We start from the raw sequence: 54,665 nt of genomic DNA on the forward strand, positions 1-54,665 counted from the left end.
CGAACCCTGATTGTTCGTCGTGGAGGTACGCCCGTCCACACCCTGCGAGGAGTAGCTCAGCCCGATCTGCGGCGTGAGACCGCCCGGGGTCGGCACCGTCCGGAACGGATAGCTCCAGGAGAACCCGCCCGAGGACGTGGCCACGCTCCAGCTCGCGGACGGAGCGAGCGGGGTCGCCTTGTAGTCGCCCTGCGCAGAGGAGTCACCCGCCTGGACGGCGACGAGCGGGGCCGCCTCGCCCGTCTGCGGGGTGACACCGCGCGGCTGCGGGAGGGCGTCGACCTGCGCGGTGACGGTGCCCCGGGCCGGGTCGTTCTCCGTCTCCAGCGGCTCGGGGAGCTGGGGACACGCCGCGCTGCCGGGGGGCGCGGTGGTGGCGCACGCCGGAAGCTGGACGAGACGCAGCCGGGCGCCGTAGCCACCGCCGTACGCCTCGGCGAACGCGCTGTAGTCGACGGTCAGTTCGACCTTCGCTGGGGTGTCGCCGCCGTCGGCGCGCTGCACCTTCAGGAGCGCGGCGCTGCCGAGGCCGCGGGCACGGTCGCGGTCGAGCGCGGAGACGCGGACCTTCTCCGGCGCGGCCCCGGCTGCGGCGGGCGCGGCCCCGGCATCCCCGGTACCGCGCGTGCTCCGCGCCGCCGCCCCGGCCCGGCCGTCGGGCTCCGGCGGGGCCGTGACGGTGACGGGCAGCCCGCCGACGTCGGCCACCGTGGCCTTCCGCCCGTGCGCGGCGACCGGCAGCGCGGTGCTGCCGGGCTCCGGCCAGGCGGCCTCGTCCAGCAGCTTCACCGCCGCCGCGCGGGCCGGGTCGGCGCCGCGCGGTGCGGCCTTCGCGTCGGTGCCCCGGACCGGGTCGCCGAGGTCCCGCACGCCGGGACGGTCCGTCCCGGCCGCCCGGTCGAGCGGTACCGCCTGGACCGTGCCCGCCGACACGGCCAGGCCCAGACCGAGCACGAGCGTGGTCACGACCCGGCGTGGCAGCCGCCGGTTCAGCAATCGTCCTCTGAAGGACTTCACAGATGTCTCCCCGTTCAAGGGTTCGGCATGTGCACAGAGAGTGGTCGGAAAAGGGAAAAGAGGGGCGGGTGGCGCCGTCCCGCGCGGTGCGGGACGGCGCCACCCGCCGTACGTCACAGCTCGGGCTGCGTGGCGAGCTGCGCCATCCGCCGCACGGTGACCGGATCGGCCGCGCCCCGGTAGGCGCGGACCTCGTCCACGGCACCGGCGAAGTACCGGCTCCCGCCGTCCATCGCCGAACGCCCCACCTGGAGGCCGCCGGTGGCCTTCCACAGCGTGTCGTCCGCGGCGTGCGCCGTGGCGGCGAGCTGACCCTCGACGTACAGGCGCAGGTGGTTCGCGAACGCGTCGTAGACGACCGCGAGGTGCTGTCCGGAGCCGCCGGTGTCCGGCAGTTCCTGGTCGTCGGTCACGGTGGTGACCTCCGCCCCGGCGGCGTCCTCCCGCGCCACGGCCAGCTCCCACTGACCGGTGGACGCCTGGTACCGCACCGCGAACCGGTCGGCACCGGTGCCCGGCAGCGAGAGGACGGTCTGCGTCCGCTCCGGGTCCAGCGCGGTCAGCTGCGCCCGCACGGCGACGGTGAAGCTGGAGTCACCGCCGACCGGCGGCGCCGCGGTGGCCGCGTGGTCGCCTGCGCCGTCCAGCTCCAGGTGCCCGTCGCCCACCAGCGCCGCGATGTCGAACAGCGGGTCGGCCGGGCGGTAGACGGACGCGTCACCGGCCAGGGTCAGCGGCTGGCCGCCCGCGTGGACGTTGGCCGAGACGCCGCCGGGCGCCTCCTCCAGCGGCCAGTAGCCGGTGCGCTCCGGCCGGACGGTCAGCAGCTCCGCGACCTGGGCCGCGGGCAGCACCCGGTCGAAGGCCCGGACCTCGGCGAGGTCACCGTGGAAGTGGTCGCGGTAGCCGCTCTTGGCGAGCGTGCGGCCGATCTGGAGGGCGCCGTGCGAGGTCCAGTGCGAACGCCGCTTGGCCGTCCCCTTGAGCTGGTCGTTGACGTAGATCCGCAGCTCGGGACCGCCGGACGCGTGCGCGTCGTAGACGCCGGTGAGCAGCACCCACTGGTCGGCCACGGCGGTCACGCCCGCGGTCGCCGTCCAGTGCCCGAGCGTGTTCACGTCCGTTACCGGGACGGAGAACGCCCAGCTCCCCGCGGCGGCGTCGTAGCCCAGGACGAAGCCGGGCTCGCCGGTGCCGTCCTGGCTGACGACGGCCATGCTGCGGTCCAGGGACGCCGGGCGCACCCACGCGCTGACGCTGTAGCTCCCGTCGGTGTCCAGCACCGTGTTCTGGGCGTCGAGGTAGGCGTCCGCGGTGCCGTCCAGCCGGGCGGCGGCGTCCGCGGTGCCGCCGGGTCCCGGCACGCCGAACCGCACGGCCGGGCCTGCGGTGGCCGGGTTCTTGCCGGACTCGTCGTGGGCGTCGGTGGTGCCCGGCTCGTCGCCGAGGTTCCACTGTCCGGCGGCCGGCAGGCCGTCGGTCACCAGGAACTCGTACTGCGCCCGGGTGCTGGAGTTGTCCGCCTTGTCGTACGCCTCGACGGTGACCCAGTGCGGGCCGGCCCTCATCGGCGTCCAGGTGACGGACGCCGGTCCGCCGGGCGTTTCGGCGGCCACCGTCTTCTCGGGGGCGCCGTCGAAGGAGTAGCGGTACTCCACGACGTCCTCGTCGCTGATGGCGTCGTCGGGGTCCGGGGCGAAGGTGAAGGTGCCCGTCGTGCCGACGCCGTGGTGCCACACCTCGTCGTCGGGGTACTGCTCGGAGGTCACGGCCGGGGCGCCGGGCCGGGAGGCGTCGTAGACGAACTCGCAGCGCTGCGGGTCACCGGCCCAGCTCCAGTCGCCCCAGGCGTCACCGTCGTAGGCGCGGGCGCTCCAGTAGACGACGGTGTTCTGCGGAATGGAGTCCCGCACGTCGTGGGTGAAGACCGTGCCGGAGTTCGGCGCCTTGTAGGCGGTGTCGTAGGTGTACGCCTGCGCGGCGCCGGCGCTGTCGGTCCACTCGACCTTGAACTGCATCTTCACCTTGTCCGTGCGGGACGAGGTGTGGTCGGGGTCGCGGGCCTCGGCGCGGAGCTGCGGCGGCTCCTCGGTGTAGGGGCGCCCGGCTCCCCAGGTGCACTTGCCGCCCGGGTTGGAGGACATCAGCCGGTGGTCCACCTGCCGGGGCGGGTTGTTGTAGCTCACCGACAGGTAGGTGTTGCCGCAGACGCGCTTCCACTCGCCGAACCGGCCCTCGTCCTCGGCCCGCAGGCCCAGCGACAGGGAGTTCCAGCCGCCGTCGGCCGCCGCGCGCACCTCGCTGGTCAGCTCGCCGCCCTCGAAGTGCAGGTTCGCCTGGCTGGAACAGGACGTCGGGGAGATCTTCTTGTCCACCGTCATCAGGTAGTCCGACCAGTCGTCCTTGGTGTTGCCCCAGTCGCTGGACGAGGTGATCGTGCGGTTCTTGCCGCCGATGCGGTACAGCCGGATCGGTTCCGCCTTCGCGTCGGCCCAGTACACGTGGTTGAGGCGGGCGGAGAAGGTGGCCTTCAGGATCTGCTTGCCCTTGTAGAAGGACACCGGCATCGTGTAGAGCAGCCGCCGCACGCCGACGCCGTTGCAGGAGACCGGGTTGTAGTCGGTGGGGCAGCGGCCCACCCCGGCGCTGCCGGAGTACTTCCAGTCCTGCTCCGAGGGCATGCCGGACATCACGCCGGTCCACGCGGAGCGGGACGTCGTCTTCTGGACGGGGTCGATGACCACGGGGAAGACGGTGTCCTCGCCGGTCAGCAGCTCCTCGTCGGGGACGAGGGTGAGCGCGTGCGGCGCCACCTCGATGTCCACCGGCGCCGTCCGTCCGCCGCCGCCCGGCCCGGCCAGCCCGGCGTCCCCGGGGGCCGGCGGCTCCGTGCCCGGTTCGCCGGACGCGGGCGGAGCGGCCTGGAGGGCGGCCGTGCGCACGGCGGAGCGGTGCCCCTGCGGGGCCGCGCCGCCGTCCGCCGCCTGGTCCGCGTCCTGGCCGCCGGCGCGTTCGGTGACGGCCGCCGAGTCCCACATGACCGGCCGCGCGGCCTCGAAGACGGTGCCGCCCACGGCGGTGTCCACGGCGCGCAGGGCGCCCGCGTCCGTCTCCTCCAGCCGCAGCCCCTCGGTGCGCAGGCCCAGTTCGACGCTGGCCAGGGCCGGGTTGCGGGCCGCCTCGGGCGTCTTGACGACGAGCAGGTGCCCGAGCCCGTCCACCTCGGCGCGGGCCACCAGGTCCACGCCCGGCAGCACCTCGGCGTACGTCGCCGTGTCACCCTCGACGTGCGGCTCGGGCAGCGCACCGCCCGGCCAGGTCAGGGCGTACTCGCGGCCCGCCTTGCGCATGCGCGCGAAGGGGCCGTCGCCGCCGCCGGAGAACTCCAGCTCGACGGTGGCGGCCTTCGGCGACCAGCCGCCGTCGGAGCGCCGCACGAGGGTGTCGTCCACCGGCACCCAGGCGCCGTCCTTCACGGTGCGCACCGGCTCGGTGTGCTCGACCGCCGTGAACGAGCCGTCCGGGTTCGCGAACACCTCCCGGCGCTCCTGCCGCAGCGCCGCCACCTCGACCCGCTCGCCGCTCGCGGCCGCGGCCGCCTGTGCCTGGTCCTCCGACTGGCGCACCCGCTCGGCGGGGTCCGGGCCGGCGGCGGGCGCGGCGGTCGCCGCCGCGTCCGCCGCGGGCTGCGGCTGTGCCGGAAGGGTGGCGCCCAGCACACCCAGCGCGGTGACGGCCACCGCCGCCGCGCGCAGCGTCACGGTCCGGCCCGTGCGCCGTCGTTGCCTCGCGGACACGTCCGCACTCCCCCGTCGTTCGGATCTGCTCCGGTTCCTGCCGCCGCTCGCGCCGGTCGGCCCGCCCGCGGTGCCCGTCACCGGACCACCGCGCCGAACGCCGTGTGGTCCGCGGGAATTCCGCCCTCACCCGGCCGCCAGGACGACACGGCGGCCGTGCCGCCGGACGTGAGGTTCCGCCACGGCACGCCGTACACGCCGTGCGCGTCGGCGGGGCCGTAGGGCACGCCGACGTACAGCCGCCCGGCGGTGGCGGCCAGGCTGGTGCCGACGTACTCGCCGGGCCCGTAACCGCCGGGCACCCCGTGCATGCCCTTCTCCAGCCAGACGTCCGCGCTGCCGGGCTCCCCGGCCATCGGGAAGACCTGCACCGCGCCGGCGTCCGCCGCCTCACCCAGGTCCTCGCCGGGGATGCCGACGGCCAGCAGCACGGTGTCCGCCGTGCTCACGGCGGACGGCGCGGTGTTGACGGCGGTCAGGTGCTGGCCGAAGTAGTCGCCGTCCTCGCCGACGCCCGTGACGGCCGCGTAGGACTGGTGGATGTCGGCCTGCTGCCGGACGGTGCCCGAGGCCGTCACCTCCAGGACCACGACGCGGCCCGCGTCCTCACCGGTGGTCAGGTCCTCGCCGGGCACGCCGACGGCGACGAGGGTGTGGTTCGCGCTCGACGCGCCGGAGGGGCGGTAGGGGACGGCGGCGAGCGACGCGGCGAACTGGTCACCGGTCTCGGCCAGGCCGTTGATGCCGGGGGCGTCCTGGTGGACTCCGGCGACGGGGGCGGGAATGCCGTCCCCGTTGAGGGTGTGGCGGTGGAGCTGCATGCCGCCGGAGAACGTCTCGGCGCCGATGGCCTCGCCCGGGTTCCCGATGGCGAGGTGGTGCGGCGAGGCGGCGATCGCGTAGCCGAAGCGGTCGTCCCGCTCCGCGACCCCGGACACCCCGGGCGTCTCCTGGTTGATCGCCCGGTTGACGCTGCCGCGCAGGTAGTGGACGCCGCCCGCGTCGGCCACGGCGCCCAGGTCCTCGCCGGGCACGCCGATGACCAGGTACGGCTCGCCTGAGGCGGTGTGCCCGGCCGCGAGGGAGTAACCGAGCCAGTCCCCCGGCTCGTAGGTGGCGCTGGCCAGGCTGCCGGAGCCCTTGCCCTGGAGGTACTCCGTCACCTTGGGGCCGGTGTTCAGCCCGCCGGGCGCGCCGTGCAGCACGTGGACGAGGCCCGCGTCGGCCTTGTCCTCCAGGTCCTCGTAGGGGATGCCGACGACGAGGTCGCTGCACCCGTCCCGGTTGGCGTCGTACACGGCCAGCGCGTGCCCGTAGCGGTCGCCCGCCTCGGAGGCGCCGGGCACGCCCTCGGAGTCCTGGGAGATCGCGGTGGTGCCCTTGCCGCCGCCGTAGACGATCCGGACCAGGCCCGCCTCCGCCCGCCCGGAGACGGTCGCCTCCGGGTCGGCGATGGCGACGTCGGTCACGCCGTCACCGTTGAAGTCCGACGCGGCTCCGGCCTGACAGCCCGCGACGGCGTGGGCGGAGGAGCCGCCCACCACCCCCAGGGAGAGCGCGCACAAGGCCACCGACACCGCGGTGGCCAAGGGCGCGCGAAGGGCCCTGCCTCTTCGCTTTCGCACCCGACTTCCTCCGATTCGCACGTCTGGTCGACGTGCATCCTTACGGAGAATTGATTAGTCGACAAACTCGCATGCCGGACTTGCCAGGTGATGGGTGGTCACATCTCCGTCACAATCCGGGGAGGCGGCGGGAAGGTCCCGGACAGAACCGGTGGAGGGACAGTGACGGGGCGTCGGCTAACAGCCGGTCAGCAACGTGCGCAGGTTGCGGGACTCCGCGTTCCGGGCGGCCAGACCGGCCGCGTCCGGGTAGCCGACCTCCTCCAGCGTCAGCCCGTGCGGCCGGACCACGTGCACGGCCGAGTCCCGCACGCCCCCCGCCAGCACCCGCGCGGGCCACTGCGGCGGCCGGTGCCCGTCCCCCACGAACAGCATCGCGCCGACGAGCGCGCGCACCATGTTGTGGCAGAAGGCGTCCGCCCGCACCGTCGCCTCCAGCACGCCGTCCGCGTGCCGCTCCCACGACAGCTCCTGGAGGGTGCGGATGGTGGTGGCCCCCTCGCGCCGCTTGCAGTAGGCGGCGAAGTCGTGCTCACCGAGCAGCAGCCGCGCGGCGGCGTTCATCGCGTCCACGTCCAGCGGCCAGTTGTGCCACAGCACGTGGCCGCGCCGCAGCGGGTCCGCGCCGCCGGGGTGGTCGGTGACCCGGTACGCGTACCGGCGCCACACCGCCGAGAACCGGGCGTTGAAGTGCTCGGGTGCGCGGGACACCCGGTGGACGCGCACGTCCATGGGCAGCCGCCCGGCCAGCCGGCGCAGCAGCCGCTCCCCGTGGGCGTCCCACACCTCCTGCGGCAGGTCCACGTGGGCGACCTGCCCGCGGGCGTGCACGCCCGCGTCCGTCCGCCCGGCGACGGTCAGCTCCAGCGGGCCGGGCGAGCGGGTGACGACCCGCAGGGCGTCCTGGATCTCGCCCTGCACGGTGCGGCGGCCGCGCTGGACGGCCCAGCCGGAGAAGTCCCTGCCGTCGTAGGACAGGTCCAGACGGACCCGGACGTGTCCGGGCGCGGGGGCGTCGGTCATGCGCTCATTCTCCCTCGGGATGCGGAACGGGCCCGCCCCCCGTGCGGGGAGCGGGCCCGTTGCCGAGGGGCGGGGAGGCTCACGCCTCCTTGGACTCCTCGGTGTCCTCGGCCGCGGCGTCGTCCTTCTTCAGGGACGCGGCGGGGGCCTCGGCCTGCTCGGCCTCGGTCTCCGTGGCCTCGGTGCCCTTCGCCTCGGTGTTCCTCGCCTCGGCGTCCTTGGCGGTGCGCTTCGTCGCCGCCTCGGCCTCACCGACAGCCTGCTGCTGCACGGTCAGGGCCTCCACCAGCTCGATGACCGCCATCGGGGCGTTGTCGCCACGGCGGTTGCCGATCTTGGTGATCCGGGTGTAGCCGCCCGGGCGGTTCTCGTAGCGCGGGCCGATCTCGGTGAAGAGGGTGTGCACGACGCTCTTGTCGGTGATCGTGCGCATGACCTGGCGACGGTTGTGCAGGTCGCCCTTCTTCGCCTTGGTGATCAGGCGCTCCGCGACCGGACGCAGGCGGCGGGCCTTCGCCTCGGTCGTGGTGATGCGGCCGTGCTCGAAGAGGCTGGTGGCGAGGTTCGCCAGCATGGCCTTCTGGTGCGCGGCGCTGCCGCCCAGACGGGCACCCTTGGTGGGCTGCGGCATGGTGTCTCTCCTTGGTGTCTGCACCGGCCGTATCAGGTACCGGCGTCAGTGTCCGTACGGGCTCGTGCCCGCCGGAGCCCGGGGGCGGACCCCCGGAGGATCAGTACTGCTCGGTCTCGACGAAGCCCTGGTCGGCGTCGTCGTCCGCGCCGTACGCGTCGGCGGCGGCGGTCGGGTCGAATCCGGGCGGGCTGTCCTTGAGCGCCAGGCCCATGCCGTGCAGCTTGGCCTTGACCTCGTCGATGGACTTCGCGCCGAAGTTGCGGATGTCGAGCAGGTCCGCCTCGGAGCGGGCCACCAGCTCGCCCACCGAGTGGATGCCCTCGCGCTTGAGGCAGTTGTAGGAGCGGACCGTCAGCTCCAGCTCCTCGATCGGCAGGGCCAGGTCCGCGGCGAGCGCGGCGTCCGTCGGGGACGGGCCCATGTCGATGCCCTCGGCGTCGACGTTCAGCTCGCGCGCCAGGCCGAACAGCTCGACCAGGGTCTTGCCCGCGGACGCGACGGCGTCACGGGGGCGCATGGACTCCTTGGTCTCGACGTCGACGATCAGCTTGTCGAAGTCGGTGCGCTGCTCGACACGGGTCGCCTCGACCTTGTAGGTGACCTTGAGCACCGGGCTGTAGATGGAGTCGACCGGGATGCGGCCGATCTCCTGGCCCGCCGCCTTGTTCTGCACGGCGGAGACGTAGCCGCGGCCGCGCTCGACCGTCAGCTCCATCTCCAGCTTGCCCTTGCCGTTGAGCGTGGCGAGGACGAGGTCGGGGTTGTGCACCTCGACACCGGCCGGCGGCGCGATGTCCGCCGCGGTGACCAGGCCGGGGCCCTGCTTGCGCAGGTACATCACGACCGGCTCGTCGTGCTCGGAGGAGACGACGAGCTGCTTGATGTTGAGGATGAGGTCGGTGACGTCCTCCTTGACGCCCGGCACGGTGGTGAACTCGTGCAGGACGCCGTCGATCCGGATGCTCGTCACGGCGGCACCGGGGATCGAGGAGAGGAGCGTGCGACGCAGGGAGTTGCCGAGGGTGTAGCCGAAGCCCGGCTCCAGCGGCTCGATCACGAACCGGGAGCGGAACTCGTCGACGACCTCTTCGGTCAGGGAAGGACGCTGAGCGATCAGCATGGGATGGTGCCTCCAGTCTTCGGCAACCGCTATTTGATGCCGGACCTTCCGGACGGCTTCGAGCCCGCCCGGACCTGCTACTGCAAGGGTACGGGCGGACCGCCGCGAACGCGGCCGTCCGCCCGTACCGTGAGCCGACCCGTTACTTCGAGTACAGCTCGACGATCAGCTGCTCCTGCACCTGGGTGTCGATCACCTGGCGCTCGGGCAGGCTGTGCACGAGGACCCGCAGCTTGGAGGGGATGGCCTCCAGCCACGCCGGGACGGTCCTGTCCCCGGCCTCGGCCACGGCCACCTGGAACGGGGTCATGGTCCGGGACGACGCGCGGACCTCGACGATGTCGTTCACGGTGACCCGCGCCGAGGGGATGTCCGTCTTGCGCCCGTTGACCATGATGTGGCCGTGCCGGACGAGCTGACGGGCGTGGTCGCGGGACTTGGCGAAGCCGGCCCGGTAGACCACGTTGTCCAGACGGGTCTCCAGGATGCGCAGCAGGTTCTCACCGGTCTTGCCGGACTTCCTGTTGGCCTCGTTGTAGTACCCGCGGAACTGCTTCTCGAGGACACCGTAGATCCGCGCGCACTTCTGCTTCTCACGCTTCTGGAGCAGGTACTCGCTGTCCTTGGTGCGCCCGCGTCCGTGCTCACCCGGGGGGTAAGGACGGATCTCGATCGGGCACTTCGCGCTCTCGCACTTAGCTCCCTTGAGGAAGAGCTTCTGCTTCTCCCGACGGCAACGCTTGCAGTCGGCCCCGGTGTAACGCGCCATTGTCTCGTGTCTCCTGTTTCAGCTGGTCAGACGCGGCGGCGCTTCGGAGGGCGGCAGCCGTTGTGCGGGGTCGGGGTGACGTCCTGGATGGACCCGACCTCAAGGCCGGTGGCCTGGAGCGAGCGGATCGCGGTCTCACGGCCGGAGCCGGGACCCTTGACGAACACGTCGACCTTGCGCATCCCGTGCTCCTGCGCGCGGCGGGCGGCCGACTCGGCGGCCATCTGCGCGGCGTAGGGGGTGGACTTGCGCGAGCCCTTGAAGCCCACGTGACCGGCCGAAGCCCAGGAGATCACGTTGCCGGTGGGGTCGGTGATGGAAACGATGGTGTTGTTGAACGTGCTCTTGATGTGAGCGTGCCCGTGGGCGACGTTCTTCTTCTCCTTGCGGCGCACCTTCTTGGCGCCGGCCGTACGGCCCTTCGGAGGCATAGAGGTCTACTCCCGTGGAGGTGGTCGGTCCTGCAACTCGGACCGCTGGAAAGCGTCCGGTGCGGACTACTTCTTGCCCGGCTTCTTCTTGCCGGCGATGGCGCGACGCGGGCCCTTGCGGGTGCGGGCGTTGGTCTTGGTGCGCTGACCGCGGACCGGCAGGCCGCGGCGGTGACGCAGACCCTGGTAGTTGCCGATCTCGACCTTGCGGCGGATGTCCGCCTGGATCTCCCGGCGGAGGTCACCCTCGGTGCGGATGTTGGCCTCGACGTACTCGCGGAGCTGGACCAGCTCCTCTTCCGAGAGGTCGCGGACGCGGGTGTCGGGGCTGACGCCGGTCGCCGCCAGCGTCTCCTTCGACAGGCTGCGGCCGATGCCGAACACGTAGGTGAGAGCGACCTCCACGCGCTTGTCGCGCGGGAGGTCAACGCCTTCGAGGCGTGCCATGGATGTGGCTCCTGAGGTATGTCACGGAGGTCTTCCGCAGCACCGTTCCCGTACGGCGCGAGGCGCCTACGAGCCGGGTCCCCGGCCTCCGACCGGGGGTGTCGTCCCCACACTGGACGCGGGGGGTCGGGTGACTGCGTATCTGTGTTCGCGTGCGTCGCGCGAAGGTACTGCGAGGTGCAGGTCGTGCGTCAGCCCTGGCGCTGCTTGTGGCGCAGGTTGTCGCAGATGACCATGACCCGGCCGTGGCGGCGGATCACCTTGCACTTGTCGCAGATCTTCTTGACGCTCGGCTTGACCTTCATGGGATTGAGGTTCTCCGGGTCAGGCCACCACCCCACGTGAGCAGGGTGAAGGCTCGATCTACTTGTAGCGGTAGACGATCCGTCCACGCGTCAGGTCGTAGGGAGACAGCTCCACCACGACCCGGTCGTCGGGAAGGATACGGATGTAGTGCATCCGCATCTTGCCGCTGATGTGCGCGAGGACCTGGTGGCCGTTCTGCAGCTCCACCTTGAACATCGCGTTCGGCAGAGACTCGACGACAGTGCCCTCGATCTCGATGGCCCCTTGTTTTTTGGCCATGCTTGAGCGCTTCACCTTCCGGGATCGGCTACCTGTGATCGGTCCCGGGCATACGGGTACACCAGGACCGACGAGCCAGTCTACGGCACAGACCACCGAAAGGTGAAATCGGGGGGATCGAATGATTCTCCCCCGCCCCCAAGATCGTTAACCGAGCGGATCGGGGGCGGCCTGCACCCCGTACTCCGCGAGCTTCGCCCGGCCCCCGTCGGGCGCGGTCAGCACCAGCGGTCCCTGCTCCGTGAGCGCCACCGAGTGCTCCCAGTGGCAGGACCAGCTGCCGTCGTCCGTCTTGACCGTCCAGTCGTCCTCCAGCACGTGCGTGCTGGCGCTGCCCAGCGAGACCATCGGCTCGATCGCCAGGCACATGCCCGTGGTGAGCTTCGGGTTGTGCCGCCCGACCAGGCGGCGGCGGTCGACGTAGTTCAGCAGGTGCGGGTCCATGTGCATCTGGCTGCCGATGCCGTGGCCGCCGTAGTCCTCGATGATCCCGTACCGCCCGCCGGACGGGCGCGGCTGGCGGCGGATGTAGCCCTCGATCGCACGCGAGATCTCCACCAGCCGCTTGCCCTTGCGGAAGGCGGCGATCCCCGCCCACAGCGACTCCTCGGTGATCCGGCTCAGCTCCCGCAGCTCCGGGGAGTGCCCCTCCCCCACGAAGACGGTGATCGCGGCGTCCCCGTGCCAGCCGTCGATGATCGCGCCGGCGTCGACGGAGAGGATGTCACCCGACCGCAGCACCGTCTCCCGGTCGGGGATGCCGTGCACGACGACGTCGTTGACCGAGGTGCAGATGTTGCCGGGGAAGCCCCCGTAGCCGAGGAAGTTCGGCTTGGCCCCGTGGTCCGCCAGCACCTTGGCGGCGACCTCGTCCAGGTCCTTGGTGGTGGCGCCGGGGACGGCGGCCTCCGCGCACGCGCGGTGCATGGCGGCGACCACCAGCCCCGCCGCGCGCATCTTCGCGATCTGGTCGGGGGTCTTGATCTCCACCATTGCGGCTGACGCCTTCCTGCTCGTGCGGGGGAACACGGGCCGCTGCGGCCCACCCCACCACCATACGGCCAGCCCCGCCCCGCACGGCTCCCGCCGTTGCCCCGGGAGCACGCACGGCGAGGGGCCGCGGCGTTCCGGTCGGAACGCCGCGGCCCCCCGGGGAACCGGTGCTGCTACGGCTTCAGCGCGGCCAGGGCGCGCTCGGTGACGTCGGCGACGGCACCCAGCGCCGACAGCGTCGTCACGAGGCCCTGCGCCTTGTAGTAGTCGATGATCGGCTCGGTCTCGCTGTGGTAGACCTCCAGCCGCTTGCGCACCGTCTCCTCACGGTCGTCGTCCCGCTGGTACAGCTCGCCGCCGCACACGTCGCACACGCCCTCGGCCTTCGGCGGGGTGTACTCGACGTGGAAGATGTGGCTGCTGTCGTTGCGGCACATGCGGCGGCCCGCGATGCGCTTGACGACCTCGTCCTCGGGGACCTCCAGGTCGAGCACGGAGTCCAGCGAGAGACCGGCGGCGCGCAGGATGTCGTCCAGCGCCTCGGCCTGGGCCAGGTTGCGGGGGAAGCCGTCGAGCAGGAAGCCCTCGGCTGCGTCCGCCTGCTCCATCCGGGCCTTGGCCATGCCGATCGTGATCTCGTCGGGTACCAGGTCCCCGGCGCGCATGAACTCCTGCGCCCGGCGGCCCAGCTCCGTGCCCTGGCTGATGTTGGCTCGGAACAGGTCTCCCGTGGAGATGTGCGGGATTCCGAGGTTCTTGGCGAGCAACGCGGCCTGCGTGCCCTTGCCCGCCCCAGGCGGCCCAACGAGGACGATACGCATCAGCGGAGGAACCCTTCGTAGTTGCGCTGCTGGAGCTGGCTCTCGATCTGCTTCACGGTCTCCAGGCCGACACCCACGATGATGAGGATGCTGGTGCCGCCGAACGGGAAGTTCTGATCCGCGTTGAACGCGACGAGCGCAACGGTGGGCACGAGGGCGATCAGACCGAGGTAGATCGACCCGGGCCACGTGATGCGGTTCAGTACGTAACTCAGATACTCCGCCGTGGGGCGACCGGCCCGGATGCCCGGGATGAAGCCACCATACTTCTTCATGTTGTCTGCAACTTCTTCGGGGTTGAAGGAGATGGCGACGTAGAAGAAGGCGAAGAACACGATCATGAGGAAGTACGTGCCGATGTAGATGGGCGAACTCTGCTGCTGCAGGTTCTGCCGCACCCAGTCCGCCCAGCCCGCCTGCGAGTTGCTGAACTGGATGACCAGCGCGGGGATGTACAGCAGCGAGGAGGCGAAGATGACGGGGATCACGCCCGCCTGGTTCACCTTGAGCGGGATGTAGGTCGACGTGCCGCCGTAGGAGCGGCGTCCGATCATCCGCTTCGCGTACTGCACCGGGATGCGGCGCTGGGCCTGCTCCACGAAGACGACCAGCCCGACCATCGCCAGGCCGCAGACGATCACGGTGCCGAACTCGATCCAGCCGTCGGCCAGCTCGCCCTGCTGCTTGATCGCCCACAGCGAGCCGGGGAAGCCGGCGGCGATGGAGACGAACATCAGGATGGACATGCCGTTGCCGATGCCGCGGTCGGTGATCAGCTCACCGAGCCACATGATGAGCGTGGTGCCCGCGGTCATGACGACGACCATCATCACGGTGGTGTAGAGCGAGTCGTCGGGGACGATCTGGTCCGCCAGCTGACAGCCGGAGAACAGGGTGCCGCTGCGGGCGGTCGCCACCAGGCCGGTGGCCTGGAGCACCGCGAGCGCGACGGTCAGGTAGCGGGTGTACTGGGTGATCTTCGCCTGTCCGGACTGGCCCTCCTTCTTCAGGGCCTCCAGACGTGGGATGACCACGACCAGGAGCTGCAGGATGATGCTCGCCGTGATGTACGGCATGATCCCGAGCGCGAAGATGGTGACCTGCATCAGTGCGCCGCCGCTGAACATGTTCACCAGGCCGAACAGGCCGGTGTTGCTCTGGGCTTGGTCCATGCAGAACTGGACGTTCTCATAGCTGACACCCGGTACCGGGACGTGGGCCCCCAACCGGAAGAGCACCATGATGCCCAGCGTGAACAGCAGCTTCTTGCGCAGGTCGGGCGTCTTGAACGCCCGGGCGAACGCGCTGAGCACGGTACCTCCTGCGACCCCCCGCACTGACGCGCGGTAGGTGACGGTCTGTGTAAGGACGGATATCTACGGTGGTGGAACCTGCCGTACCACACGCGCAGCACGGCGCGTGCTGGTGGGCATTGCCCGCCACCTTACCGGCGGGACACCCACCGGTGGAACGACCAACCGGGGATGCCCGTTCCTGGGCATCCCCGGTTGGTGTCACGCCAGCATGCTCAGCCGAGCTCGTTGACGCTGCCGCCGGCGGCGGTGATCTTGTCCCGGGCGGAGCCGGAGACGGCGTCCACCGTCACCGTCAGCGCCACGGAGACCTCGCCGGCGCCGAGCACCTTGACGAGACTGTTCTTGCGCACGGCACCCTTGGCGACCAGGTCGTCCTTGGTGACCTCGCCACCCTCGGGGTAGAGGGAGGCGAGCTTGTCCAGGTTGACCACCTGGTACTCGGTGCGGAACGGGTTCTTGAAGCCCTTGAGCTTGGGCAGCCGCATGTGCAGCGGCATCTGCCCGCCCTCGAAGCGCTCCGGGACCTGGTAACGGGCCTTGGTGCCCTTGGTGCCACGGCCCGCCGTCTTGCCCTTGGACGCCTCACCACGACCCACGCGGGTCTTGGTGGTCTTCGCGCCCGGAGCCGGACGGAGGTTGTGGACCTTCAGCGGCTTCTCTGCCGGAGAACCAGCCATCTCAGTCGACCTCCTCGACCGTCACGAGGTGGCGCACGGTGTGCACCATGCCGCGCACCTCGGGGCGGTCCGCCTTGACGACCACGTCGCGGACGCGCTTGAGACCGAGGGTCCGCAGCGTCTCACGGTGGTTCTGCTTCGTGCCGATCACGGAACGGGTCTGAGTGATCTTGAGCTGAGCCATTACGCGCTCACCCCGGCACGGGCCCGCAGCAGGGCGGCGGGCGCGACGTCCTCCAGCGGCAGGCCACGGCGGGCGGCGATCTCCTCGGGGCGCTGAAGGCCCCGCAGAGCGGCCACCGTGGCGTGCACGATGTTGATCGGGTTGGACGAGCCGAGCGACTTGCTCAGCACGTCGTGGATGCCCGCGCACTCCAGCACGGCGCGCACCGGGCCACCGGCGATCACACCGGTACCGGGCGAGGCCGGCTTGAGCAGCACGACACCGGCCGCCTCCTCACCCTGGATGGGGTGCGGGATGGTGCCCTGGATGCGGGGGACCTTGAAGAAGTGCTTCTTGGCCTCCTCAACGCCCTTGGCGATGGCGGCCGGCACCTCCTTGGCCTTGCCGTATCCGACGCCCACGGTGCCGTCACCGTCGCCCACCACGACCAGCGCGGTGAAGCTGAAGCGACGACCACCCTTCACGACCTTGGCGACGCGGTTGATCGCGACGACGCGCTCGACGTACGCGGTCTTCTCGGCGGCGGCGCCGCCGTCCCGCCGGTCCTTACGGTCCCGCCGCTCGCCGCCACCGGCGCCGCCACCGCGGCGCTGGGGTCCAGCCATTGGAATTACCTCTCTCTTTGCGTCCGCTAGCTACGGAACCGGCTCAGAACTTGAGCCCGGCCTCGCGGGCGGCGTCAGCCAGGGCAGCGATGCGCCCGGCGTACTTGTTGCCACCGCGGTCGAACACGACGGTCTCGACGCCCGCGGCCTTCGCACGCTCGGCGACCAGTGCGCCGACCTGCTTGGCCTGGGCGCTCTTGTCACCCTCGGCGCCACGGATGGAGGTGTCCATCGACGAGGCGGAGGCCACCGTGTGGCCCGCGACGTCGTCGATGACCTGCGCCACCATGTGCCGGTTGGACCGCGTCACGACCAGGCGCGGACGCTCGGGCGTGCCGTTGACCTTCTTGCGGATGCGGATGTGACGCCGCTTCGTGGCAGCGCGCTTGTAAGCGTCACCCTTGGCGATCTTCACGCCGTATGCCATGGCTTACTTACCAGCCTTTCCGACCTTGCGGCGGATGACTTCGCCCTCGTACTTGACGCCCTTGGCCTTGTACGGGTCGGGCTTCCGCAGCTTGCGGATGTTGGCCGCGACCTCGCCGACCTTCTGCTTGTCGATGCCCTGAACCGAGAAACGGGTCGGGGACTCCACCGCGAAGGAGATGCCTTCGGGGGCTTCGACGAGCACCGGGTGGCTGTAACCGAGCGCGAACTCCAGGTTGGAGCCCTTCGCCTGGACGCGGTAACCCACACCGCTGATTTCGAGCTTCTTCACGTAGCCCTCGGTCACGCCAGTGATCATGTTCGCCACCAGCGTGCGGGACAGGCCGTGCAGGGCCTTGTTCCGGCTCTCGTCGTTCGGGCGGGAGACGACAACAGCGCCGTCCTCACCCTTGGCGACCTCGATGGGCGCCGCGACGGTGTGCGAGAGAGAACCCTTGGGGCCCTTCACTGCGACCGTACGGCCATCGATGGTGACGTCCACACCGGCGGGAACCTGAATGGGGAGCTTGCCGATTCGCGACATGGCTTTTCCTCCGTTCCCTTCCGTTACCAGACGTAGGCGAGGACTTCCCCGCCCACGCCCTTCTTGCCGGCCTGCTTGTCGGTGAGGAGACCGTGCGACGTGGAGATGATCGCCACGCCCAGGCCGCCGAGCACCTTCGGCAGGTTGGTGGACTTTGCGTAGACCCGCAGACCCGGCTTGCTGATCCGCTTGATGCCGGCGATCGAGCGCTCGCGGTTCGGGCCGAACTTCAGCTCCAGGACGAGGGACTTGCCCACCGGGGCGTCCTCGACCTTCCAGCCGGTGATGTAGCCCTCCTGCTGGAGGATCTCCGCGATGTGCGACTTGATCTTGCTGTGCGGCATCTCGACGGTGTCGTGGTACGCCGAGTTCGCGTTCCGCAGACGTGTCAGCATGTCTGCGATCGGATCGGTCATGGTCATGTGATGGCCTTCGGCCTCTCTCGCCGGGGTTTCCTGTCTGCGCCATCCCTCTCCCCGCTCGTGGCGGGACGGGTGCGGCGCGGGGACCTACGGCGTAGTAAGCGACTGTTGGCGGGCGGAGTGCCCGCGGCGGTCGTGGGCGGCGGGGCCCAAGCACCCAAGCCTAGGGCATGGGGCAGGAATCCTGCCGTCCAGGATGCTTACCGAGAGTCCTGGTGGGGCCCGCCGACCGCCCGGCCGTGCCCCGCGGGGCACGGTCCGGACAGGCGGTGCGGGTTTACCAGGAGCTCTTGGTCACGCCCGGCAGCTCGCCGCGGTGCGCCATCTCACGAAGGCACACACGGCACAGGCCGAACTTGCGGTAGACGGAGTGCGGACGGCCGCACCGCTGGCAGCGGGTGTACGCGCGCACACCGAACTTCGGCTTGCGTGCGGCCTTGGCGATCAGAGCCTTCTTCGCCATGATCAGTTCTCCTTGAACGGGAAGCCGAGGTGACGCAGCAGGGCGCGGCCCTCCGCGTCGTTGGTCGCCGTGGTCACCACGGTGATGTCCATGCCCCGGACCCGGTCGATCTTGTCCTGGTCGATCTCGTGGAACATGACCTGCTCCGTGAGACCGAAGGTGTAGTTCCCGCGCCCGTCGAACTGCTTCGGGGACAGCCCGCGGAAGTCGCGGATGCGCGGCAGCGCGAGCGACAGCAGGCGGTCGAGGAACTCCCACATCCGGTCGCCACGCAGGGTCACGTGGGCACCGATCGGCTGGCCCTCGCGCAGCTTGAACTGCGCGATGGACTTGCGGGCCTTGGTCACGGCCGGCTTCTGGCCGGTGATCGTGGCGAGGTCGCGGATGGCGCCCTCGATCAGCTTGGAGTCGCGGGCGGCGTCGCCCACACCCATGTTGACCACGATCTTGGTCAGCCCGGGGATCTGCATGACGTTCTCGTACTGGAACTCGTCACGCAGCTTGCCCTGGATCTCACCCCGGTAGCGCTGCTTGAGGCGCGGGAGGCCCGCGGCGTGCTCAGTGGTGGCAGTCATCAGATGTCCTCACCGGTCCGCTTGGCAACGCGGATCTTGTTGCCGTCCTCGTCGAAGCGGTAGCCGACGCGCGTGACGACCTTCTTGCCGTCCTTCTCCACGACGAGCTGCACGTTGCTCACGTGGACGGGGGCCTCGGTCGTCACGATGCCGCCGGTCTTCGAACCGCGGGCGGTCTGGCCGGCCTTGGTGTGCTTCTTGACCCGGTTGACACCCTCGACCAGGACGCGGTTCTCGCGGGGGTAGGCCACGATGACCTTGCCCTGCTTGCCCTTGTCCTTGCCGGTGATGACCTGAACCAGGTCGCCCTTCTTGATCTTCATGCTCACAGCACCTCCGGCGCGAGCGAGATGATCTTCATGAACTTCTTCTCGCGCAGTTCACGGCCCACCGGGCCGAAGATTCGGGTGCCGCGGGGGTCGCCGTCGTTCTTGAGGATGACGGCGGCGTTCTCGTCGAAACGGATGTACGAGCCGTCGGGGCGGCGACGCTCCTTGACGGTGCGCACGATGACCGCCTTGACGACGTCACCCTTCTTCACGTTGCCACCGGGGATCGCGTCCTTGACGGTGGCGACGATGACGTCCCCGATACCCGCGTAGCGGCGACCCGAGCCGCCGAGCACACGGATGCAAAGGATTTCCTTCGCACCCGTGTTGTCGGCGACACGAAGTCGCGACTCCTGCTGGATCACGTCTATCTCCTGATCGTCTGCCGGTTCCCGGCGGGGGACGCCGTGCGGGGTCCCCCACCGAGCCTGGCGGAACTGTCCAGAAGGCGATTGCCTTCAGGCTTTTCCTTGGAATCCCCTTGCGGGAATCGGCTACTTGGCCTTCTCGAGGATCTCGACGACGCGCCAGCGCTTGGTCGCGGACAGCGGCCGGGTCTCCATCAGGAGAACGCGGTCGCCGACACCCGCGGCGTTCTGCTCGTCATGCGCCTTGAGCCGGTTCGTACGGCGGATGATCTTGCCGTACAGCGCGTGCTTGACGCGGTCCTCGACGGCGACGACGACGGTCTTGTCCATCTTGTCGCTGACGACGAGGCCTTCGCGCGTCTTGCGGAAGCCGCGCTCCTGGCCCGCGGCGCCGCCGCTGTTGCTTGCAGTCTCAGTCACATTCGTCTCGCTGCTCATCAGGCGCTCTCCACCGTCTCGATGCCCAGCTCGCGCTCGCGCATGAGGGTGTAGATCCGGGCGATGTCCTTGCGGACGGCCTTCAGCCGGCTGTTGTTCTCCAGCTGACCGGTAGCCGCCTGGAAGCGGAGCTTGAACAGCTCCTCCTTGGCCTCACGCAGCTTCCCAACGAGCTCCTCGTTGTTCAGCTCACGCAGCTCGCTGGCCTTGGTACCGGCCGCCATCACGACTCACCTGCCTCGCGCCGCACGATCCGGCACTTCATCGGAAGCTTGTGAGCAGCGCGGGTGAGCGCCTCACGAGCAATCTTCTCGTTCGGGTAGGAAAGCTCGAACATCACCCGGCCGGGCTTGACGTTCGCGATCCACCACTCCGGCGAACCCTTACCGGAACCCATGCGGGTCTCGGCGGGCTTCTTGGTCAGCGGGCGGTCCGGGTAGATGTTGATCCAGACCTTGCCACCACGCTTGATGTGACGCGTCATGGCGATACGAGCGGCCTCGATCTGCCGGTTCGTCACGTACGCGGCGGTGACCGCCTGGATGCCGAACTCGCCGAACGCGACCTCGGTGCCACCCTTGGCCATACCACTGCGCTTCGGGTGGTGCTGCTTGCGGTGCTTGACCCTGCGCGGGATCAGCATGGCGGTCAGGCCTCCGTTCCGGTGCTCTCAGCCGGAGCGGCGGCGGCGCTCGCGTCGGCCTTGGGGGCCTCGGCGGGAGCCTGCTGCTGCTGCGGCTTACGGCCACGACGCTCGCCGCCGCCACCGCCACCCCGGCGCGGACGGTCGTTGCCGCCGCGGGAGGGACGGTTGCCGGCGCGCGCGGCGGCGTTCTCGGCGCGGACCTCGGCGATGTTCTTCACGTCGCCCTTGTAGATCCACACCTTGACGCCGATGCGGCCGAAGGTGGTCTTGGCCTCGAAGAAGCCGTAGTCGACATTCGCGCGGAGCGTGTGCAGGGGCACGCGGCCCTCGCGGTAGAACTCCGAGCGGGACATCTCGGCGCCGCCGAGACGGCCACCGCACTGGATCTTGATGCCCTTGGCGCCGGCCTTCATCGTCGACTGCATGCTCTTGCGCATGGCGCGGCGGAAGGAGACGCGGGAGGAGAGCTGCTCGGCGACGGCCTGGGCCACCAGCTGGGCGTCCAGCTCCGGGTTCTTCACCTCAAGGATGTTGAACTGGATCTGCTTGCCGGTCAGCTTTTCGAGCTTGCCCCGGATGCGCTCCGCCTCGGCGCCGCGGCGGCCGATGACGATGCCCGGACGAGCGGTGTGCACGTCCACGCGGACGCGGTCGCGGGTGCGCTCGATCTCCACCTTGGAGATGCCGGCCCGCTCCATGCCCTGCGTGAGCAGGCGGCGGATCTCGACGTCTTCCTTGACGTAGTCCTTGTACAGCTTGTCGGCGTACCACCGGGACTTGAAGTCCGTGGTGATGCCGAGCCGGAACCCGTGCGGGTTAACCTTCTGGCCCATTACCGGGTTCCTTCCTTGCTGCCGACGACCACCGTGATGTGGCTGGTCCGCTTACGAATCCGGTAGGCGCGCCCCTGGGCACGCGGACGGAAACGCTTCAGAGTCGGGCCCTCGTCGACGTAAGCCTCCTTGACGTACAGGGTGCTCGCGTCGGTGTGGTCGTGGTTGTGCGCGGCGTTGGCGATGGCGCTGTCGAGCACCTTGCCCACCGGCACGGTCGCGGCCTGCGGGGAGAAACGCAGGACCGCCTGGGCCTCCGTGGCATTCATGCCACGGACAAGGTCCACCACCCGGCGGGCCTTCATGGGCGTGACGCGCACATAGCGCGCCTGGGCCCTGGCTTCCATGGTCGTCCCTTCGGTGTCAGTCATAGTCTTCGCACCCAGCCGATCAGCGACGACGCGACTTGCGGTCGTCCTTCACGTGGCCGCGGAAGGTGCGGGTCGGCGCGAACTCGCCGAGCTTGTGGCCGACCATCGACTCGGTGACGAACACCGGGACGTGCTTGCGGCCGTCGTGCACCGCGATCGTGTGGCCCAGCATGGCCGGGACGATCATCGAGCGGCGGGACCAGGTCTTGATGACGTTCTTGGTGCCTGCGTCGTTCTGCGTGTCCACCTTCTTGATCAGGTGGTCGTCGACGAAGGGCCCCTTCTTGAGACTGCGCGGCATCTGAACCCGCTCCTAGCGCTTCTTGTTCGTCTTGCGGCGGCGGACGATGTACTTGTTGCTGGCCTTCTTCGGCGAGCGCGTACGTCCTTCCTTCTGACCCCACGGGGAGACCGGGTGACGGCCACCGGAGGTCCGGCCCTCTCCACCACCGTGCGGGTGGTCGATCGGGTTCATCACGACGCCGCGGACGGTCGGGCGGACGCCCTTCCAGCGCATGCGGCCCGCCTTGCCCCAGTTGATGTTCGACTGCTCGGCGTTGCCGACCTCGCCCACAGTGGCGCGGCAGCGGACATCGACCAGACGGATCTCACCGGACGGCATGCGCAGGTGGGCCATGGAGCCCTCGCGCGCCAGCAGCTGCACGGAGGAACCGGCGGAGCGGGCGAACTTCGCACCGCCACCGGGCCGCAGCTCGATGGCGTGGATCACCGTACCGACGGGGATGTTGCGCAGCGGCAGGTTGTTGCCGGGCTTGATGTCGGCGCCGACACCGTTCTCGATGCGGTCGCCCTGCTTCACGCCGGCGGGCGCCAGGATGTAGCGCTTCTCGCCGTCCGCGTAGTGCAGGAGCGCGATGCGCGCGGTGCGGTTGGGGTCGTACTCGATGTGCGCGACCTTGGCCGGCACGCCGTCCTTGTCGTGCCGACGGAAGTCGATCACACGGTAGGCGCGCTTGTGGCCACCGCCCTGGTGGCGGACGGTCACACGACCGGCGTTGTTACGGCCGCCCTTGCTGTGCAGCGGGCGGACCAGCGACTTCTCCGGCGTGGACCGCGTGATCTCGACGAAGTCGGCGACACTGGCGCCACGACGGCCCGGAGTCGTCGGCTTGTACTTGCGGATACCCATTTCTCAGTCCTCGTCCGATATCGGACGGCTCCTGTCCCCGTTAGGAGACCGGGCCGCCGAAGATGTCGATACGGTCGCCCTCGGCGAGGGTCACGATGGCGCGCTTGGTGTCCTTGCGCTTGCCGAAACCGGTGCGGGTGCGCTTGCGCTTGCCCTGCCGGTTGATCGTGTTGACCCCAGTCACCTTGACCGAGAAGACCGCCTCGACGGCCTGCTTGATCTGGGTCTTGTTGGCACGCGGGTCGACGAGGAACGTGTACTTGTTCTCGTCCAGCAGCGCGTAGCTCTTCTCGGAGACCACCGGCTTGAGCAGGATGTCACGGGGGTCCGTGAACGTCTTGCTGGTGACCTCGGCCGTCGCCGCGGCGGCGGGTGCCTCACTCATCAGGCTTCGCTCCCTTCGAGCTCAGCCCCGGCAGCCGTACGGGCGGACACGAAGGCGTCGAAGGCGGCCTTCGTGAAGACCACGTCGTCGGAGACGAGCACGTCGTACGTGTTCAGCTGGCCCGGCTCCAGGACGTGCACCTGGGGCAGGTTGCGGGCGGACAGCCACGCGGCCTCGTCGGCGCGGTCGGCGACCAGGAGCACGTTGGTGCGCTCGGTCAGCTTGCCGAGGAGCGTCTTGGCGGCCTTGGTGGAGACCCCGCCCTCGACCACGCCGGAGACGACGTGGACACGGTCGTGGCGGGCCCGGTCGGAGAGGGCACCGCGCAGGGCGGCGGCCTTCATCTTCTTCGGGGTCCGCTGCGAGTAGTCACGCGGCACGGGGCCGTGGACGACGCCACCGCCGGCGAACTGCGGGGCGCGGGTCGAGCCCTGGCGCGCCCGGCCGGTGCCCTTCTGGCGGTACGGCTTCTTGCCGCCGCCACGGACCTCGCCGCGGGTCTTGGTCTTGTGCGTGCCCTGACGGGCAGCGGCCAGCTGGGCGACGACGACCTGGTGGATCAGCGGAACGCTGACCTTCGCGTCGAAGATCTCCGAGGGGAGCTCGACGGTCCCGGCCTTGTCGCCTGCCGGCGAAAGGATGTCAATGGTGCTCATCGTTACCTCAGGCCCCCTTGGCCGCGGTACGGACCAGGACGAGGCCGCCGTTCGGACCGGGGACGGCGCCCTTGATGAGCAGCAGTCCCTTCTCCGCGTCAACGGCGTGGACGGTCAGGTTCTGGGTGGTGACCCGCTCGTTGCCCGCGCGGCCCGCCATCTTCATGCCCTTGAAGACGCGACCCGGCGTGGCGCAGCCACCGATGGAGCCCGGCTTGCGGTGCACGCGGTGCGCACCGTGCGAGGCCTTGCCGCCGTGGAAGCCGTGACGCTTCATGACACCGGCGGTGCCCTTGCCCTTGGACTTGCCGGTCACGTCAACCTTGAGGCCGGAGTCGAACACCTCGGCGGTGATCTCCTGGCCCAGGGTGTATTCGGAGGCGTCCTCGGTGCGGATCTCCACGAGGTGGCGCCGGGGCGTCACGTCGGCCTTGGCGAAGTGGCCCTTGAGGGGCTTGTTCACCTTGCGCGGGTCGATCTCGCCGAAGGCGATCTGGACGGCGCCGTAGCCGTCCTGGTCTGCGGAGCGCACCTGGGTCACGACACAGGGACCCGCCTTGACGACGGTCACCGGGACGACACGGTTGTTCTCGTCCCAGACCTGGGTCATGCCGAGCTTCTCGCCCAGGAGGCCCTTGATCTGCTTAGCCATCTTCCGACACCCCTCAGAGCTTGATCTCGATGTCGACGCCGGCCGGGAGGTCCAGGCGCATCAGCGAGTCAACGGTCTTGGGCGTCGGGTCGAGGATGTCGATCAGACGCTTGTGGGTGCGCATCTCGAAGTGCTCGCGCGAGTCCTTGTACTTGTGCGGCGACTTGATGACGCAGTACACGTTCTTCTCAGTGGGCAGCGGCACCGGGCCCGCGACCGACGCACCAGTGCGGGTCACCGTCTCGACGATCTTCTTCGCCGAGTTGTCGATGACCTCGTGGTCGTAGGCCTTGAGCCGGATGCGGATCTTCTGTCCCGCCATGGCTACTTCGTAGTCCTGTCTCTCGTAACGCTCCGGACCCGGCCGGTTCCTCGGTTCCCCCGCCACCCCCGACCCACGCGGTCGGGCGTGTCGCTTTCCCTCTTCGCACGTCTCCGCGCACTTCTCCGCGGAGAGGATCCCGTCGAGGGGAAGGAACCGGGGGAAGAAACCCACCGGGCGCCTGGTTAAAAGCCCCTCCTGCACTTCCCGGAAGATTCCCGTACTTCCGCACCTGATGAGGAGCGACGAGTACGTCGGGACTCGCTTCCAGTCCTCCCGGCGGGAGGCGCGCAGCATCGGCACTCAACCGAGCAACCTGGACAGTGTGCCATAAGGGACACGGCCGTCGCCAATCGCCCCCGGCGGCCCGCCACGGACGGCGACCGGCTCTCTACCACATCCGCGCGGCGCCCGCGACCGGAGGGGAGCCGTACCGCCCGGCACCCGCGTCGGCGGGACGCGTCCCAGGGGGCGCGCGGGCACACCCCCACCCTTCCCCGGTGCCCCGCCCCGTAACCCCCCGCCCGCCCGGCGGCGGCGTGCGGCACTCGCGGGACGGCGCTCCACGGCGGGAACGCTGAGCTGCGGATGAACGGGGAGCGGGGCGTGCTGCCCGGGCGATGAAGAAGACGCGTGGCACGGACCGCCTTCCCCGCGGATCGGTAGGGTCCGACGCGGCAGGAGACGGGCGGGTACCGCGCGGGTACGGCGCGGGGCCGACGCGGGAACGACGAGGAAGCGGGGCGGGTGCATGACGGCGTATCGGACCATCGTGGTGGGGACGGACGGCTCCGCGTCGTCGCTGGTGGCCGTGGAGAGCGCGGGACGGCTCGCGGCGGCGTGCACGGCCCGGCTCGTCATCGTCTGCGCGTACGCCCCGCTGCCCCGGCAGGTCGTCGAGCGCGCGCAGGACGTCCTGGGCGACGAGGCGTACCAGGTCGTCGGTTCGGCACCGGCGGAGTCCACGCTCCAGACGGCGCGGGAGCATGCGGTGGCCGCCGGAGCGGTCGACGTGGAGAACGTCGCCGTGGAGGGGGAACCCGTCGCGGCCCTGGTCCGCGCCACGCGCGACCACTCCGCGGAACTCCTCGTCGTCGGCAACCGGGGGCTGCGGTCACTGGCCGGGCGCATCCTGGGCTCGGTGCCCTCGGACGTCTCCCGCAAGGCGCGCGTCGACGTGCTGATCGTGCACACCACCTAGGAGGGAACGGGCCGCCGTGGCGGAGGACGAGACCGTGGAACCGGCCGCGGCCGTGCAGGAGCGCGTCGAGGAGATCCTGCTCGGCGGGCGGCGGAAGTACACCAGGGCGGAGATCACGGCGGCCTCCGGCATCCCGGCCGAGCGCACGAACCAGATATGGCGGGCCCTGGGCTTCCCCCTCTCGGGGGACGACGAGAAGGTCTTCACCGACGCCGACCTCGCCGCCCTCGAAGCCGGAGAGCGGTTCATCTCCTCCGGCCTGATCAGCGCCGAGAGCGAGGCGCTGATGACCCGGGCCCTCGGCCACCACCTCTCCCGCCTCGCGGAGTGGCAGGTGACGACCCTGTGGGACTGGCTGACCCGGCAGCCGGACTTCGCACTCGACCCGGAAGCCTTCGCCACGCTGGTGGACGAGCTGCTGCCGGAGCTGGAGGCCCTCCAGAACCACGTCTGGCGCCGGCACCTGGCCGCGTACGCCGGACGGGCGCTCAGCGCGGGGGACGACGAACTGGACAGCCGCGTGCAGGCGGTCGGGTTCACCGACATGGTCGGCTACACGCGCATGACCCGCAGCGTGGACGAACCGGAGCTGGTGCGGCTGCTGGACCGCTTCGAGTCCCTGGCGGGCGACGTCGTCGCCGACCACGGCGGGCGGATCGTGAAGACGATCGGCGACGAGGTGCTGTTCACCGCCGAGCGGCCCGGCGACGCCGCGCGGATCGCGCTCACCCTGCACGAGCGGGCCGACGCCGACCCCGACGTGCCGGAACTGCGCACCGGCCTGGCCTACGGCCGCGTGCTCAGCCGGTTCGGCGACGTCTACGGCTCCGTGGTCAACACCGCCGCCCGCCTCACCTCGGTCGCCCGGCGCGGCACCGTCCTGGCCGACCAGGAACTGGCCGCCCGCCTCGGCACCGGCCCGGGCTTCGCCCTGCGCGCGCTGCGCCCCGTCTCCGTCCGCGGGTACAGCCGCCTGCGCCCCTACGTCCTGCGCCGCCCGGCCTGACGCCGTCCGGCCGGGCGACGACCGCGCGGGACGGCCCGGCGCTCCCGGCCGCCCCGCGTGGCGGTCACGGGTGGATGAGGCAGAAGGGGTGCCCCGCCGGGTCCGCGTAGACGCGGAAGCCGCGCTTGCCGCCGTCGTCGTCGGTGTCCAGCGCCTTCGCGCCGAGCGCGAGCGTCTTCGCCTCGGCCTCCGCCATGTCGTCCACCAGGAGGTCCAGGTGGATCTGCTGGGAATCCCGGTCGGCGGCGGGCCACTGCGGGGGCTGGAACCCGGGCGCCCGCTGGAACGCCAGACGCGACCCGTCGGGCAGGTAGAGGTCGATCCAGCGGGCGTCGTCCGCGCCCTTCACCTCCCCGCCCAGCAGCTCCGCGTAGAAGTCGGCGAGCGCCTTCGGTTCGGGGCAGTCCACCACGGTGACCTGCACGGTGGCCACGGCCATGCGTCCTCCTCGGCTTGACGGGTGCTCTCCGCACCCGGGTACCCCTCGCAGCCCCCTCACACCCCCGGGCCCGGCGACCGGCCCCCGGCGCACCCGCCTACGCGGCGGTGGTAGTCAGCCGGGGAGGCGGCAGGGCCTTCGTCAGGCCGGGATCAGCTCGGGCCGGACGGTTTCCCGGGCCCGCTCGTACAGAGCCCGCGCCTCACGGTTCCCGACGTGGGGGCCGATGAGCGTGAACATGTCCGTCACCCGCTTGTCGATGCGGCCCGAGTTCACCAGGGGGTAGTCGTCCAGCGCGAGTCCCCAGGTCCTGCACGCGGCTTCGAGGTGCCCGACCGCGAGCTGCCGCTCGGCCAGGATCGCCCGCTCCTTGACGCGCGTACGGCGGTAGACGGCGTAGCGGAGCCGATCCGATTCCTGCATCGCAGCGACAGCACCGTGCAGGTCGCCCACCTCGAACCGGACCTGGCTGGTGTGGTAGTTGAGCGACGCGGAGTCGTACGAGCCGAACACCCGGCCACCCGATTCCGCCTTGTCCATGGCGACTTCCGCATGCCGCAGGTACCGCAGGGCCGAGCGGCGGTCCCCGGTCCGGGCCGCCGCGTGTGCCTGCTGGCCGGTGAGGAAGGCGCGCATCCGGGGACCGGCCTGGGGGGACGCCGCCGCAGCAGCGTCCGCGAGGCGCATGGCCACCGGCCCCTGGCCCTGGTCCACCGCCTGCACGCTCATACCGCGCAGCGTGGTGCAGAACGTCAGGTGGTCCTCCGACGCCCCCGCCAGCTCCAGCGCCTTCAGGTAGTAGCGCTGCGCGAGACCGTGCAGCCCCTCGTCAACGGCCATGTAACCCGTGAGGTAGCAGAGGTCGGAAGCGGCGGACATCATCGCCTTGCGCACGTCCTCGGGACCATCCGTCCGCAGGAATGGCGCGACCGTGTTCACCAGGAAGGACGCGGCCAGCGGACGGGCGGTGCGGCCCCCGAACTGGTCGTCCATGGACGAGAGCTGCTCGGTCATGGCGGTGACCGTGTGCACGTCGGACCTGCCGACGCGCGTACGGCTGCCTCGCTGTGCGGCTTCCATGCGCCCCACCAGGTCAGGCCAGTCCGGCACCGAGAGGGCGACGGAGAACAGAGCGACGCTCAGCACGCTACGGCGGGACGGGTCCATATCCATCCTCCCAAGGTCAACGAGCCCGTCAACTGTGCTGAGTGGCGCCACATCCGTCCCACTCCTGGAAGCCGAGAGCGGGAATCGGACTTCCAACGGCGTGACGGGCCTCAGGAGCTTACGGGCGAGCGCTTCCAGGATCAGCGGACGGGCATCTTCACGAGGCACGCTCCCGCTCAGCCATTGGTGCACGGACGGGGCACGGTACTGCTTCGGAGTGCCGCGTTCGGTTCCTACTCGGTTGACCGCTTGAGCGCACTGCCGCAGCGTCCACCCCGTCTCACGGAACAGCTGGGCGAAGGCCGTGTTCGGTTCGCTAGTGCTCACGCTTCCGTCAACTCCCCATGCACAGCGCATTGAGTCCTTAACGCTCTTTACTCTTGTGCGCTTCCCAACAGTACCGCTGAGCGTGCTTGCACGGTTGCCTAGAGCGACAACCGATCAGCAAGCGGAAGGCCAGACACAAAGTGGAGACAGAGCCGGTACCCACTGTGGGCACGCTCATGGTGGACACGAGCCACGAAGGCCGTGTTGGTGAGTTTCGCAGAGTCGCGGGACCGTACTGGACTCTGCGGCCGGTCTGCGGCGGTGCCGAGTGGGAAGCGGAGCCCGAGCACGTCCGCCCCGCCGAGCCGATAGAGCGCCTGCGCGCCGAGACCGCCCGCGCGAACGCGCGGAGCCGGGGTGAGTACCTGTGACCACGCCGACCCGCCGCACGTTCGGGTTCGACAACTGGGGCCGCGACGACGACGCCCCTCCCCGGGCGAGGTGGCGAGGTGCCCGGGCATGACCGGACACCCCGAGCCGTCGGGCTACTGGTGTGACGTGCGGGCCGAGGGGCTCGTGCACGGCACGGGCGAGGCGTGTCCTACGTCCTGGGCACCTTCCCGACCATCTCCCCGGTCCTCGCCCTGCGCTGGCTCCGTAGTCAGGCGCTGCGGATCGCGGACCGGCTCGACCCCGACCCGCAGCGCTCGGCGTGGGTCCGGCCGTTCATGCGCGCCCCGTCCGTGCCCGCCCCCGACTGCCCCACCGGGCTCCGTGCGTGGGCCACGGACAGAACCGGGGATCGCCTGGCCCGCACCCACGTCAAGGGCGGATATCCCCTGGTTCTCACGTTCCCGGACACGGACTGCACCTACCGCCTGTCGGTCTGGCCGGGCCGGGCGTCCCTTCCGAGCCCCGCCCGGCCCGCTTCACATCTCCCGTCCCACGCCGATAACGCCGACTTGCGGTGCGGGGCGGGCGCCAGTCCCGTTCGACCGCCCGCGTGACCACTCGGCAGCCGAGCGGGGCCACGAATGCACCAACCAACCGGAGGAGAAGAAGCAGTGAGCACCCTTCCCAGCGTTGAGAGCGTCGCCGAGCGCGCACGAGAGATCCTGACAGCCGCTGAGACCGACCCGGAGTTCGCCGCGTTCAACTCCGCGAGTCTCCAGTATTCCGAGGGCTGGACGTGCTCCTCAGGCGGCCCGGTCATCAGTGAGTACGACCAGGCGACGGACGCGGCTCCCCTGTTCACGGAAGGGCTGCGCGCCCTGTGTCTGAAGGCCGCCGTGTACGAGGCGACCGGCAACGAACGCGCGGCGGAGATTCCCGTCGCTGTACCGGTGGACGAGATGACACACGCCATGATCGCGCAACCGCAGATCCTCGCCCGGATCACCGCAAGGGTCGGCGCGCAGATCATCCACCAGACGGACCAGGAACACACCGACTGGACGCAGAACGACTACACCCACCGGGGCGTACCGAGCCGCATGGGGCGGCCGCCAGCCCGGTACTGGATCACCCACGAGGAGGTCACTCGACGACTCGGCATCCTGCGGGCGAAGTACGAGGCCGCGGGCTTCCGCCGGATGGGGCTCGCGCACAGCATCACGTTCGAGCCCGAGCCGGTTCCCGCACAGTAGTCAACCGAGCGCCCGTCGTAGCACGGTGATCGGGCCCAGCTCGGGGAACCGCTCGTGCGCCTGCTCCTGTGCCTGAGAGATCAGGTCACCGAGCAGAACGGGGGCGGCGTTCCACAGCACCCCGCGCAGGTACGGCACCACCTCGGAGGAATCGGGCGGCAGGTCCAGCTCGACGGCCGAAGGGGCTCTCGCTCTTGTAGCGCCCGGCGGGCAACCCGACCTTTCCGGGGTGGACGCAGACCGGCGTCCCGTCGCCCAAGTACCGATGCCCGTCGTACTTGTCGAACGGGCACTCCGGGGTCGGGCGCTCGAACACGTCGAACTCCCCGACAGGGTGGAACCGGGACGGGCAGACACCACACGCGCTGTGGAGCACGTCGCGGTTCACCAACGGCTCGGGCATGACCGGAGCCTGGCCCTTCCCGGCACCGCAGACCCCCGCTCCGGCCCCTCGCCCAGCGGGGCGCAGGGCCCGTCACGGGGCCGCTCAAGCGGCGCTCCGTCACGGATGAGAGACCGCTCCACGGTGCGCGCCGTGCAAGGTCTCGCCCCGCCCCGCCCGCGTGCTGCCCCCGCAGCACAGGGGCGGGGCTCCCACACACACCCAGACCAGACGAAGGCCCTGTTCATGCTCCAGTGCACCGCCACCGCGCTCCTGCACCCGCCCGAGGAGATCACCCTGATCGCCCCGCCGGCCCCCCGCAACCCGGCTACGTCACGTGCGAACTCGGCGAGGACCACGACGCCGCCCACGCACGGCTGCTGTGGGCGGACGCCGAGGACGACGGCGCCCTCTGGGTCCGCTGGAAGGAAGGACGGGCCACGTTCACCGAACTGCGCTGGTGCACCGCCCTGAGCCCGCAGGACGACGGATGCGGCCTGTTCACCGACCACCCCTCCGCCCACTCCTGGAACGTCACCGACCCCACCCGGGAAGCCCTGGTGAAAGCACTGGAACTACGCCACCCCCACCTGTTCCCCGAACACAGCGGACCGCACGCACCCTGGCCGTCCTGGTGCTCACCCCCACCGGGCTCGGCAGAGCCGACCACGAACGTCCCGCGCCCTCCTGTGTCAGTGCGAAGCCATGGCGGCCCCGCCGTCCGGCCGGGCCCCGCAGCCCCCACACTCCGGCGCGGGGCGAGCGCACCGGCCACGCGGGCCCGCCCGGGGACGGTGGCCGGGGCGTCTCCCGGTGGGCGGCGCCCCGGCGGGGTCACCGGTCGTGCGGAACGGCGGTCAGGACGCGGAAGTCCGTCGGGGCGAGCGCCGGGCCGACCGACTCCAGCGTGAACCCTGAGGCGTCCAGGAGCGCGGCGAAGTCGGCCTCCGTCCGCTCCCGGCCCCCGGCCATGACGAGCATGTTGAGGTCGCTCAGCACCGTCGAGAGCGGCGCGGGCGGGCCGTCCTCGGGCGGCAGCACCGGCTCCACCAGCAGCAGTGTGGCCCCCGGCTCCATCGCACGGCGGCAGGCCGCGAGGATCGTGCGGGAACGCTCGTCGTCCCAGTCGTGGATGACGCTCTTGAGGACGTAGGCGTCGCCCCCGGAGGGGACCTCGGCGAAGAAGTCGCCCGCGACGACCCGGCACCGGTCGGCGACCCCCGCGGCGCCGAGCACGCCGGGGGCTCCGGCGACGCCGTCGGCCGTGTCGAGCAGCACCCCGCGCGCGGCCGGGTGCGCGGCGAGCAGCGCGGCCAGCAGTGCGCCGTTGCCACCGCCGACGTCCACGACCGTGCGGAAGCGGGAGAAGTCGTAGCCCTCCGCCACCAGCGGCGCCGCGCCCCGCGCGTTCTCGGCCATCGCCGCGTTGAACAGCCCGTACACCTGCGGATGCTCGGCGAAGTAGGCGAACGCGGGCATGCCGAACTCCGCCTCGAACGCCGTCTCACCGGTGCGGACGCTGTGCAGCAGCCGGCCCCAGGGCCGCCACACCGCGTCGGACGTGAACAGGTCGGCGAGTGCCGCGGCGGGTGCGGGCCCGCCGGGGCACAGGGCCGCGCCGAACTCGGTGAGCACGTACCCGCCGCCCTCGCCGGGGACCCGCTCGGCCACACCGGCGCTGTCCAGGGCCCGCAGCAGCCTGTGCAGGGCGGCGGGCTGGGTGCCGGTGCGCCCGGCCAGCTTCTCGGCGGTGTGCGGCCCGTCCCGCAACAGCTCCGGCAGGCCCAGCCGGGCCGCGACGCCGAGCACCTGCGACAGCATGTACCCGTGGACCAGCCCTATCGCGCGGGCCTGCGCGTCGGCCTCACGCATGGCGGTCCCACTCCACGTGCAGGGCGACGGGCGCGTGGTCCACGAACTGCCGGGCCATGCGCACCTCGCGCCCCGGCGCCAGGCGCAGGCCCGGCAGCCGGGCGGTCAGCGTCTCCAGCGTGACGGCGAGCTGGAGCCGGGCCAGGCGGGCGCCCACACAGGCGTGGACGCCGTGGCCGAACGTCAGATGGCGGCTCACGCCCCGGGTGACGTCGAACTCCTCGGCCCGCTCGAACACCTCCGGGTCGCGGTTGGCGGAGCTGTAGAGCGCGACCACGTCCGCGCCCTCGGGCAGTTCCCGCCCGCCCAGGGTCACCGGGCGGGCGGTGCTCCGGAAGAAGGCGTGCACGGGGGTGTCGAAGCGGGCGATCTCCTCCACGGCCGAGGGGATCAGCTCCGGCCGGTCGCACAGCAGCTTCCACTGCTCCGGGCGGGACAGCAGGTGGTAGAGCCCGTTGCCGAGGAGGGCCGTCGTGGTGGAGTGCCCGGCGGTGATGAGTCCGACGAACGTCCACACCAGTTCGGCGAGTTGCGCGTCGTCCAGGGGGCCGTTTCCGGGGGCGAGCGCGGTGACGATCTCGCTGAAGGCGTCCCCGCCGGGCCGCTCGCGGCGCTCGCGCACGCAGGCGGCCATCAGCTCCTGGAACTCCAGGAACAGCTCGGCGGCGGCCACCTCCGTCTCCCGGGAGGCGCCGCCGGTGATGACGGCGACGCACGCGTAGGCGCCGTCCCGTACCAGCGCCCGGTCGGCGGGCGCGATGCCGCAGATGTCGGAGATCGTCTCCACCGGCAGCACCCGGGCGTACCCGGCCATCAGCTCGGCGGAGGTGCCCTGCTCGATGGCGGCCACCAGGGTGTTCGCCCGGCTGCGGACGTCCGGCTCCATGGCCGCCACCGCGTCCGAGCCGAGCCGCTTGGCGAGCGGCGCCCGCACCCGCAGGTGCCGCTCGCCGTTCACGTTGATGATGGCCGACGACGGCGGGAAGCCCCGCCCGAGCACGGCGGCCGCGTCGGGATGCAGCGGCTTCGGGGAACGCAGCGCGTTGGCGGTGGAGAACGTCTCGTGCTGCTGGAGCACCCTGCGCACGTCGTCGTAGCGGGTGACCACCCAGGCCCGCATGGTCTCCGACCAGAAGACGGGCTCCTCCTGCCGTGCCCGCGCGAACAGCGGGTACGGGTCCTGCACGTGTCTCTCCAGCGGGTCGTACACCGCACCGACGGAACCGTCCATCAGCCACCCCTCCCGAGCCCTCGCGGGCCGCGCTCATCGTTGCGGGCACGGTGGCACGACGGCCTTGAGGGCGAGTCGGGCATCCGGCGCCGGTCCGACGGGCCCGGCGTGCCCGTCAGGGCGCGGCGGCCCCGGCCAGCACGGCCGTGTGGACGGCGCGGGCCAGCCGTGCGCCCCACCGGGAGCGGGGACCGGCGAACGGCTCCGGCGCACGCCCCGGCACGGCGGGCCCGGCCACGACGCAGACCGCGTCGGACGGCGTGCCCGAGCAGGCCGCGCCCGCGTCCAGCAGCGCCTGCACCTTGGCCTCGGTGGCGGTGGCCACCGCGTTGACCAGCGCGCCGTCCCCGAGCGGGACGGGCACGGTCACCACGATGTTGACCGTCCCGGCCGCCGGCGGGCCGATCCGCCCGGCCACCGGGGACGCCGCCCACGTCCGCACGCCCAGCCCCGTCGTGACGACGGCCCGCACGCCCTCGTCCCACGCCTCGGTGAACGCGTCCACGTCGGCCGCCGTCATCAGCGCCGCACCCGTCCCGCGCAGCCCGGCACCGGCGGCGATCCCGGCGAGGTGCGCCGCCGGGTCCGTGCGCCGGTAACCCGGCGGCACCTGCGCGTTGAGCACCCAGTCCCGCTCGCCGAGACCGCCGCCGAGCACCGCGGAGGAGCACACCCGGCTGCCGGGGGCGAGGCGCCAGGCCAGGTGCGGAAGCCGGTGACCGTCCTCCTGCCGCACACCGCGCACCGGGCGGGACGGGGGCGCGGCGGGCGGGGACGTCATGGCGGGCTCCCTGGGGACGCGGCGGCGGCGGACGGGCCGCCCGATCGTAGGCCGCCCGCGGCCCGCACCCGGCGCCGGGTCCCCACGCGGCGGGCGCCGGTTCCTCCGGTCGGGCCCGGCCCGGCCGTTTGCCCGCCCGGGGCGCCGGGCACCCGCCGCGAAAGCCGAGCAGTGACGGCGGCGACCGGAGGAAAGGAGGCCCGCCCATGGTCCGCAAGAAGGTCGAAGGGGACGAGGACCAGCGGCGCAGAGCGGCGCTGGACGCGGAACGGGCGGGCCGAACACCCAGCGGACAGGGCAGGACGACGGGCGGCTCCAAGCAGCGGACCCACGTGCCCGGACGCCACTCCCTGACGCACGAGGAGAAGACGGCCCCCGTGCACCGCGGCAAGCAGGGCGACGCGGACCGGTTCGGCGGGGAACGCCGCGAGGAGGGCCCGGCCCGCACGTTCGAAGGCCGCGGGCACCCCGCGTACGGCCAGAACCACGAACGGGTCTTCGCCGCCGTCGCGGACGCGGAACGCACGCACGGCGCCCCGCACCTCGACGAGGTCGCGCGGGCTGCCGGTCTCGGCACGGAGGAGGCCCGCGTCCTCCTGCACGACCTGGTCAGCGTGCACGGCCTGCTCGCCGAGGTGCAGGGCGGCGACACCCCCGACCAGGGCCCGCGCTACGAGACCAAGCCACGACGCTGAGAGGAAGGACCACCCGCATGGCCTACGACGAGTTCCTGGCGACCGTCCAGGACCTGGGCGGATACGACCGCGAGGACGCCGCACGCGTCACGGAGGCGGTCGTCAGCACACTCGGCGACCGGCTCCCCGCCGACACCGCCGAGCACCTGGCCGAGCAGCTCCCGCCGCAGGTCGCCGAACTGATCGAGCGGGCCAACTCCACGACGCAGGACTGGGGCGCGCAGGAGTTCGTCGTCCGCGTCGCCGAGATCACCGGGGACGACGAGGACAGCGCCGAGGGCCACAGCCGCGCCGTCCTCACCGCCGTCGCCCGGCAGGTCAGCGGCGGCGAGCTCAACACGCTCCTCAGCCGCCTGCCCTCCGCCTACGCCGCCCTCTTCGGCCACCCGGAACTCAGCTGACGCCCGGCCCCCACCCGGCCGGACCCCGGCCTCGCCGCGAACCGGCCGGCCGCGCGACGTCGTCCAGCGCGCGGCCGGCCCGACGCCTCACGGGCCCCTCGGGGGAATGACCTCGGCCCGGGCGCCTCTGTCCCGCAGCCACTCACGCATCGTCTCACCGCCCATGGTGACGACCGAATCGCCGCGGTTCGCAGAAAGGGGCCCGTAAACCGACCCGTGCATTCCGGTGAACCGCGTGCTCTCGTCCACGTCCGCCCGGAAGACCACCTCACGCAGCCACGCGCCGGTCAGATCCGCGCCCCGAAGGTCCGCCCCGCTGAAGGCACTGTCAACACAGTGCACGCCGTGGAATGCGGCTCCGACCGCCGTCACGCCGTAGAAGGAGGCTTTCGCCATACGCGCTCCGGTGACGCGTGCACGGCTCAGGTCACTGTCGTCGAGACTGGCCCGCACCAGGGAGGCTCCTGCAAGGTCCGCGCCGGACGAATCCGCACCCTCCAGATCCGCACGATAGAACTCAGCATTCACGAACCTGACACCCGAAAGATCAGCACCCGAAAACCAGGACCCCGAAAAATCACAGCCCGAGAAGTCCGCCTCCCGTTATGTTTTTCGCGGTCCTGCAAGAGGGCCGCTAGTCTCCGGGCCCGGTATGACTTCTGCCCCCTGTCGAAGGTATGACCTGGGGGGTGGTGTCGCCGGGCCTGGGAGGTGCCGTCGGAGACGCTAATGAGGGGTCCGGCCACCGCCCGGTCCGGCGCAATGCCGGACAGTTCGCGGGCGGCAGGTCTGCGTAACGTGGATGCGCGCGTACGACACCACTGCCGAGACTGGCGCCGTTCAACTCTTTTGGAAGGGTGCGGATGTTCGACACCAGCAGTGTGGGCGTCTTCCTCGGCATGGACGTCGGCAGAGCGCCCATCACGGGCATGGACTGACCCCGGCCGGCAAGAAGGTCCTCGACAAGGCCATGCCCAACAGCGAGCCGAAACTGCGGGCAGTCTTCGACAAACTGATCGCGAAGTTCGGCACGGTGCTGGTGATCATGGACCAGCCCGCCTCGATCGGCGCCCTCCCTTTGACAGTGGCCCGGTACGCGGGCTGCCAGATCACCCACCTGCCTGGACTGGCCATGTGGCGGATCGCCGACCTCTACCCGGGTGAGGCCAAGACGGACGCGAAGGACGCCGCGGTGATCGCGGACGCGGCCCGCACTATGCCGCACACCCTGCGCTCGCTGGAGCACACCGACGAGATCACCGCCGAGCTGACCGTGCTCGTCGGCTTCGACCAGGACCTCGCCGCCGAGGCCACCCGCACCTCCAACCAGATACGCGGCCTGCTCGCCCAGTTCCACCCGTCGCTGGAACGCGTCCTTGGCCCTCGCCTCAACCATCAGGCCGTCACCTGGCTTTGGGAGCGCTACGGCTCCCCGGCCGCCCTGCGAAAGGCCGGCCGCCGCAGACTCGTCGGCCTCATCCGGCCCAAGGCGCCGCGCATGGCCCAGCGGCTGATCGACGACGTCTTCGACGCGCTCGACGAACAGACCGTCGTCGTGCCCGGCACCGAAACCCTCGACATCGTCGTGCCCTCCCTGGCCGCCTCACTCGCCGCCGTCCACACCCAGCGCCGCGCTCTGGAAGCCCAGATCAACACCCTGCTGGAGGCCCACCCTCTTTACCCGGTCCTGACGTCGATGCCCGGCGTCGGCGTCAGGACCGCCGCCGTCCTACTAGGTCACCGTCGGCGACGGCACCAGCTTCCCCACCACCGCCCACCTCACCTCCTACGCCGGTCTTGCCCCGACCACGAAGTCGTCGGGAACCTCGATCCACGCCGAACACGCCCCACGGGGCGGAAACCGGCGCTCGAACGCGCCATGTTCCTGTCCGTCTTCGCCTGCATGAACGCTGACCCAGCCTCCCGCACCTACTAGGACCGCCAGCGAGGCCGCGGGAAGACCCACACCCGAGCCCTTCTCCGCCTCGCCCGCCAACGCATCAGCGTTCTGTTCGCCATGCTCCGCGACGGCACCTTTTACGAGACCCGCATCCCCGAAGCAGCCGCCGCATGACCCTCGGCATCATCTGTGGTCGCGGTGGGAAGCCCACTCCCGCGAAGGACAACCCCCTATGAGTTCGCCGCAGGGTATCGAAGTCCCTGACGCCCTGGTCGCGTCCTACACGAGGAACGGTGGTGAAGAGGAACGGACCTGGATCGCCCGGTTACCCGAGCTGGTGGCGGAACTACTCGACCGATGGGAACTGGAGCGCGACGGTGGCATCAGGTCCGGCGAGGCCTCACTGGTGGTACCGGTGCGCCGCACGGACGACATTCGCGCCGTGCTCAAACTCCAGATGCCCCGCGCGGAGACGACCGCCGCGCTGATCGGGCTGCGGGCGTGGAGCGGCAACGGCATCGTGCGGCTGCTCGATCACGACCCGCAGAGCAGTGCCATGCTGCTGGAACGCCTGGACGGCTCACGCACCCTGGCATCCGTCGAGGACGACGACGTGGCCATGAGTGCCTTGGCCGGGCTTATGGCCCGGCTGCACTCCGTCCCGGCGCCCGAGGGCCTGCGCGGCCTCGGCGACGTCGCGCGCGACATGCTGGCGTCCGTACCGGCAGCCGTCGCCGCCTTGCCGGACCCCGAGGACCAGCGGCGGCTGCACGACTGGGCTTCGGCAGTCACCGAGCTGGTCGGCGAGCCCGGCGACCGAATGCTGCACTGGGACCTGCACTACGACAACGTGCTCGCCGCCGAGCGCGAGCCGTGGCTGGCCATCGACCCCGAACCCCTCGCCGGCGACCCGGGCTTCGACCTGTGGCCGGCGCTGGACACCGGCTGGGAGAAGCTCCACGCCACCGGGGACGCTCCCCGGATGGTGCGGCGTCGCTTCGACCTGCTGACCCAGGCCCTGGGACTGGACCGCCAACGCGCGGCCGGCTGGACGCTGGCCCGGCTACTGCAGAACACGCTGTGGGACATCGAGGACGGGCGGACCACCATCGACCCCTCCCAGACCACCGTGGCCGAGGCGCTGCCCTGCCACTGAACACTTCACCTCCGACCGCGACACATCCTCAAACCGCCCCAAACCCAACATGGGCGCCTTGACGAAAGACATAAAGGCCCCCCGCAAATCGAGCTCCATCCATCCCGTAGAATTTCCCGCCCTCCCTGACCCACTCCCGCACCTTCTCAGCGGCTGCGACGTCGCGCGGCGGTATCAAGTCGAGCCTCTACAAGGTTGTCGGCCGGTCATGGAGCGCCGGGCGCGAGCCGTCGAGTGCGTCCAAGGTGGCGTTGTCCAGGTGGACGACCGGTTCTGTGGCAACGTGGCCGTCCATCCGCCCGAGAAGAAGCATGATGCCGGTGAGGTCGATGAAGTCCCCTTCGACCGAGAAGAGGCCGCCACGTTCATAGAGGAGAAGCAGCGGTTCGTAGGGGTCGTCGGCCGCAGGAACCTGCGCTTGCGCGGTGGGCGCCAGAGCGGGCCATCGCACGGCGCCCTTGCAGGTCTCCCTGACCGATGTGCGGGCGCCGATGGTGTCGAGGTGGTCCTCCAGCGCGTCCATGACCTCTCTGCTGCACCGGGACCGCCGGATCGACGCGCTCCGCGATGTCGAAGAAGGGCCAGACGTCCGTCGCGCCATACCGTTCGGCCCACAGCGCCGACCGCCGCAGATACTCCCGCATCAGTGCGGCACGTGAACGCTCGTGGTCGTACATCGCGTTCTCGTCCAGCCACGTGATGTTCTGCAACCGCATGAATACGTCCCGAGTCGGCCGCGAATCCGGGAGTACGCGGCCAGCCCGACGTCTCACGGGCCTCGCGGGGGAACGACCTCGACTCGCGCCCCCCTGTCCCGCAGCCACTCACGCATCGTCTCGCCGCCCATGGTGACGACCGAATCGCCGCGGTGCACAGAAAGGGGCCCGTAAACCGACCCGTGCATGTTGGCGAACCGGGTGTGCTCGTCCACGTCCGCCCGGAAGATCACCTCACGGAGCCACGCGCCCGTCAGATCCGCGCCCCGAAGGTTCGCGCCACTGAAGGCACCGTCAACACAGTGCACGCCGTGGAACACGGCTCCAATCGCCGTCACGCCGTAGAGAGAGGTTTTCGCCATACGCGCTCCGGTGACGCGTGCCTGGCTCAGGTCACTGTCGTCGAGATTGGCCCGCACCAGGGAGGCATCCGACAGGTCCGCACCGGACAAATCCGCACCCTCCAAATCCGCACGATAGAACTCAGCACCCACCAGCCTGACACCCGAAAGATCAGCACCCGAAAACCAAGAACCCGAAAAATCACAGCGCGAGAAGTCCGCACCCCGCAGATCGAGCCCCACCCCGTAGAACTCCCCGCCCTCCCTGACCCACTCCCGCACCTTCTCAGCGGCTGCGACATCGCGTGGCAGCACCAGAGGCGGCCCTCCCTCACGGATACCAGACAACGTACTCCTCCCAACCGTGAGTTCTAACTATATCCGCAAGATCATCGATTGCGGCTTGGTCTGCGTTGCGAACGTCGAGAATCACCACCCGACCTCTCTCGACAATTTGGTCCCGAAGTTTCTCCACCCAACGACCATTGCTATCCGGGTCATAGCGCCCATTAAAAGGAAGTGATTTGTTTCGCACATTACTGAAAGGCGGCCAATCCGAGTGGACACCCTTGATATCATAGTAGACACCGGTACTGGGCGAGTAAAGATCCCCGAGGTTCGACTCCGAAGGACGAGAAATGTCGTCCGGCACCCTTCCCTGTTCCCGGAGGTCGAGATCGACACGCGCCTCATCACTTGATGACTTGTTAATTCCGCCGTTCTTATCGGGATCACGTTGAAGCCGTTCGAACAGATGCGGGCTGCGGTTTTCCACCTCTTCGAGATGCCCCCAATGCCTATCCCTGGCTTCCGGTGTCAGTTCCGGCAGGGGCCGGGGGGCGTGAGCGGGGCCACCGCCAACGGTTCCTTTTCCGGCAGCGTCGGCTCGCTCCGGAATCCCGCCGTGTACATCGGGCGAAAGCTGTGCGTCCCCGTCTGGCCTGATGACGTCGCCTTCGGGGGTCAGGTGGTGGTGGTCGAGCTTGATGGTGCCGTCGGGTAACTCCACGGCTGTCCTGCCGGGAGGCAGGGGCGGCATCGGGCCGTCGGCGGTGAACGTGGTGCCGTCCGGCAGGGCGTAGCGGCCGTCGGGAAGCTCGACGGCTCGGACGGTGCTCAGCTCCCTGAGCCGGCCGGTGACGTCGGAGGTGCTGGGCAGGTGCGGCCGTGCGGCGGCCCGGTTGACGAGGGTGACGGGGTCGGAGCTGTCGGCGAGGTGGTGCGCCACCCGGGCGGCTCTGCCCCCGGGGGCCGCCAGTTTGACGGGCAGCGCGGCACCGCGCAGCCCGATGAGGCTCCCCACGTTGAACGCCACCGCCCCCGAAGCCCGTGCCGGGTCCTTCTCCCACTGGTCGTAGGCGACGAACGCCTTGGCTGCTTCCTTGGCCGTCTGCTTCGCGCCGTCGATGTACCTCTGCACGTGCACGGGCGCCACCTGGACCATGAGGTCGTTGCGGTCGACTCCGATGACCACCGCGGCGGTCAGGATCTCCGCGACGGACGCCCAGGACTTCTCGAACGCCTCGTCACCGAGGCGCCCGGTGAGTCCGAGGTACGCCATCAGCGAGCCGCCGATGCCGTCGATGACGAGGCCGTCCCACAGGAAGCTCTTGGTCCAGTGGCCGAACTCGTACCAACGGTGCTCCGGGTGTGAGTAGTTGGGGTACAGGAAATCCCGATGAGATTGATCTTGGTCGGCTAGCACACCGTTCTGCGGCCTCGCTGAGGTTCACGGAAAGATCGTCGAGTGGGTGCCGGCGCTGGCTACGGTCCGCCTCGTGCCGGTGGAGTTTCTGACTGATGAGCAGGCCGAGGCGTACGGGACGTTCAGCGAGGCGCCCACGCGCCCAGAGCTGGAGCGGTTCTTCTTCCTCGATGATGACGACCGTGATCTGATCGCGCTGCGGCGTACGGACGCGCACCGGCTGGGCATGGCGGTGCAGATCTGCACGGTCCGCTACGTCGGCCGGTTCCTGGGCGAGGACCCGCTCGCCGTGCCGTGGGAGGCCGTGGAGTACCTGGCCCGGCAGCTGGGGATCACGGACGCCTCGTGCGTGAAGCGGTACGCCGAGCGGCGCTCGACGGTGTACGAGCACGCGGATGAGATCCAGAGGCGGTTCAGGTACCGGGACTTCACCGACCGTAAGTGGGGGCGGGAGTTCCGCGGCTTTCTGTACGGGCGGGCGTGGACGCACGCCGAGGGGCCGGTGGCGCTGTTCAACCACGCGGTGACGTGGCTGCGGAAGAACCGGGTGCTGCTGCCGGGCGTCTCGGTGCTGGCCCGGCAGGTGTCGGAGGCGCGTACGGCGGCCGAGCGGCGCTTGTACGAGGCGGTGGCCCGGGCGACGGTCCGGGCGGATGCAGTGCTCGCGCCGGCCTTGGCGGAGTTGCTGGTGGTGCCGGAGGGCAGGCGGGTCTCGGAGCTGGAGCGGCTGCGTACGCCTCCGGTGAAGTCGACGGGCACGGCGATGGTGCGGGCGATGGAGCGGGTGGAGGAGATCTCCGCGTTCGCGCTGGGGCGAGTGAATCTGTCGCGGGTGCCGGTGAACCGACTGTCCGCGCTGGCCCGGTACGGGCAGTTGAGCAAGGCGCAGACGATCGAGCGGGCGCCGGAGCCGCGGCGGACCGCGCTGCTGACGGCGGTGGTGCGGCAGCTGGAGGCGCAGGCGGTCAACGACGCCCTGGATCTGTTCGCGGTGCTGATGGCGAACCGGCTGATCAGCCCGGCGCGGCGGGCGTCGGACCGGGAACGGCTGGCGATGCTGCCGCAGCTGGAGAAGGCGGCCCGCATCCTGGCGAAGGCGTCGAAGATCCTCAACCGTGAGCTGGACCTGGTCGCCGAGCACGAGGCGGACCTGGACGTCACCGCGCTGTGGGCGGCGGTCGAGGAGGCCGTGCCGCGTACGGCGGTGGCCGGGGCGGTGACGACCGTCGAGGCCCTGGTGCCCGAGGACGACGGGTCGGCGGAGGCGGCGATGCGGGAGAAGCTGGCCCTGCGCTACAACACCGTGCGCCCGTTCCTGTCCCTGCTGGGCGAGTCGGACGGCGCTGGGCGCGGCCCCGGCCGGGCGGCGCATCCTCAAGGCGGTGCGTCGCCTGCCCGCGCTGTCCCGGCGCCGGGTCAAGGACCGGCCGCTGCTGCCCCGCGAGGTCGACGCCGAGCTGGTGCCGGCGATGTGGAAGCGCGCGGTGTTCTCCAACGCCAAGCTGCCGCAGGGCGCGGTCGACCGTGACGCGTACGTGGTGTGCGTCCTGGAGCAGCTGCACCGCGCCCTGAACCGGCGCGACGTGTTCGCCTCCCCGTCGAACCGGTGGGCGGGCCCACGCGCCCGGCTGCTGGACGGGCCGCGGTGGGAGGCGATGCGCGCGGACGTGCTCGCGGGCCTGTCCCTGACCGAGGACGCCGAGGAGCACCTGGCCCAGCTCACCCGGGGGCTGGACGCGGCGTGGCGGCAGATGGCCGACCGTCTGGAGGAGGCCGGCGCCGACGCGAAGGTGGAGATCGTCGTCCCCGACGGCGGCGGACGCGCCCGGCTGTCGGTGGACAAGCTCGGCGCGGTGGGCGAGCCGGAGTCGCTGACCTGGCTCAAGGCCACCACGGAGGCGATGCTCCCGAGGATCGACCTGCCGGACCTGCTGTTCGAGGTCCACTCCTGGACCGGGTTCCTCGACGCCTTCGGGCACGTCTCCGAGCGGCGCACCCGCATGGAGGGCCTGCTCGTCTCCCTGGTCGCGTTGCTGGTGGCAGAGAGCATCGGCCTGACCCCGGTCATCGACCCGGAGAACAAGGCGCTGACCCGCTCGCGGCTGTCCCACGTCGACCAGAACTACCTGCGCGCCGACACCATCGCCGCGGCGAACGCCGCGCTCATCACCGCCCAGTCCCGCATCGAGCTGGCCCAGATGTGGGGCAGCGGCCTGCTCGCCTCCGTCGACGGCCTGCGCTTCGTCGTCCCCGTGAAGAGCATCAACACCGGGCCCTCGCCCAAATATTACGGGTACAAAAGGGGAGTAACTTGGCTAAATGCAGTCAATGACCAGGTTGCGGGGATCGGCGCGATGGTCGTACGCGGCACCCCGCGCGACAGCCTCTACACGCTGGACACGCTGCTGAACCTCGACGGCGGGGTGAAGCCGGAGATGGTCGCGACCGACAACGCCTCGTACTCCGACATGGCCTTCGGCCTGTACAAGATGCTCGGCTTCCGCTTCGCCCCGCGCTTCCGCGACCTGGCCGACCAGAGGTTCTGGCGGGCCGACCTGCCCGACGGCGAGACGCCGGCCGCCGGGTACGGGCCGCTGGAGGCCGTCGCCTGCAACAAGGTGAACCTGAGGCGGATCGCCACGCACTGTGGCCGGACATGCTCCGCGTCGCCGGGTCACTCATCACCAACCAGGTCCGGGCCTACGACCTGCTGAGGATGTTCGGCCGCGAGGGCCACCCGACCCCGCTCGGCGCCGCGTTCGCCGAGTACGGGCGGATCGACAAAACCATGCACCTGCTCGCCCTGGTCGACCCGGTCGACGACACCTACCGCCGGCTGATGAACCGGCAGCTGACCGTGCAGGAGTCTCGCCACCGCCTGGCCCGCGCGATCTGCCACGGCGGACGGGGCCAAATCCGCCAGGCGTACCGCGAGGGCCAGGAGGACCAGCTCGCCGCCCTCGGCCTGGTCCTCAACGCCGTCGTCCTGTGGAACACCCGCTACCTCGACGCCGCCGTCGCCCAGCTCCGCGCCGAGGGCCACGACATCAAGGACGAGGACGCCGCCCGCCTCTCCCCGCTCAAAGACCGGCACATCAACTTCCTGGGCCGCTACCTGTTCAACATCAAGGGCAGCGGCCCCGGCCAGGGTTTGCGCCCCTTCCGGGACCCGGACGCCGTCGAGGACGACGGCGAAGACGAGGCGTGAGGACGTGCCGTCCCTCAGGTCGACGCGCGGCCGCCGGTCCTGCCGGGGCCCGGAGTCCTGGTCGCGTGTTCGCTCTTGGTCTTGGCCCGCGAGGCTTCGGGCGGTGGGAGGTCACGGTGGGGGCGGCGGTGGTGGCGTTCGGCGGAGGAGAGCAGGGCGGCGGTGAGGGTGAGGGCGGTGGCCAGGAGGAGGGGGAGGAGCAGGCTGGTGCTGATGAGGGCGCCGGCGGCTGCTGTTCCGGCGGATCCTGCGGTGATCTTCAGGGCGCCGACCCAGACGAAGATCTGTCCGCGTGCGTTGTCGGGGGCGTATTCGCTGCGGGCGGCGAGGGTGGCGGCGAAGAAGTAGGCGTTGGCGATGCCGGCGGCGGCGTAGGCGGCGAGGGCGAGCGGGAAGGAGGGAGCGAGGGTGATCAGCAGAAGCATGGCGCCGACGAGGGCGGCGAGGCGGGTGGTGAGCCGGTCTGCTTCGGTGCGGGAGGGGCGGATCATGACGCCTGCGGATCCGGCGAGGTTGCCCAGTCCGTAGGCGGCGGTCAGGAGTCCGGCCGCGGAGGCACTGACACCGAGGGAGGGAGTGCCGGCGACGGCGGCGATGGGCAGGGCGGCGACGCTGAAGGCGACGGTCACGGTCAGATACAGCGTGCGGCGCAGGGGCCCGGTGGCGAGGATTCCGGTGAGGGTGCGGAGGGGGCCGGGAACGTCCGCGGCCTTGCCGGGGGCCGGGGCGTAGGGCAGGAAGCGGATGACGGCGGCGGCGATGAAACAGCCGGCGGCCAGGGTGAGCGCGGCGGTGGCGAGTGAGGCCCAGGCGGCGAGGGCGGCGACGAGGGTGGGGCCGACGGTGCCGCTGATGCCGTAGGTGGCCACGTCCCAGCCCTGGGCCCGGCGCTGGCGGCGCTGGCCGTGTCCGGCGATAGCGGGCAGGCGGCTGCTGATGCCTCCGGTGAGCAGGGGCCCGAACAGGCCGGAGACGACCAGCAGGGCGGCGGCGGTGGCGGGGTGGGTGTGAGGGTAGAGCAGGACGGCGGCGGCCAGGGCGGTGCCGTGGGCGAGGGAGGCTGCGGCGATGACAGTACGGCCGTCGCGTGCGGTGTCCAGGCTGCGGGCGACGAAGGGGCCGAGCAGGTGGGGGGCGGTGAGGCAGGCGCCCAGGGCGCCGGCCAGCCAGCCCGACCCGCCGCCGGCGGTGACCATCAGCACGATGGCCACGACGGCGCCACCGTCGGAGGTGCGGGCCAGCGTCGCCGCGATGATGTAGCGGGCCAGCGGGCCCCAGCCGGGCTCGTCGACGGAGTCATCGGTGTGTGGGCGCATGGCCGCGCGTTCTCCTGCGGGAAATGAGGGCGAAAGGAAGTCCGGAACGCCGTCGCCCTCCCGCGTGTGGGGAGGGCGACGGCGGGGCGTCAGATATGGAGCTGAAGCTGCTCGATCACCGTGGCGAGGTGGGCGCATTCCTTGGCGTCCAGGCCGCGCAGCGGCAGCGGCAGGTTGCGGTGGGCGGTCAGGCCCAGGTGGGCTGCGGCCGCAGCGACGACGCGCAGGGACCCTCCGTGCTGGACGAACAGGTCCCACAAGGGCTGGAGCCGCTGCGACTCCTGCTCGGCCTGCTCGTGCCGGCCGGCCTGTGCCGCGCGGGTGAGTGCGAGGGCCGGCTGGGGGAAGGTGCCGCCGATCACCGAGTACCAGGCGTCGCATCCCGCGTTCAGACCTCGGGCCGCGGCGGCGTCTCCGCTGATGCCCACGGTCACTGTCTCGGGCAGGAGCCGGCGCAGGTGCTCGACACGAGCCCGGGCCTGCTCGGGATCGGCGGGGAGGGCGGGGATCTTGATGGAGGCGACCTGCGGCAGCCAGGCCAGGCGGGTGTAGAGCTCGTCAGTGAAGGTGAAGTGCGTGGTACCGGGGTTGTCGTAGATCACAAGCGGGACCGACAGGTTCGCGGTGACCTCCTCGAACAGGCCGAAGACGTCCTCCTCGGTCAGCGGCTGGTAGGACACCGGCGCCAGCAGGACGGCGGAGGCCCCGGCGTTCTGCGCGTCCTCGGCGGCCTGGAGGACCTGGCGGGTGCGCAGGGCCCCGATGCCGACGATGACCGGCACGCCGTCGGCGTGCTCGACCGCGAGGCGGGCGACGCGAGCGCGTTCCTCAAGGGACAGGTAGGCGTAGGAGCCGGTGGAGCCCAGCGCGCCGATGGAGTCGACGCCGGCCGCGGCGAGCCGCTGCACCAGCGCGGCGTACCTTCTCGTCGACGTTGCCGTTGCCGGGGACGGGAGTGAGCGGGAAGGCGCTCAGACCGGTGAACAAGACGGGCCTCCAAAGGGGGGGTAGGGGGGCGGACTTTCGGCGGGCCGTGGCCCTGCTTCCGTGCAGGCGGACGGGCCGGGCTGGTCAGACGGTGGCGTCCGGGTAGACCGGGCTGAGGTAGTGCACGGTGCTCGTGTCGCAGTGCGGCTCCAGGAGGGCCTGCAGGTCGCCGGCCGCGGTCTTGAGTTCGTCGCGCGTGGCGGCGACGGTCTCAAGGACGAACGCGACGCGGGTGGAGTCCTCGGTGACGCGGGTGCGGTGGGCGTCGCGGTGGTTCCAGTGCCGGGTGAGCACGTCAGTGGTGTCGGTGTAGATGACCTCGCCGGGCTTGGGCGTCTCGACGGTGCCGGGCTCGCCGAGCGGGGTGAAGCTCTCGCTGCCGTCGGCGTAGCTGATCTCGACGTCGCCGGTGACCTGGTCGAGGTCGAAGGCGCCGGCGGGCAGGCCGTGGCGGACGGAGACGGCGTTGTAGGAGTCGACGGCCGGGTTGATCCGGGGCAGGGAGCCCCTCTTCGCCAGGCGGCGGCCCAGGGCGTCGATGCTGGGCCGGATGCGGCGGGGATTGGTGCCGAAGGCGCGGTAGACGGTATGCCATGCCTCGATGCGCGGGTCGTTCTCGTCGGCCGGGGACCAGGAGCCGTCGGCGAGCCGGGCTTCCAGTTCCTCCAGCGCGGCGATGGTGGCCGGCCACGGTTCGCGGCCGCGCAGGCCGGTGGCGGTGACGACGGCTACAAGGGTGTCGGGGAAGGCGCCGGCGACATCCGGGGTGATACGGAAGAGGGTCATCGGAGGTCCGTTTCGGGGGTGGCGGTCAGGTGAGGGCGAGGAGGCTGACGGCGACGGCGGCGGTGCCCAGGCCGATCAGCTGGCCGCGGTGGATGCGCTCGGCCAGGACGCTGCGGGCGAGCAGGACGGTGCCGGCCGGGTAGAGGGCGGTGATCACGGCGACGACGGCGAGGTCACCGCTGCGGGCGGCGAGCAGGAACAGCAGGTTGGCCACCGAGTCCAGCACACCGGCCGTCGCCGAGATCGCGTAAGCGGGCTTCTCCGGGCCCAGACGCCGGAACATCACGCCGGCCGCGGCCAGGGTGACAGCGGAGGAGACGGCGCGGCCGACGATTAGCGGACCGACGCCGCTGTCGGAAGGTGCCTGGTGCAGGAAGACCAGCTGCAGCGCGATGGCCGCCCCGGCGCCAAAGGCCAGCAGCAGCGCGGTGCGCGACGGCCGCGCCGACTTCGCGCCGTGCCCGGCGCTGACCAGCACCACCGCTGCCAGCGCCAGCGGCAGGCCGATCAGCCCGGCCAGGCCCAGGTGCTCGCCCTGCAGCAGGCCGACGCCCACCGGCAGCATCGCCGAGACCAGCGCGGTGATCGGCGACAGCACGTTCATCGGGCCGATCGCCAGCGTCTTGTAGAGCAGGGCGAACGCGGCGGCCGACGCGACGCCGGAAGCGGCGCCCCAGGCGAGGGTGGCGGGCGCGAAGGAGGCGCCGAGGAAGGGCCACAGCAGCAGCTCGACGGTGAGCGAGGCAGGCGCGGCGATCATCACGGTCCGCAGGACATGGGCCTTGCGGGCGCCCAGGCCGCCGAGGAAGTCGGCGCATCCGTAGGCCAGGGAGCTGCCCAGGGCCAGCAGGAGAGCGATCACGGTACGTACATCCCTTATTATCAATGGAACGACTACACCGTACAACGCACCGACCGCAGGTCGGCAACCGAACGACCGGAGGGTGCAGCACACCGACCTCCTGCTGAAGGGACGAAATCGATGGCCGAGACCGAGGCGGCACTGCGGACGCTCGCGCACAACGTCCGCGCGGCCCGCACCCGCGCAGGACTGTCCCTGGACGAACTCGGCCGCCGCGCCAAGGTCAGCAAGGGCGCTCTCGTCGGACTGGAGAAAGCCCAGGGCAACCCCAACTTCGCCACCCTGGTCCGCCTCGCCGACACCCTCGGCATCTCCGTCTCCGCGCTGATGGAAGGCAGCCCCGAACAGCGCGTGCGGGTGGTCAGCGCCGACGCCGTCATGCCCCTGTGGAAGGGCGAGCGCGGCAGCGAGGCCCGGCTCATGCTGACCACCGGCGGCCCGGCGGCCACCGAAGTCTGGCGCTGGACCCTGGAACCCGGCGAGGAGTACCCCAGCCACCCGCACCAGGCGGGCGTCACCGAGACCGTCAGCGTCACCGCCGGCGAGATGGTCCTCGTCGTCGACGGCACCGAATACCCCGTCGCCGCCGGACAGACCGCCACCTTCGACGCCGACACCACCCATACCTACCGCGGCACGGGCACCCAGACCTGCCACCTGATCATGACCGTCCACCTGCCCCCGGGCCCCGCGTAGACCTCAAGGGACCGGGGGCAGCCAGAGTGCCCCCTGTCGGTAAAGGAACGAATGACGACAGGCGCGACAGGCGTCCAATGAACCCGGACTTTCCGGGGCTCCACGGCGGCGCGAATCCAATCGGATCCGATGACGGCTGACGACAGGGTTTGATGACAGTCCGGGTCCGATGCGCCGACAGGAACGAGGAAGAACGTGGCCAACCTGGTCTACAAGCGGGTGTCGACGGACCAGCAGTCGACCGACCGTCAGAACCTCGTCCTGGACGAGGCCGGGATCGAGGACCCGGTCGTCTTCGAGGAGGAGGCCGGCACCTCCAGCCGCCTCCACCCGCTTGAGCGCCCGAAGTTCGGCGATCTCCTCGTGTACGCGCGGCCTGGCGACACCGTGCACATCTCCGAGATGTTCCGCCTCGTGCGCGGCACCGGCCACATCCTCGACGTCCTCGACGTCCTGCACCGCGACCGCCTCGCGCTGCGCATCCACGACGGCGCGTTCTCCGCCATGGACCTCACCGCCCGACACCCCCGCACCAGCGAGCTGCTGTCCACCGTGAAGTTCATGGTGCAGACCCTCGCCGCCGCCGGCGAACTCCAGCGCGAGCTGACCTACGACGGACTGCGCGCCGCCGAGGCCAAGGGCAACAAGGGCGGACGCCGCCCCGCCGTCCCGGCCGACAAGATCGCCGACGTGCGCACCGCGTACCTGAAAGGCCGCTCCATCGCCGCCCTCGCCCGCGACCACGGCGTCAGCCGCGGGGCGATCCGCACGGCCGTCGCCGACCTCCTGCCCGACCACACCGCCAACGAGGAAGACACGCCTGCCCCGGAACTGCCGGTCACCCTCGACATGCCCGGCAAGGTCGCCGACTACCTCCGCACCACCGAACTGGAGCCCGCCGAGCGCGCCGCGCTCGACCAGGGGACGACCGTACGGCGCGGCCAGGGCTACACCCTGCGCGTTACCGCAGTCCCCGCCGTGCACCGCCGGCTTCTCGCCCGCTGCCAACCGCTCGACGGCGGACAGGGCGCCCCAACGATCCCGGCCCAGCGCAAGGCCCGCCGCGAGTACGGAAACCGGGTCAGCGCCCTCTCGCCGATCGGACCATGATCGTTCTCACCGGGATTTCCTGTACCTCAACTACTCACACCCGTGCTCCCGCTCTGTCGGGACGCCCCAGGGCGTCTCCTCCAGCCCGCGCATCACCTCAGCGCTCAGGCCGTGGGTGTACTCGCCGCCCGTCCCGTCGTCCGCCCGCCACACCGGGCCGCCGGTCAGCGCGCTGATCCGGTTCGCTGCTTCCCGTTCCGCCGCCCAGAACTCCGCGACGGTCGCGGACACCTGCCGGATGAGGTCCGCGTTGCGCCCGACCCGGTCCTCGTCGTAGGCCCACTCGTCGTCGCCGCTGACCGAGGTGACGAACTCCGCCGCCTCCTCCTTGAGCCGCCGGAGCCGTTCGACAAGTGGCCGCGCCTGCCGGACGAAGTCGTGCAGGGCGCCGCTGACCGCCTCCAGGTCGTCGGCGAAGCCGTCGGCGCGCTCGGCCACCGATTGGGTGCTGGCGAACAGCTGCCGCGCCTCCGGGGCGGTGTAGCAGGCCGACAGGCCCTGGAACGTGGTGTGCACGCCGGTTCCGGTGCTGCGGACGGCCCGTGCGTCCGCGCGGAGCGCGGTGACGTCCTCGTGCAGTTGCTCGAAGCTGCCGGTGAAGTCCGGGATTCCGGCGGGGTCGACGAGGCCGCCGGTCACGCACCGCCCCGGCGTTGTGCGGTCTCCTCGGCGGTCGGCGCGTGGAGGTCCATGGCCGTCACCGGTGCGGCCGCGTGGCGCATCCACTCCTCGGCCATCTCGACGTCACCGGAGAGGTACGCGCGGGCGGCCAGCCCGGCGCCGTCCAGGGACCTGGCGGAGCGGACGGCGATGAACAGCAGGTCGTTCCGCGTCCGCTCGGCGAACTCGCCGAGCGCCGCTCCGACCAGGCCCGCGGCCGGAGGGGGCTCCCCCGGCATGGCCAGCGTTCCCGCCGACGTCGCCGCGGATTCGAGGTGGCCGCCGTAGGAGCGGGCCTGCCCCTCCAGCTTCTCGGCCACCTCAAGCGTCCGGCGCAGGACGTCGTTGATCTGGGACGGATGGAGGTCCCACCCCGTCATGCCGCTCTCCTCCCCGGTCACCCGGCCGCCGCCGCACCGGCGACGCCCGGGAACTGTCTACCAGGGTCGCGGCTGCGCAGGTCAGGGCGTATTCCGCCAGTTCGGGGGCCGGGCCGTGCGGGCGCCGGCCCGGGGGCTGGCTCCGGCTCACCCGGCCGGGTGACGCCGGTCCGCGCCCGCACGTCACCCGCCCCGGCGGCCTGCCCGGACGTGCGGAAGGGCCCGCGCGACGAACGTCGCGCGGGCCCTTCCGTCGGGCTGGCTCGAAGGAGCCGTCAGATCACTTGACGATCTTGGTGACCTGGCCGGCGCCCACCGTCCGGCCACCCTCACGGATGGCGAACTTCAGGCCCTCCTCCATGGCGACGGGCTGGATGAGTTCGACCTTCATCTCAGTGTTGTCGCCCGGCATGACCATCTCGGTGCCCTCGGGGAGGGTCACGACGCCGGTCACGTCCGTGGTACGGAAGTAGAACTGCGGGCGGTAGTTGTTGAAGAACGGGGTGTGGCGGCCACCCTCGTCCTTCGACAGGATGTACGCCTGCGCCTCGAACTCCGTGTGCGGGGTGACCGAGCCCGGCTTGATGATGACCTGGCCGCGCTCGACGTCCTCGCGCTTGATGCCGCGGAGCAGCAGACCGACGTTCTCACCGGCCTGGCCCTCGTCCAGCAGCTTCCGGAACATCTCGATGCCGGTGACCGTGGTGGAGGTCTTCTCCTGCTTGATGCCGATGATGTCGACGTTCTCGTTGACCTTGAGGACACCACGCTCGATGCGGCCGGTGACGACCGTACCGCGACCGGTGATGGTGAAGACGTCCTCGATCGGCATCAGGAACGGCTTGTCGGTGTCGCGCTCGGGCTGCGGGATCGACTCGTCGACCGCCTTCATGAGCTCCAGCACGGACTGGCCCCACTCGGCGTCGCCCTCGAGCGCCTTGAGCGCCGAGACCTTGATGACCGGAACGTCGTCACCGGGGAACTCGTACTCGGAGAGCAGCTCGCGGACCTCGAGCTCGACGAGCTCCAGGATCTCCTCGTCGTCCACCATGTCGGCCTTGTTCAGGGCGACGACGATGTACGGAACGCCGACCTGGCGGGCCAGGAGCACGTGCTCCTTGGTCTGCGGCATCGGGCCGTCGGTGGCGGCGACCACGAGGATGGCGCCGTCCATCTGGGCGGCACCGGTGATCATGTTCTTGATGTAGTCCGCGTGACCCGGGCAGTCGACGTGGGCGTAGTGACGGCTGTCCGTCTGGTACTCGACGTGCGCGATGGAGATGGTGATACCGCGCTGACGCTCCTCGGGCGCCTTGTCGATGTTCTCGAACGCAGAAGCCTCGTTCAGGTCCGGGAACTGGTCGTGCAGCACCTTGGTAATGGCCGCCGTGAGGGTGGTCTTACCGTGGTCGATGTGACCGATGGTGCCGATGTTGACGTGCGGCTTAGTCCGCTCGAACTTCGCCTTCGCCACTGGGGTCCTCCTGATGGACTGGTGCTGTACGCCCCCCGCACTCTGCGAGAGGTTTCAGGTGGGTACCGAACAAGCCAGGACCCCGAGGGGGACGCCCTTGACCCGTTCGTTCTTCAGGTCTGGCGACCGGGGCCCCGGCGCGGAACGCTCGCACGTTCTGCGCCGGATGCCCCGAATGCCTTTGTGCTACAGCCTAAGGGGTGAGACGACGACGTCGAACCGACGTCACTCGCCCCGGGCCTTCGCGATGATCTCCTCGCTGACGCTCCGCGGAACCTCGGCGTAGGAGTCGAACTGCATGGAGTAGCTCGCGCGGCCGGAGGTCTTGCTCCTCAGGTCACCCACGTAGCCGAACATCTCCGACAGCGGGACCAGGCCCGTGACGAGCTTGGCACCGCCCCGGTCCTCCATGGACTGGATCTGACCGCGCCGGGAGTTGATGTCGCCGATCACGTCGCCCATGTAGTCCTCGGGCGTGGTGACCTCGACCTTCATCATCGGCTCCAGCAGGGCCGGACCGGCCTTGCGGGCGGCCTCCTTGAAGGCCATGGAACCGGCGATCTTGAAGGCCATCTCGGAGGAGTCGACCTCGTGGTAGGCGCCGTCGAGCAGCGTCACGCGGACCCCGGTGAGCGGGTAGCCCGCCAGGACGCCGAACTCCATGGCCTCCTGGCAGCCGGCGTCCACGGACGGGATGTACTCCCGCGGGATGCGGCCACCGGTGATCTTGTTGACGAACTCGTACCCGTCGCCTTCGAGCGGCTCGATCGCGATCTGCACCTTGGCGAACTGGCCGGAACCACCAGTCTGCTTCTTGTGCGTGTAGTCGTGCTTGTCGACCTGCTTGCGCAGCGTCTCGCGGTAGGCCACCTGCGGCTTGCCGACGTTGGCCTCGACCTTGAACTCGCGCTTCATGCGGTCGACCAGCACGTCCAGGTGCAGCTCGCCCATGCCCGCGATGATCGTCTGGCCGGTCTCCTCGTCGGTCTTGACCTGGAAGGACGGGTCCTCCTCGGCCAGCCGCTGGATGGCGACGCCCAGCTTCTCCTGGTCGCCCTTGGACTTCGGCTCGATGGCGACCTCGATCACCGGGGCCGGGAAGTCCATGGACTCCAGGATCACCGGGTCCGACGCGTCGCAGAGGGTCTCGCCGGTGGTGGTCTGCTTCAGACCCATGACGGCGACGATGTCGCCGGCGCCCACCGAGTCGATCTCCTCACGCTTGTTCGCGTGCATCCGGTAGATCTTGCCGATCCGCTCCTTCTTGCCCTTGACCGGGTTCAGCACCTGGGTGCCGGCGGTCAGACGGCCGGAGTAGACGCGGATGAACGTGAGCTTGCCCAGGTGGGGGTCGCTCGCGATCTTGAACGCCAGGGCGGCCATCGGCTCCTCGTCGGAGGGACGGCGCTTGATGATCTCCTCGGCGTCCTTGACGGACTGGCCCTCGACGGCCTCGACGTCCAGCGGCGACGGGAGGTACCGCACGACCGCGTCGAGCAGGGGCTGCACGCCCTTGTTCTTGAACGCGGTCCCGCAGAACACCGGGGTGACCGTGATGGTGCCCTCGGCTCCCGTGGACGCGAGCGTGACGCGGCGGATGGCGGCGATGAGCTGCTCCTCGGTGGGCTCCTGGCCCTCCAGGTACAGCTCCATCAT

At 70.7% G+C, this 54,665-nt stretch carries 61 protein-coding genes and 4 pseudogenes (1 of these 65 running past the window's edge); 11 read left to right on the forward strand and 54 right to left on the reverse strand.

All coding sequences use genetic code 11. The features are described 5' to 3' along the window. From V1J52_RS22165 to rpsJ, 35 genes and pseudogenes are all read right to left on the reverse strand, one after another. Positions 1-1,017, reverse strand: a pseudogene (locus tag V1J52_RS22165) (hypothetical protein); the annotation flags it as partial. A 113-nt stretch (positions 1,018-1,130) separates the two neighbouring features. Next, entirely contained in the window at positions 1,131-4,814 is a 3,684-nt protein-coding gene (locus tag V1J52_RS22170; protein WP_330141715.1) for a LamG domain-containing protein, read from the reverse strand. Between the two features lie 77 nt (positions 4,815-4,891). Beyond that, complete coding sequence (locus tag V1J52_RS22175; RefSeq protein WP_330141716.1) at positions 4,892-6,439, reverse strand: FG-GAP repeat domain-containing protein; 1,548 nt, start codon at positions 6,437-6,439, stop codon at positions 4,892-4,894. 177 nt (positions 6,440-6,616) lie between these two features. Further along, on the reverse strand, positions 6,617-7,462 hold the full coding sequence (gene truA, locus V1J52_RS22180) for a tRNA pseudouridine(38-40) synthase TruA (protein WP_330141717.1): 846 nt from the start codon (positions 7,460-7,462) through the stop codon (positions 6,617-6,619). A 79-nt stretch (positions 7,463-7,541) separates the two neighbouring features. Beyond that, positions 7,542-8,093: a 50S ribosomal protein L17 gene (rplQ, locus tag V1J52_RS22185; protein WP_330141718.1), complete on the reverse strand. Its 552-nt coding sequence runs from the start codon at positions 8,091-8,093 to the stop codon at positions 7,542-7,544. 100 nt (positions 8,094-8,193) lie between these two features. Beyond that, entirely contained in the window at positions 8,194-9,216 is a 1,023-nt protein-coding gene (locus V1J52_RS22190; protein WP_219047459.1) for a DNA-directed RNA polymerase subunit alpha, read from the reverse strand. A gap of 142 nt (positions 9,217-9,358) precedes the next feature. Beyond that, the gene (gene rpsD / locus V1J52_RS22195; protein WP_330141719.1) at positions 9,359-9,985 is read right to left on the reverse strand and encodes a 30S ribosomal protein S4; all 627 of its coding nucleotides are present in this window, start codon (positions 9,983-9,985) and stop codon (positions 9,359-9,361) included. Between the two features lie 26 nt (positions 9,986-10,011). After that, entirely contained in the window at positions 10,012-10,416 is a 405-nt protein-coding gene (gene rpsK, locus V1J52_RS22200; RefSeq protein ID WP_028427781.1) for a 30S ribosomal protein S11, read from the reverse strand. Positions 10,417-10,482: 66 nt separating this feature from the next. Further along, positions 10,483-10,863: a 30S ribosomal protein S13 gene (rpsM, locus tag V1J52_RS22205; RefSeq protein ID WP_330141720.1), complete on the reverse strand. Its 381-nt coding sequence runs from the start codon at positions 10,861-10,863 to the stop codon at positions 10,483-10,485. A gap of 191 nt (positions 10,864-11,054) precedes the next feature. Further along, positions 11,055-11,168 (reverse strand): 50S ribosomal protein L36, encoded by a 114-nt coding sequence (rpmJ, locus tag V1J52_RS22210; protein WP_003956441.1) that lies wholly within the window; start codon positions 11,166-11,168, stop codon positions 11,055-11,057. A 58-nt stretch (positions 11,169-11,226) separates the two neighbouring features. Next, positions 11,227-11,448, reverse strand: coding sequence for a translation initiation factor IF-1 (infA, locus tag V1J52_RS22215; protein WP_003948620.1), 222 nt, complete (start codon positions 11,446-11,448; stop codon positions 11,227-11,229). 147 nt (positions 11,449-11,595) lie between these two features. Further along, on the reverse strand, positions 11,596-12,441 hold the full coding sequence (gene map, locus V1J52_RS22220; protein ID WP_330141721.1) for a type I methionyl aminopeptidase: 846 nt from the start codon (positions 12,439-12,441) through the stop codon (positions 11,596-11,598). Between the two features lie 173 nt (positions 12,442-12,614). Continuing rightward, on the reverse strand, positions 12,615-13,262 hold the full coding sequence (locus V1J52_RS22225; RefSeq protein ID WP_330141722.1) for an adenylate kinase: 648 nt from the start codon (positions 13,260-13,262) through the stop codon (positions 12,615-12,617). Then, positions 13,262-14,575: a preprotein translocase subunit SecY gene (gene secY, locus V1J52_RS22230; RefSeq protein WP_330141723.1), complete on the reverse strand. Its 1,314-nt coding sequence runs from the start codon at positions 14,573-14,575 to the stop codon at positions 13,262-13,264. Before secY ends, V1J52_RS22225 begins: the two co-directional genes overlap by 1 nt. Before the next feature lie 215 nt (positions 14,576-14,790). After that, positions 14,791-15,255 carry a 50S ribosomal protein L15 gene (gene rplO, locus V1J52_RS22235; RefSeq protein WP_330141724.1) on the reverse strand — a complete coding sequence of 155 codons (465 nt, stop codon included), beginning with the start codon at positions 15,253-15,255 and terminating at the stop codon, positions 14,791-14,793. 1 nt (position 15,256) lies between these two features. Further along, positions 15,257-15,439 (reverse strand): 50S ribosomal protein L30, encoded by a 183-nt coding sequence (rpmD, locus tag V1J52_RS22240; RefSeq protein ID WP_330141725.1) that lies wholly within the window; start codon positions 15,437-15,439, stop codon positions 15,257-15,259. Further along, positions 15,439-16,044 (reverse strand): 30S ribosomal protein S5, encoded by a 606-nt coding sequence (gene rpsE / locus V1J52_RS22245; RefSeq protein ID WP_265949817.1) that lies wholly within the window; start codon positions 16,042-16,044, stop codon positions 15,439-15,441. The genes rpmD and rpsE overlap by 1 nt, the downstream gene beginning before the upstream one ends. Before the next feature lie 43 nt (positions 16,045-16,087). Next, positions 16,088-16,471 (reverse strand): 50S ribosomal protein L18, encoded by a 384-nt coding sequence (gene rplR / locus V1J52_RS22250; RefSeq protein WP_330141726.1) that lies wholly within the window; start codon positions 16,469-16,471, stop codon positions 16,088-16,090. 3 nt (positions 16,472-16,474) lie between these two features. After that, a complete protein-coding gene (gene rplF, locus V1J52_RS22255) occupies positions 16,475-17,014 on the reverse strand; it encodes a 50S ribosomal protein L6 (protein WP_330141727.1) in 540 nt (179 codons plus the stop codon). A gap of 23 nt (positions 17,015-17,037) precedes the next feature. Then, a complete protein-coding gene (gene rpsH, locus V1J52_RS22260; RefSeq protein WP_191209734.1) occupies positions 17,038-17,436 on the reverse strand; it encodes a 30S ribosomal protein S8 in 399 nt (132 codons plus the stop codon). 277 nt (positions 17,437-17,713) lie between these two features. Continuing rightward, positions 17,714-17,899, reverse strand: a complete 186-nt coding sequence (locus V1J52_RS22265) for a type Z 30S ribosomal protein S14 (RefSeq protein WP_003956452.1) — start codon at positions 17,897-17,899, stop codon at positions 17,714-17,716. Between the two features lie 2 nt (positions 17,900-17,901). Continuing rightward, entirely contained in the window at positions 17,902-18,474 is a 573-nt protein-coding gene (gene rplE, locus V1J52_RS22270) for a 50S ribosomal protein L5 (protein WP_330141729.1), read from the reverse strand. Beyond that, positions 18,474-18,797, reverse strand: a complete 324-nt coding sequence (rplX, locus tag V1J52_RS22275) for a 50S ribosomal protein L24 (protein WP_330141730.1) — start codon at positions 18,795-18,797, stop codon at positions 18,474-18,476. Before rplX ends, rplE begins: the two co-directional genes overlap by 1 nt. A gap of 2 nt (positions 18,798-18,799) precedes the next feature. Then, entirely contained in the window at positions 18,800-19,168 is a 369-nt protein-coding gene (gene rplN / locus V1J52_RS22280; RefSeq protein WP_003998823.1) for a 50S ribosomal protein L14, read from the reverse strand. Positions 19,169-19,297: 129 nt separating this feature from the next. Next, the gene (gene rpsQ, locus V1J52_RS22285; protein ID WP_330141731.1) at positions 19,298-19,609 is read right to left on the reverse strand and encodes a 30S ribosomal protein S17; all 312 of its coding nucleotides are present in this window, start codon (positions 19,607-19,609) and stop codon (positions 19,298-19,300) included. Beyond that, complete coding sequence (gene rpmC / locus V1J52_RS22290) at positions 19,609-19,833, reverse strand: 50S ribosomal protein L29 (protein WP_330141732.1); 225 nt, start codon at positions 19,831-19,833, stop codon at positions 19,609-19,611. Before rpmC ends, rpsQ begins: the two co-directional genes overlap by 1 nt. Further along, on the reverse strand, positions 19,833-20,252 hold the full coding sequence (gene rplP / locus V1J52_RS22295; RefSeq protein WP_330141733.1) for a 50S ribosomal protein L16: 420 nt from the start codon (positions 20,250-20,252) through the stop codon (positions 19,833-19,835). The genes rpmC and rplP overlap by 1 nt, the downstream gene beginning before the upstream one ends. A 5-nt stretch (positions 20,253-20,257) precedes the next feature. Further along, entirely contained in the window at positions 20,258-21,088 is an 831-nt protein-coding gene (rpsC, locus tag V1J52_RS22300) for a 30S ribosomal protein S3 (protein WP_330141734.1), read from the reverse strand. After that, positions 21,088-21,435: a 50S ribosomal protein L22 gene (gene rplV / locus V1J52_RS22305; protein ID WP_330141890.1), complete on the reverse strand. Its 348-nt coding sequence runs from the start codon at positions 21,433-21,435 to the stop codon at positions 21,088-21,090. The genes rpsC and rplV overlap by 1 nt, the downstream gene beginning before the upstream one ends. A 43-nt stretch (positions 21,436-21,478) precedes the next feature. Continuing rightward, positions 21,479-21,760: a 30S ribosomal protein S19 gene (gene rpsS, locus V1J52_RS22310; RefSeq protein WP_330141735.1), complete on the reverse strand. Its 282-nt coding sequence runs from the start codon at positions 21,758-21,760 to the stop codon at positions 21,479-21,481. 12 nt (positions 21,761-21,772) lie between these two features. Then, positions 21,773-22,609 carry a 50S ribosomal protein L2 gene (rplB, locus tag V1J52_RS22315; protein ID WP_330141736.1) on the reverse strand — a complete coding sequence of 279 codons (837 nt, stop codon included), beginning with the start codon at positions 22,607-22,609 and terminating at the stop codon, positions 21,773-21,775. 40 nt (positions 22,610-22,649) lie between these two features. Further along, positions 22,650-22,994: a 50S ribosomal protein L23 gene (gene rplW, locus V1J52_RS22320; RefSeq protein ID WP_330141737.1), complete on the reverse strand. Its 345-nt coding sequence runs from the start codon at positions 22,992-22,994 to the stop codon at positions 22,650-22,652. Then, positions 22,994-23,650 carry a 50S ribosomal protein L4 gene (rplD, locus tag V1J52_RS22325; RefSeq protein WP_330141738.1) on the reverse strand — a complete coding sequence of 219 codons (657 nt, stop codon included), beginning with the start codon at positions 23,648-23,650 and terminating at the stop codon, positions 22,994-22,996. Before rplD ends, rplW begins: the two co-directional genes overlap by 1 nt. A 7-nt stretch (positions 23,651-23,657) precedes the next feature. Further along, positions 23,658-24,302, reverse strand: coding sequence for a 50S ribosomal protein L3 (rplC, locus tag V1J52_RS22330; RefSeq protein ID WP_330141739.1), 645 nt, complete (start codon positions 24,300-24,302; stop codon positions 23,658-23,660). Positions 24,303-24,315: 13 nt separating this feature from the next. Continuing rightward, positions 24,316-24,624, reverse strand: coding sequence for a 30S ribosomal protein S10 (gene rpsJ / locus V1J52_RS22335; RefSeq protein WP_016473429.1), 309 nt, complete (start codon positions 24,622-24,624; stop codon positions 24,316-24,318). A 751-nt stretch (positions 24,625-25,375) separates the two neighbouring features. Here rpsJ and V1J52_RS22340 point away from each other — a divergent pair. Both V1J52_RS22340 and V1J52_RS22345 read left to right on the forward strand, forming a co-directional pair. Further along, positions 25,376-25,825, forward strand: coding sequence for a universal stress protein (locus tag V1J52_RS22340; protein WP_330141740.1), 450 nt, complete (start codon positions 25,376-25,378; stop codon positions 25,823-25,825). Between the two features lie 16 nt (positions 25,826-25,841). Next, a complete protein-coding gene (locus tag V1J52_RS22345) occupies positions 25,842-26,831 on the forward strand; it encodes an adenylate/guanylate cyclase domain-containing protein (RefSeq protein WP_330141741.1) in 990 nt (329 codons plus the stop codon). Positions 26,832-26,895: 64 nt separating this feature from the next. On the opposite strand, the gene V1J52_RS22350 is transcribed toward V1J52_RS22345, so the two are convergent. Both V1J52_RS22350 and V1J52_RS22355 read right to left on the reverse strand, forming a co-directional pair. Next, positions 26,896-27,270, reverse strand: coding sequence for a VOC family protein (locus V1J52_RS22350; protein ID WP_330141742.1), 375 nt, complete (start codon positions 27,268-27,270; stop codon positions 26,896-26,898). Between the two features lie 141 nt (positions 27,271-27,411). Then, positions 27,412-28,764, reverse strand: coding sequence for an NsdA family TPR-like regulatory protein (locus V1J52_RS22355; protein ID WP_330141743.1), 1,353 nt, complete (start codon positions 28,762-28,764; stop codon positions 27,412-27,414). Between the two features lie 176 nt (positions 28,765-28,940). On the opposite strand from V1J52_RS22355, the gene V1J52_RS22360 reads away from it, so the two are divergent. Then, entirely contained in the window at positions 28,941-29,135 is a 195-nt protein-coding gene (locus V1J52_RS22360) for a hypothetical protein (protein ID WP_330141891.1), read from the forward strand. Between the two features lie 633 nt (positions 29,136-29,768). Then, complete coding sequence (locus V1J52_RS22365) at positions 29,769-30,350, forward strand: hypothetical protein (RefSeq protein ID WP_330141744.1); 582 nt, start codon at positions 29,769-29,771, stop codon at positions 30,348-30,350. Here the strand turns inward: V1J52_RS22365 and V1J52_RS22370 are convergent, their stop codons facing one another. The 4 genes from V1J52_RS22370 to V1J52_RS22385 all read right to left on the reverse strand — a co-directional run bounded on the left by V1J52_RS22370 (position 30,351) and on the right by V1J52_RS22385 (position 34,616). Further along, complete coding sequence (locus V1J52_RS22370) at positions 30,351-30,488, reverse strand: hypothetical protein (RefSeq protein ID WP_330141745.1); 138 nt, start codon at positions 30,486-30,488, stop codon at positions 30,351-30,353. 1,078 nt (positions 30,489-31,566) lie between these two features. Next, positions 31,567-32,604, reverse strand: coding sequence for a methyltransferase (locus tag V1J52_RS22375; protein WP_330141746.1), 1,038 nt, complete (start codon positions 32,602-32,604; stop codon positions 31,567-31,569). Next, a complete protein-coding gene (locus V1J52_RS22380; protein ID WP_330141747.1) occupies positions 32,597-33,835 on the reverse strand; it encodes a cytochrome P450 in 1,239 nt (412 codons plus the stop codon). The genes V1J52_RS22375 and V1J52_RS22380 overlap by 8 nt, the downstream gene beginning before the upstream one ends. A gap of 115 nt (positions 33,836-33,950) precedes the next feature. Then, positions 33,951-34,616, reverse strand: coding sequence for an adenosylcobinamide amidohydrolase (locus V1J52_RS22385; protein ID WP_330141748.1), 666 nt, complete (start codon positions 34,614-34,616; stop codon positions 33,951-33,953). Positions 34,617-34,822: 206 nt separating this feature from the next. On the opposite strand from V1J52_RS22385, the gene V1J52_RS22390 reads away from it, so the two are divergent. Continuing rightward, a complete protein-coding gene (locus tag V1J52_RS22390; RefSeq protein ID WP_330141749.1) occupies positions 34,823-35,311 on the forward strand; it encodes a hypothetical protein in 489 nt (162 codons plus the stop codon). A 17-nt stretch (positions 35,312-35,328) separates the two neighbouring features. Beyond that, on the forward strand, positions 35,329-35,712 hold the full coding sequence (locus V1J52_RS22395; protein ID WP_330141750.1) for a DUF2267 domain-containing protein: 384 nt from the start codon (positions 35,329-35,331) through the stop codon (positions 35,710-35,712). Positions 35,713-35,799: 87 nt separating this feature from the next. On the opposite strand, the gene V1J52_RS22400 is transcribed toward V1J52_RS22395, so the two are convergent. Both V1J52_RS22400 and V1J52_RS22405 read right to left on the reverse strand, forming a co-directional pair. Beyond that, entirely contained in the window at positions 35,800-36,108 is a 309-nt protein-coding gene (locus V1J52_RS22400) for a pentapeptide repeat-containing protein (RefSeq protein ID WP_443075903.1), read from the reverse strand. Next, positions 36,103-36,297 (reverse strand): annotated as a pseudogene (locus V1J52_RS22405) (pentapeptide repeat-containing protein); the annotation flags it as partial. The gene V1J52_RS22400 and the pseudogene V1J52_RS22405, both read right to left, overlap by 6 nt. 278 nt (positions 36,298-36,575) lie before the next feature. Between V1J52_RS22405 and V1J52_RS22410 the strand changes: the two are divergent. Together V1J52_RS22410 and V1J52_RS22415 are read left to right on the forward strand one after the other, a co-directional pair. Beyond that, positions 36,576-37,786: pseudogene (locus V1J52_RS22410) on the forward strand (IS110 family RNA-guided transposase). Positions 37,787-37,844: 58 nt separating this feature from the next. Continuing rightward, positions 37,845-38,768 (forward strand): aminoglycoside phosphotransferase family protein, encoded by a 924-nt coding sequence (locus V1J52_RS22415; protein WP_330141751.1) that lies wholly within the window; start codon positions 37,845-37,847, stop codon positions 38,766-38,768. A 187-nt stretch (positions 38,769-38,955) separates the two neighbouring features. Here the strand turns inward: V1J52_RS22415 and V1J52_RS22420 are convergent, their stop codons facing one another. The 3 genes from V1J52_RS22420 to V1J52_RS22430 form a co-directional block, all read right to left on the reverse strand. After that, positions 38,956-39,291, reverse strand: a complete 336-nt coding sequence (locus tag V1J52_RS22420) for a hypothetical protein (protein WP_330141752.1) — start codon at positions 39,289-39,291, stop codon at positions 38,956-38,958. A 246-nt stretch (positions 39,292-39,537) separates the two neighbouring features. Next, positions 39,538-40,140, reverse strand: a complete 603-nt coding sequence (locus V1J52_RS22425; RefSeq protein ID WP_330141753.1) for a pentapeptide repeat-containing protein — start codon at positions 40,138-40,140, stop codon at positions 39,538-39,540. A gap of 16 nt (positions 40,141-40,156) precedes the next feature. Then, the gene (locus V1J52_RS22430; RefSeq protein ID WP_330141754.1) at positions 40,157-41,530 is read right to left on the reverse strand and encodes a hypothetical protein; all 1,374 of its coding nucleotides are present in this window, start codon (positions 41,528-41,530) and stop codon (positions 40,157-40,159) included. Between the two features lie 73 nt (positions 41,531-41,603). On the opposite strand from V1J52_RS22430, the pseudogene V1J52_RS22435 reads away from it, so the two are divergent. Next, positions 41,604-44,738 (forward strand): annotated as a pseudogene (locus V1J52_RS22435) (Tn3 family transposase). Positions 44,739-44,752: 14 nt separating this feature from the next. Here the strand turns inward: V1J52_RS22435 and V1J52_RS22440 are convergent. The 4 genes from V1J52_RS22440 to V1J52_RS22455 all read right to left on the reverse strand — a co-directional run bounded on the left by V1J52_RS22440 (position 44,753) and on the right by V1J52_RS22455 (position 48,689). Beyond that, positions 44,753-46,054, reverse strand: a complete 1,302-nt coding sequence (locus V1J52_RS22440) for an MFS transporter (RefSeq protein WP_330141756.1) — start codon at positions 46,052-46,054, stop codon at positions 44,753-44,755. A gap of 89 nt (positions 46,055-46,143) precedes the next feature. Next, a complete protein-coding gene (locus V1J52_RS22445) occupies positions 46,144-46,962 on the reverse strand; it encodes a dihydrodipicolinate synthase family protein (protein ID WP_330141757.1) in 819 nt (272 codons plus the stop codon). Between the two features lie 163 nt (positions 46,963-47,125). Then, positions 47,126-47,827, reverse strand: a complete 702-nt coding sequence (locus V1J52_RS22450) for a B3/B4 domain-containing protein (RefSeq protein ID WP_330141758.1) — start codon at positions 47,825-47,827, stop codon at positions 47,126-47,128. Between the two features lie 25 nt (positions 47,828-47,852). Further along, entirely contained in the window at positions 47,853-48,689 is an 837-nt protein-coding gene (locus V1J52_RS22455) for an EamA family transporter (protein WP_030871115.1), read from the reverse strand. A 120-nt stretch (positions 48,690-48,809) separates the two neighbouring features. Here V1J52_RS22455 and V1J52_RS22460 point away from each other — a divergent pair, with 120 nt between their 5' ends. Further along, positions 48,810-49,385 carry a helix-turn-helix domain-containing protein gene (locus V1J52_RS22460; protein WP_330141759.1) on the forward strand — a complete coding sequence of 192 codons (576 nt, stop codon included), beginning with the start codon at positions 48,810-48,812 and terminating at the stop codon, positions 49,383-49,385. A 195-nt stretch (positions 49,386-49,580) separates the two neighbouring features. Then, positions 49,581-50,495: a recombinase family protein gene (locus V1J52_RS22465; protein WP_330141760.1), complete on the forward strand. Its 915-nt coding sequence runs from the start codon at positions 49,581-49,583 to the stop codon at positions 50,493-50,495. A 30-nt stretch (positions 50,496-50,525) separates the two neighbouring features. Here V1J52_RS22465 and V1J52_RS22470 read toward each other — a convergent pair whose 3' ends face one another. From V1J52_RS22470 to fusA, 4 genes are all read right to left on the reverse strand, one after another. Beyond that, positions 50,526-51,134, reverse strand: a complete 609-nt coding sequence (locus V1J52_RS22470) for a hypothetical protein (protein WP_330141761.1) — start codon at positions 51,132-51,134, stop codon at positions 50,526-50,528. Next, the gene (locus tag V1J52_RS22475; RefSeq protein WP_330141762.1) at positions 51,131-51,535 is read right to left on the reverse strand and encodes a DUF6507 family protein; all 405 of its coding nucleotides are present in this window, start codon (positions 51,533-51,535) and stop codon (positions 51,131-51,133) included. Before V1J52_RS22475 ends, V1J52_RS22470 begins: the two co-directional genes overlap by 4 nt. A gap of 280 nt (positions 51,536-51,815) precedes the next feature. Continuing rightward, complete coding sequence (tuf, locus tag V1J52_RS22480) at positions 51,816-53,009, reverse strand: elongation factor Tu (RefSeq protein ID WP_330141763.1); 1,194 nt, start codon at positions 53,007-53,009, stop codon at positions 51,816-51,818. A 225-nt stretch (positions 53,010-53,234) separates the two neighbouring features. Further along, positions 53,235-54,665, reverse strand: partial view of an elongation factor G gene (gene fusA / locus V1J52_RS22485; protein ID WP_330141764.1) — the 3' portion only. Its footprint extends 693 nt past the window's final position; the window shows 1,431 of its 2,124 coding nt (coding positions 694-2,124); its start codon lies beyond the right edge, outside the window; the stop codon is at positions 53,235-53,237.

This window comes from Streptomyces solitudinis (assembly GCF_036323765.1).
In the GTDB taxonomy this organism is placed as follows: Bacteria; Actinomycetota; Actinomycetes; order Streptomycetales; family Streptomycetaceae; genus Streptomyces.

Coding starts and splice junctions, on each gene's coding strand:
- truA (WP_330141717.1), bottom strand. CDS start 7,462: ATGACCGACGCCCCCGCGCCCGGACACGTCCGGGTCCGTCTGGACCTG.
- rplQ (WP_330141718.1), bottom strand. CDS start 8,093: ATGCCGCAGCCCACCAAGGGTGCCCGTCTGGGCGGCAGCGCCGCGCAC.
- V1J52_RS22190 (WP_219047459.1), bottom strand. CDS start 9,216: ATGCTGATCGCTCAGCGTCCTTCCCTGACCGAAGAGGTCGTCGACGAG.
- rpsD (WP_330141719.1), bottom strand. CDS start 9,985: ATGGCGCGTTACACCGGGGCCGACTGCAAGCGTTGCCGTCGGGAGAAG.
- rpsK (WP_028427781.1), bottom strand. CDS start 10,416: ATGCCTCCGAAGGGCCGTACGGCCGGCGCCAAGAAGGTGCGCCGCAAG.
- rpsM (WP_330141720.1), bottom strand. CDS start 10,863: ATGGCACGCCTCGAAGGCGTTGACCTCCCGCGCGACAAGCGCGTGGAG.
- rpmJ (WP_003956441.1), bottom strand. CDS start 11,168: ATGAAGGTCAAGCCGAGCGTCAAGAAGATCTGCGACAAGTGCAAGGTG.
- infA (WP_003948620.1), bottom strand. CDS start 11,448: ATGGCCAAAAAACAAGGGGCCATCGAGATCGAGGGCACTGTCGTCGAG.
- map (WP_330141721.1), bottom strand. CDS start 12,441: ATGGTGGAGATCAAGACCCCCGACCAGATCGCGAAGATGCGCGCGGCG.
- V1J52_RS22225 (WP_330141722.1), bottom strand. CDS start 13,262: ATGCGTATCGTCCTCGTTGGGCCGCCTGGGGCGGGCAAGGGCACGCAG.
- rplO (WP_330141724.1), bottom strand. CDS start 15,255: ATGGCTGGTTCTCCGGCAGAGAAGCCGCTGAAGGTCCACAACCTCCGT.
- rpmD (WP_330141725.1), bottom strand. CDS start 15,439: ATGGCTCAGCTCAAGATCACTCAGACCCGTTCCGTGATCGGCACGAAG.
- rpsE (WP_265949817.1), bottom strand. CDS start 16,044: ATGGCTGGACCCCAGCGCCGCGGTGGCGGCGCCGGTGGCGGCGAGCGG.
- rplR (WP_330141726.1), bottom strand. CDS start 16,471: ATGGCATACGGCGTGAAGATCGCCAAGGGTGACGCTTACAAGCGCGCT.
- rplF (WP_330141727.1), bottom strand. CDS start 17,014: ATGTCGCGAATCGGCAAGCTCCCCATTCAGGTTCCCGCCGGTGTGGAC.
- rpsH (WP_191209734.1), bottom strand. CDS start 17,436: ATGACCATGACCGATCCGATCGCAGACATGCTGACACGTCTGCGGAAC.
- V1J52_RS22265 (WP_003956452.1), bottom strand. CDS start 17,899: ATGGCGAAGAAGGCTCTGATCGCCAAGGCCGCACGCAAGCCGAAGTTC.
- rplE (WP_330141729.1), bottom strand. CDS start 18,474: ATGACTGCCACCACTGAGCACGCCGCGGGCCTCCCGCGCCTCAAGCAG.
- rplX (WP_330141730.1), bottom strand. CDS start 18,797: ATGAAGATCAAGAAGGGCGACCTGGTTCAGGTCATCACCGGCAAGGAC.
- rpsQ (WP_330141731.1), bottom strand. CDS start 19,609: ATGAGCAGCGAGACGAATGTGACTGAGACTGCAAGCAACAGCGGCGGC.
- rpmC (WP_330141732.1), bottom strand. CDS start 19,833: ATGGCGGCCGGTACCAAGGCCAGCGAGCTGCGTGAGCTGAACAACGAG.
- rplP (WP_330141733.1), bottom strand. CDS start 20,252: ATGCTGATCCCGCGCAGGGTCAAGCACCGCAAGCAGCACCACCCGAAG.
- rpsC (WP_330141734.1), bottom strand. CDS start 21,088: ATGGGCCAGAAGGTTAACCCGCACGGGTTCCGGCTCGGCATCACCACG.
- rplV (WP_330141890.1), bottom strand. CDS start 21,435: ATGGAAGCCAGGGCCCAGGCGCGCTATGTGCGCGTCACGCCCATGAAG.
- rpsS (WP_330141735.1), bottom strand. CDS start 21,760: ATGCCGCGCAGTCTCAAGAAGGGGCCCTTCGTCGACGACCACCTGATC.
- rplB (WP_330141736.1), bottom strand. CDS start 22,609: ATGGGTATCCGCAAGTACAAGCCGACGACTCCGGGCCGTCGTGGCGCC.
- rplW (WP_330141737.1), bottom strand. CDS start 22,994: ATGAGTGAGGCACCCGCCGCCGCGGCGACGGCCGAGGTCACCAGCAAG.
- rplD (WP_330141738.1), bottom strand. CDS start 23,650: ATGAGCACCATTGACATCCTTTCGCCGGCAGGCGACAAGGCCGGGACC.
- rplC (WP_330141739.1), bottom strand. CDS start 24,302: ATGGCTAAGCAGATCAAGGGCCTCCTGGGCGAGAAGCTCGGCATGACC.
- rpsJ (WP_016473429.1), bottom strand. CDS start 24,624: ATGGCGGGACAGAAGATCCGCATCCGGCTCAAGGCCTACGACCACGAG.
- V1J52_RS22340 (WP_330141740.1), top strand. CDS start 25,376: ATGACGGCGTATCGGACCATCGTGGTGGGGACGGACGGCTCCGCGTCG.
- V1J52_RS22350 (WP_330141742.1), bottom strand. CDS start 27,270: ATGGCCGTGGCCACCGTGCAGGTCACCGTGGTGGACTGCCCCGAACCG.
- V1J52_RS22360 (WP_330141891.1), top strand. CDS start 28,941: ATGGTGGACACGAGCCACGAAGGCCGTGTTGGTGAGTTTCGCAGAGTC.
- V1J52_RS22375 (WP_330141746.1), bottom strand. CDS start 32,604: ATGCGTGAGGCCGACGCGCAGGCCCGCGCGATAGGGCTGGTCCACGGG.
- V1J52_RS22380 (WP_330141747.1), bottom strand. CDS start 33,835: ATGGACGGTTCCGTCGGTGCGGTGTACGACCCGCTGGAGAGACACGTG.
- V1J52_RS22385 (WP_330141748.1), bottom strand. CDS start 34,616: ATGACGTCCCCGCCCGCCGCGCCCCCGTCCCGCCCGGTGCGCGGTGTG.
- V1J52_RS22390 (WP_330141749.1), top strand. CDS start 34,823: ATGGTCCGCAAGAAGGTCGAAGGGGACGAGGACCAGCGGCGCAGAGCG.
- V1J52_RS22395 (WP_330141750.1), top strand. CDS start 35,329: ATGGCCTACGACGAGTTCCTGGCGACCGTCCAGGACCTGGGCGGATAC.
- V1J52_RS22400 (WP_443075903.1), bottom strand. CDS start 36,108: ATGGCGAAAGCCTCCTTCTACGGCGTGACGGCGGTCGGAGCCGCATTC.
- V1J52_RS22415 (WP_330141751.1), top strand. CDS start 37,845: ATGAGTTCGCCGCAGGGTATCGAAGTCCCTGACGCCCTGGTCGCGTCC.
- V1J52_RS22420 (WP_330141752.1), bottom strand. CDS start 39,291: ATGGACGCGCTGGAGGACCACCTCGACACCATCGGCGCCCGCACATCG.
- V1J52_RS22440 (WP_330141756.1), bottom strand. CDS start 46,054: ATGCGCCCACACACCGATGACTCCGTCGACGAGCCCGGCTGGGGCCCG.
- V1J52_RS22450 (WP_330141758.1), bottom strand. CDS start 47,827: ATGACCCTCTTCCGTATCACCCCGGATGTCGCCGGCGCCTTCCCCGAC.
- V1J52_RS22460 (WP_330141759.1), top strand. CDS start 48,810: ATGGCCGAGACCGAGGCGGCACTGCGGACGCTCGCGCACAACGTCCGC.
- V1J52_RS22475 (WP_330141762.1), bottom strand. CDS start 51,535: ATGACGGGGTGGGACCTCCATCCGTCCCAGATCAACGACGTCCTGCGC.